The sequence below is a fragment of the Glycomyces tenuis DSM 44171 genome (assembly GCF_000427885.1).
Taxonomy (GTDB): domain Bacteria; phylum Actinomycetota; class Actinomycetes; order Mycobacteriales; family Micromonosporaceae; genus Glycomyces; species Glycomyces tenuis.
In genome coordinates, this window is sequence record NZ_ATYW01000001.1 from 224,684 (window position 1) to 281,556 (window position 56,873).

49 protein-coding genes and 2 tRNA genes (1 of these 51 cut by a window edge) are annotated in these 56,873 nt (G+C 71.1%); 23 read left to right on the forward strand and 28 right to left on the reverse strand.

The window, feature by feature from the left end; genetic code table 11:
- Positions 1–6: 6 nt before the first annotated feature.
- Positions 7–927, reverse strand: a complete 921-nt coding sequence (pheA, locus tag YWW_RS0101160) for a prephenate dehydratase (protein WP_026928658.1) — start codon at positions 925–927, stop codon at positions 7–9.
- A gap of 257 nt (positions 928–1,184) precedes the next feature.
- Between pheA and YWW_RS0101165 the strand changes: the two genes are divergently transcribed.
- The 3 genes from YWW_RS0101165 to YWW_RS0101175 all read left to right on the forward strand — a co-directional run bounded on the left by YWW_RS0101165 (position 1,185) and on the right by YWW_RS0101175 (position 2,096).
- A tRNA-Glu gene (locus YWW_RS0101165) sits at positions 1,185–1,257 on the forward strand.
- An 86-nt stretch (positions 1,258–1,343) separates the two neighbouring features.
- Positions 1,344–1,418, forward strand: a tRNA-Asp gene (locus tag YWW_RS0101170).
- 246 nt (positions 1,419–1,664) lie between these two features.
- On the forward strand, positions 1,665–2,096 hold the full coding sequence (locus tag YWW_RS0101175; protein WP_211228387.1) for a hypothetical protein: 432 nt from the start codon (positions 1,665–1,667) through the stop codon (positions 2,094–2,096).
- 2 nt (positions 2,097–2,098) lie between these two features.
- Here YWW_RS0101175 and YWW_RS33595 read toward each other — a convergent pair whose 3' ends face one another.
- On the reverse strand, positions 2,099–2,569 hold the full coding sequence (locus YWW_RS33595; RefSeq protein WP_051325235.1) for a hypothetical protein: 471 nt from the start codon (positions 2,567–2,569) through the stop codon (positions 2,099–2,101).
- Positions 2,570–2,661: 92 nt separating this feature from the next.
- Between YWW_RS33595 and YWW_RS0101185 the strand changes: the two genes are divergently transcribed.
- The 3 genes from YWW_RS0101185 (at position 2,662) to YWW_RS0101200 (ending at position 6,388) form a co-directional block, all read left to right on the forward strand.
- Positions 2,662–3,186: a DinB family protein gene (locus YWW_RS0101185; RefSeq protein ID WP_026928660.1), complete on the forward strand. Its 525-nt coding sequence runs from the start codon at positions 2,662–2,664 to the stop codon at positions 3,184–3,186.
- Positions 3,187–3,398: 212 nt separating this feature from the next.
- Entirely contained in the window at positions 3,399–5,447 is a 2,049-nt protein-coding gene (locus YWW_RS0101195) for an RNA degradosome polyphosphate kinase (protein ID WP_026928661.1), read from the forward strand.
- Between the two features lie 59 nt (positions 5,448–5,506).
- The gene (locus YWW_RS0101200; protein WP_026928662.1) at positions 5,507–6,388 is read left to right on the forward strand and encodes an NUDIX hydrolase; all 882 of its coding nucleotides are present in this window, start codon (positions 5,507–5,509) and stop codon (positions 6,386–6,388) included.
- Between the two features lie 19 nt (positions 6,389–6,407).
- Here the strand turns inward: YWW_RS0101200 and YWW_RS0101205 are convergent, their stop codons facing one another.
- Entirely contained in the window at positions 6,408–7,310 is a 903-nt protein-coding gene (locus YWW_RS0101205; protein WP_155829797.1) for a hypothetical protein, read from the reverse strand.
- A gap of 249 nt (positions 7,311–7,559) precedes the next feature.
- Positions 7,560–8,669 (reverse strand): alkene reductase, encoded by a 1,110-nt coding sequence (locus tag YWW_RS0101210; RefSeq protein WP_026928664.1) that lies wholly within the window; start codon positions 8,667–8,669, stop codon positions 7,560–7,562.
- Between the two features lie 56 nt (positions 8,670–8,725).
- On the opposite strand from YWW_RS0101210, the gene YWW_RS0101215 reads away from it, so the two are divergent.
- A complete protein-coding gene (locus YWW_RS0101215; RefSeq protein WP_026928665.1) occupies positions 8,726–9,106 on the forward strand; it encodes a MerR family transcriptional regulator in 381 nt (126 codons plus the stop codon).
- A 9-nt stretch (positions 9,107–9,115) separates the two neighbouring features.
- Here YWW_RS0101215 and YWW_RS0101220 read toward each other — a convergent pair whose 3' ends face one another.
- On the reverse strand, positions 9,116–12,199 hold the full coding sequence (locus tag YWW_RS0101220; protein ID WP_026928666.1) for a glycoside hydrolase family 3 C-terminal domain-containing protein: 3,084 nt from the start codon (positions 12,197–12,199) through the stop codon (positions 9,116–9,118).
- Positions 12,200–12,301: 102 nt separating this feature from the next.
- On the opposite strand from YWW_RS0101220, the gene YWW_RS36740 reads away from it, so the two are divergent.
- Positions 12,302–14,677, forward strand: coding sequence for an Hsp70 family protein (locus tag YWW_RS36740; protein WP_051325236.1), 2,376 nt, complete (start codon positions 12,302–12,304; stop codon positions 14,675–14,677).
- A 21-nt stretch (positions 14,678–14,698) separates the two neighbouring features.
- Entirely contained in the window at positions 14,699–15,205 is a 507-nt protein-coding gene (locus YWW_RS0101230; RefSeq protein WP_211228388.1) for an SRPBCC domain-containing protein, read from the forward strand.
- 81 nt (positions 15,206–15,286) lie between these two features.
- Here YWW_RS0101230 and YWW_RS0101235 read toward each other — a convergent pair whose 3' ends face one another.
- The 3 genes from YWW_RS0101235 to YWW_RS27605 form a co-directional block, all read right to left on the reverse strand.
- The gene (locus tag YWW_RS0101235; protein ID WP_081687099.1) at positions 15,287–16,312 is read right to left on the reverse strand and encodes a chaplin family protein; all 1,026 of its coding nucleotides are present in this window, start codon (positions 16,310–16,312) and stop codon (positions 15,287–15,289) included.
- Between the two features lie 268 nt (positions 16,313–16,580).
- The gene (locus YWW_RS0101240; protein WP_026928669.1) at positions 16,581–16,952 is read right to left on the reverse strand and encodes a hypothetical protein; all 372 of its coding nucleotides are present in this window, start codon (positions 16,950–16,952) and stop codon (positions 16,581–16,583) included.
- 660 nt (positions 16,953–17,612) lie between these two features.
- Positions 17,613–18,356 (reverse strand): DedA family protein, encoded by a 744-nt coding sequence (locus YWW_RS27605; RefSeq protein WP_081687100.1) that lies wholly within the window; start codon positions 18,354–18,356, stop codon positions 17,613–17,615.
- A gap of 434 nt (positions 18,357–18,790) precedes the next feature.
- On the opposite strand from YWW_RS27605, the gene YWW_RS35635 reads away from it, so the two are divergent.
- On the forward strand, positions 18,791–19,927 hold the full coding sequence (locus YWW_RS35635) for a hypothetical protein (RefSeq protein WP_035697502.1): 1,137 nt from the start codon (positions 18,791–18,793) through the stop codon (positions 19,925–19,927).
- 947 nt (positions 19,928–20,874) lie between these two features.
- On the opposite strand, the gene YWW_RS0101260 is transcribed toward YWW_RS35635, so the two are convergent.
- The 3 genes from YWW_RS0101260 to YWW_RS27610 form a co-directional block, all read right to left on the reverse strand.
- Positions 20,875–21,231: an ArsR/SmtB family transcription factor gene (locus tag YWW_RS0101260; RefSeq protein WP_026928672.1), complete on the reverse strand. Its 357-nt coding sequence runs from the start codon at positions 21,229–21,231 to the stop codon at positions 20,875–20,877.
- Between the two features lie 598 nt (positions 21,232–21,829).
- Complete coding sequence (locus YWW_RS0101265; protein ID WP_026928673.1) at positions 21,830–22,852, reverse strand: LacI family DNA-binding transcriptional regulator; 1,023 nt, start codon at positions 22,850–22,852, stop codon at positions 21,830–21,832.
- A gap of 34 nt (positions 22,853–22,886) precedes the next feature.
- Positions 22,887–23,765 (reverse strand): HAD family hydrolase, encoded by an 879-nt coding sequence (locus tag YWW_RS27610; RefSeq protein WP_081687101.1) that lies wholly within the window; start codon positions 23,763–23,765, stop codon positions 22,887–22,889.
- A gap of 79 nt (positions 23,766–23,844) precedes the next feature.
- Here YWW_RS27610 and radA point away from each other — a divergent pair, with 79 nt between their 5' ends.
- The 4 genes from radA (at position 23,845) to YWW_RS0101290 (ending at position 28,286) form a co-directional block, all read left to right on the forward strand.
- Positions 23,845–25,248, forward strand: coding sequence for a DNA repair protein RadA (gene radA / locus YWW_RS0101275; RefSeq protein ID WP_026928674.1), 1,404 nt, complete (start codon positions 23,845–23,847; stop codon positions 25,246–25,248).
- A 109-nt stretch (positions 25,249–25,357) separates the two neighbouring features.
- Positions 25,358–25,783 carry a hypothetical protein gene (locus tag YWW_RS0101280; RefSeq protein ID WP_035697500.1) on the forward strand — a complete coding sequence of 142 codons (426 nt, stop codon included), beginning with the start codon at positions 25,358–25,360 and terminating at the stop codon, positions 25,781–25,783.
- Complete coding sequence (locus YWW_RS33605) at positions 25,780–27,525, forward strand: alpha/beta hydrolase (protein WP_051325237.1); 1,746 nt, start codon at positions 25,780–25,782, stop codon at positions 27,523–27,525. The genes YWW_RS0101280 and YWW_RS33605 overlap by 4 nt, the downstream gene beginning before the upstream one ends.
- Positions 27,522–28,286 (forward strand): hypothetical protein, encoded by a 765-nt coding sequence (locus YWW_RS0101290; protein WP_155829799.1) that lies wholly within the window; start codon positions 27,522–27,524, stop codon positions 28,284–28,286. The genes YWW_RS33605 and YWW_RS0101290 overlap by 4 nt, the downstream gene beginning before the upstream one ends.
- A gap of 204 nt (positions 28,287–28,490) precedes the next feature.
- Here the strand turns inward: YWW_RS0101290 and YWW_RS0101295 are convergent, their stop codons facing one another.
- From YWW_RS0101295 to YWW_RS0101305, 3 genes are all read right to left on the reverse strand, one after another.
- Positions 28,491–29,039: a DinB family protein gene (locus tag YWW_RS0101295; protein ID WP_035697499.1), complete on the reverse strand. Its 549-nt coding sequence runs from the start codon at positions 29,037–29,039 to the stop codon at positions 28,491–28,493.
- 46 nt (positions 29,040–29,085) lie between these two features.
- Positions 29,086–31,827, reverse strand: coding sequence for a helix-turn-helix transcriptional regulator (locus tag YWW_RS0101300; protein WP_026928678.1), 2,742 nt, complete (start codon positions 31,825–31,827; stop codon positions 29,086–29,088).
- Between the two features lie 115 nt (positions 31,828–31,942).
- Positions 31,943–32,536: an NADPH-dependent FMN reductase gene (locus YWW_RS0101305; RefSeq protein WP_026928679.1), complete on the reverse strand. Its 594-nt coding sequence runs from the start codon at positions 32,534–32,536 to the stop codon at positions 31,943–31,945.
- 179 nt (positions 32,537–32,715) lie between these two features.
- On the opposite strand from YWW_RS0101305, the gene YWW_RS0101310 reads away from it, so the two are divergent.
- Positions 32,716–34,092: an MFS transporter gene (locus YWW_RS0101310; RefSeq protein WP_026928680.1), complete on the forward strand. Its 1,377-nt coding sequence runs from the start codon at positions 32,716–32,718 to the stop codon at positions 34,090–34,092.
- A 36-nt stretch (positions 34,093–34,128) separates the two neighbouring features.
- On the opposite strand, the gene YWW_RS0101315 is transcribed toward YWW_RS0101310, so the two are convergent.
- Both YWW_RS0101315 and YWW_RS0101320 read right to left on the reverse strand, forming a co-directional pair.
- Positions 34,129–35,424 (reverse strand): prenyltransferase/squalene oxidase repeat-containing protein, encoded by a 1,296-nt coding sequence (locus tag YWW_RS0101315; RefSeq protein WP_026928681.1) that lies wholly within the window; start codon positions 35,422–35,424, stop codon positions 34,129–34,131.
- 79 nt (positions 35,425–35,503) lie between these two features.
- Positions 35,504–38,353 (reverse strand): helix-turn-helix transcriptional regulator, encoded by a 2,850-nt coding sequence (locus YWW_RS0101320; RefSeq protein ID WP_051325238.1) that lies wholly within the window; start codon positions 38,351–38,353, stop codon positions 35,504–35,506.
- A gap of 191 nt (positions 38,354–38,544) precedes the next feature.
- Here YWW_RS0101320 and YWW_RS0101325 point away from each other — a divergent pair, with 191 nt between their 5' ends.
- Positions 38,545–39,126: a hypothetical protein gene (locus YWW_RS0101325; RefSeq protein WP_155829801.1), complete on the forward strand. Its 582-nt coding sequence runs from the start codon at positions 38,545–38,547 to the stop codon at positions 39,124–39,126.
- Between the two features lie 178 nt (positions 39,127–39,304).
- Here the strand turns inward: YWW_RS0101325 and YWW_RS0101330 are convergent, their stop codons facing one another.
- The 6 genes from YWW_RS0101330 to YWW_RS0101355 form a co-directional block, all read right to left on the reverse strand.
- Positions 39,305–40,225: a hydroxymethylglutaryl-CoA lyase gene (locus YWW_RS0101330; RefSeq protein WP_026928684.1), complete on the reverse strand. Its 921-nt coding sequence runs from the start codon at positions 40,223–40,225 to the stop codon at positions 39,305–39,307.
- Between the two features lie 73 nt (positions 40,226–40,298).
- Positions 40,299–40,895 (reverse strand): TetR/AcrR family transcriptional regulator, encoded by a 597-nt coding sequence (locus YWW_RS0101335; protein WP_035697497.1) that lies wholly within the window; start codon positions 40,893–40,895, stop codon positions 40,299–40,301.
- Between the two features lie 58 nt (positions 40,896–40,953).
- Entirely contained in the window at positions 40,954–42,126 is a 1,173-nt protein-coding gene (locus tag YWW_RS27620; RefSeq protein ID WP_051325239.1) for a mechanosensitive ion channel family protein, read from the reverse strand.
- A gap of 140 nt (positions 42,127–42,266) precedes the next feature.
- Complete coding sequence (locus tag YWW_RS27625; RefSeq protein WP_051325240.1) at positions 42,267–43,082, reverse strand: mechanosensitive ion channel family protein; 816 nt, start codon at positions 43,080–43,082, stop codon at positions 42,267–42,269.
- 133 nt (positions 43,083–43,215) lie between these two features.
- A complete protein-coding gene (dcd, locus tag YWW_RS0101350; protein ID WP_026928686.1) occupies positions 43,216–43,791 on the reverse strand; it encodes a dCTP deaminase in 576 nt (191 codons plus the stop codon).
- A gap of 47 nt (positions 43,792–43,838) precedes the next feature.
- Positions 43,839–45,962 (reverse strand): hypothetical protein, encoded by a 2,124-nt coding sequence (locus YWW_RS0101355; protein ID WP_026928687.1) that lies wholly within the window; start codon positions 45,960–45,962, stop codon positions 43,839–43,841.
- A 96-nt stretch (positions 45,963–46,058) separates the two neighbouring features.
- Here YWW_RS0101355 and YWW_RS0101360 point away from each other — a divergent pair, with 96 nt between their 5' ends.
- Complete coding sequence (locus tag YWW_RS0101360) at positions 46,059–46,763, forward strand: glycosyltransferase family 2 protein (protein WP_026928688.1); 705 nt, start codon at positions 46,059–46,061, stop codon at positions 46,761–46,763.
- On the opposite strand, the gene YWW_RS0101365 is transcribed toward YWW_RS0101360, so the two are convergent.
- The 6 genes from YWW_RS0101365 to YWW_RS0101390 are packed head-to-tail and all read right to left on the reverse strand — an operon-like array spanning position 46,750 to position 50,879.
- Complete coding sequence (locus YWW_RS0101365; protein WP_211228389.1) at positions 46,750–47,154, reverse strand: type II toxin-antitoxin system VapC family toxin; 405 nt, start codon at positions 47,152–47,154, stop codon at positions 46,750–46,752. The genes YWW_RS0101360 and YWW_RS0101365 overlap by 14 nt on opposite strands.
- Positions 47,147–47,422 carry a type II toxin-antitoxin system Phd/YefM family antitoxin gene (locus tag YWW_RS0101370; RefSeq protein ID WP_026928690.1) on the reverse strand — a complete coding sequence of 92 codons (276 nt, stop codon included), beginning with the start codon at positions 47,420–47,422 and terminating at the stop codon, positions 47,147–47,149. Before YWW_RS0101370 ends, YWW_RS0101365 begins: the two co-directional genes overlap by 8 nt.
- Before the next feature lie 41 nt (positions 47,423–47,463).
- Positions 47,464–48,093, reverse strand: a complete 630-nt coding sequence (locus YWW_RS27630) for a LutC/YkgG family protein (protein ID WP_051325241.1) — start codon at positions 48,091–48,093, stop codon at positions 47,464–47,466.
- Positions 48,090–49,472 (reverse strand): lactate utilization protein B, encoded by a 1,383-nt coding sequence (locus YWW_RS27635; RefSeq protein WP_035697495.1) that lies wholly within the window; start codon positions 49,470–49,472, stop codon positions 48,090–48,092. The genes YWW_RS27630 and YWW_RS27635 overlap by 4 nt, the downstream gene beginning before the upstream one ends.
- Complete coding sequence (locus YWW_RS0101385) at positions 49,469–50,164, reverse strand: (Fe-S)-binding protein (RefSeq protein WP_026928691.1); 696 nt, start codon at positions 50,162–50,164, stop codon at positions 49,469–49,471. The genes YWW_RS27635 and YWW_RS0101385 overlap by 4 nt, the downstream gene beginning before the upstream one ends.
- A gap of 10 nt (positions 50,165–50,174) precedes the next feature.
- Positions 50,175–50,879: a GntR family transcriptional regulator gene (locus YWW_RS0101390; RefSeq protein ID WP_026928692.1), complete on the reverse strand. Its 705-nt coding sequence runs from the start codon at positions 50,877–50,879 to the stop codon at positions 50,175–50,177.
- Positions 50,880–50,970: 91 nt separating this feature from the next.
- Between YWW_RS0101390 and YWW_RS0101395 the strand changes: the two genes are divergently transcribed.
- The 6 genes from YWW_RS0101395 to YWW_RS0101420 form a co-directional block, all read left to right on the forward strand.
- Complete coding sequence (locus YWW_RS0101395; RefSeq protein ID WP_035697494.1) at positions 50,971–51,957, forward strand: aldo/keto reductase; 987 nt, start codon at positions 50,971–50,973, stop codon at positions 51,955–51,957.
- On the forward strand, positions 51,954–52,805 hold the full coding sequence (locus tag YWW_RS0101400; RefSeq protein WP_026928694.1) for an amidohydrolase family protein: 852 nt from the start codon (positions 51,954–51,956) through the stop codon (positions 52,803–52,805). Before YWW_RS0101395 ends, YWW_RS0101400 begins: the two co-directional genes overlap by 4 nt.
- Entirely contained in the window at positions 52,802–53,635 is an 834-nt protein-coding gene (locus tag YWW_RS0101405) for a fumarylacetoacetate hydrolase family protein (RefSeq protein WP_026928695.1), read from the forward strand. Before YWW_RS0101400 ends, YWW_RS0101405 begins: the two co-directional genes overlap by 4 nt.
- A 27-nt stretch (positions 53,636–53,662) precedes the next feature.
- Positions 53,663–54,943 (forward strand): enolase C-terminal domain-like protein, encoded by a 1,281-nt coding sequence (locus YWW_RS0101410; protein WP_035697493.1) that lies wholly within the window; start codon positions 53,663–53,665, stop codon positions 54,941–54,943.
- Positions 54,940–55,677 (forward strand): SDR family NAD(P)-dependent oxidoreductase, encoded by a 738-nt coding sequence (locus YWW_RS0101415; protein WP_026928697.1) that lies wholly within the window; start codon positions 54,940–54,942, stop codon positions 55,675–55,677. Before YWW_RS0101410 ends, YWW_RS0101415 begins: the two co-directional genes overlap by 4 nt.
- A 146-nt stretch (positions 55,678–55,823) precedes the next feature.
- On the forward strand, positions 55,824–56,873 hold the 5' portion of the coding sequence (locus tag YWW_RS0101420) for an Hsp70 family protein (RefSeq protein WP_035703897.1). 459 nt of this gene lie beyond the right edge of the window; only the first 1,050 of its 1,509 coding nucleotides appear in the window; the start codon lies at positions 55,824–55,826; the stop codon falls past the right edge of the window.

The following is a 56,873-nucleotide window of genomic DNA, read 5'->3' on the forward strand; positions in this document are numbered from 1 at the left end:
CGCAGGTCAGCCCTGGTCGCCGTTCTCGCGCAGGCGCCGCAGCCACGCGGCGGCGTCGGCGAAGTCCCCGTCCGTCAGGCCCGGCGGCGGGGGCACGGGCGCCTCGGCGTGGTCGCGGCGGTAGGAGCCGAGGTAGCGGACGTCGGCGCAGATGCGGCGCAGGCCCATGAGCGCCTCGCCCATGCGGACGTCGTCGAGGTGCCCGGTGCAGTCGAGGAAGAAGGCGTAGCGCCCCAGGCCCTCGCCGGTGGGGCGGGACTCGATGCGGGTCAGGTTGATGCCGCGGATGGCGAACTCGGTGAGGACGGCCAAGAGGGCGCCGACCCGGTCGTGGTCGATGTAGACGGCGAGGGAGGTGATGTCGTTGCCGCTGGGCTCGGGCGGTGGGCCCGGCTTCACGACGTGGACGAAGCGGGTCTCGGCGTCGGTGCTGTCGCCGATGTCGAAGGCCTGCACGGGGAGTCCGGCGGCCTCGGCGGTGAAGGGCGCGCAGACGCACGCGTCGGCCTCGCCGGCGCGGACGCGCTCGGCGGCCTCGGCGGTGGACAGGGCGTTGACGACCCGCGCCTCGGGCAGCTCCCGGCGCAGGTAGCCGCGCACTTGGGCCAGGGCGTGCGGGTGGGAGGCGACGGTGGCGATCTCGTCCACGGGCTTGGCCGTGGCGAGCACGAAGGTGACCGGCAGGACGGCCTCGCCGGCGATGACGAGGGGGTCGCCGCCGACGAGCTCGTCGATGGTGACGGTGACGGTGCCTTCCTGGGAGTTCTCGAGCGGGACGAAGCCGGCGTCGACCTCACCGCGCCGCACGGCGTCGAGGACCTCGACGATCGAGGGCATGGGGGTGGTCCGCGCGCCCTTGGCGGCGGGCAGGCGGCGGAGCGCGGCCTCGGTGAAGGTGCCGCGCGGTCCCAGGTAGGCGAACTCCATGGGCCAACGCTAGCAAGCCGTCCGCGGCGGAGCCCGCACGCCGGAGACCGGCCTCGGCAAGCCGTGAATTCAACCCCACGGCGACGTTTGCGGGCCGTGAATTCGGCGCGGCCTGAGACGGCTGTCTCACCGGTGCCCCGCCGTGGACGGCCTTGCCGCGGTCGCGTATGCTTGTCGAGCCCGAGCGGAGTTCCGCGGTGGTAAGCCCAGCGAAATCGAGATGCGGCGCAATGCGTCACGTGTCAGGCTTGTTGAGCGCCCCCATCGTCTAGAGGCCTAGGACGCCGCCCTTTCAAGGCGGTAACACGGGTTCGAATCCCGTTGGGGGTACGGCCAGACGCGAGTTCAGTCACATGAATCGGCCTGGTATAAATTAAGAGGTCTTGCGACCTTGAGGGATTTCGATCCGAACTCAAGGTCCCGTGGAGCAGTCAGGAGTGCTCGCCGCCCTGTCAAGGCGGAGGTCGCGGGTTCAAATCCCGTCGGGACCGCAGTACGAACCCCCTGGGCGACCAGGGGGTTCTTTCGTTCTCCGAACCTTCCGCCAGTCCACTTCGCCTAGTCTCGCGGCGCGGAGCGGCCGGCAGGCGGCCGGCGCGCAGCCGACCCCGGTACTCCCAAGAACCCCTCACCCCGCCGGCCGAGTGCGCGCCGAGCCGCCCGCCTCCCCCGCGCGGGGGAGGCGGATGACTCTCCAGTGGGAGGATTCCGGTCGGCGGCGATCGTAGGTTCGGCCCATGACCACCACGTCGACATCGGGGATTCGGCGGGCCGCGCCCGCCGCCGCCCGGCTGAGCAGCGCGGCCGGATGGTCCGCCATCACCATCGCCGCACTCCACATCGCGGTGTTCGTCCCGCAGGCCCCTTGGAGCGAGTGGTTCGACGGCGCGCTGCGAACCGCCGACGCGGACCCCGAATCGCTGTCCCTGTTCTGGGCCCTGCCCGGCGGCATCGCGGTCCCGGGAGCGCTGATGGGGCTGCTCATGGTCCGCCTGGGCAGGCAGGGGCAGCGCGTCGGGCTCGGCTACGCGGCCGTCCTGATCGCATGGCCCGCCTGCTGCATCTGGTTGATCGGCCCGAGCGGCTTCATCGCGTTGCTGGTCCCAGGCGGCCTGCTCATCGCTGCCGCCGTCGTCGACCGCAGGTCCCCGGAGACCGCGGCCCGCTGACGTCAGCGCCAGTCGTCTCGGCGGGGTTCCTGGTCGCGGTCCTCGTCCAAGGCGTCCTCGTCCTCCAAGACGGGCGGCGGACTCTCCGCCTCCCAGGTCTCGCGCATGTCGCGCGCCCGATCGCGGTCGTCCTCGGTCACGTGGATCTCGCCCAGGTCGGCGTCTTCGCCGCCCTCCGCCTCCTCGGCGTACAGCTCGTCCTCGTCGAAGAGCGCCTCCGCCCGCGGGTCGGGGCCCTCCTCCCACTCGTCTGAGACCGAGTCGCTCGGCACGTCCGGCTCCTCGTCGGCGAGCTCCTCCTCCAGCGGGACGCCGCGGCGCTCCTCCGCGGGCGTCGTGCCGTAGCGGTCGGCGGCCTTGTAGTCCTCGGCGTCGAGGATCTCGTCCTCCACCGGCTGCTCGCTCTGCTCCATGTCATCGATCCACTCGAACGCGTCCTTGTCGTCGGTCGAGTAGGGCTCACGATCGGACATCGCTCCTCCTTCGCTGGTGGCGGTGGGGTTACCCCCGCCGGCGGCGCGTAATCCGGATGCTTCGGGCGGGCGAGCCGAACTAGCCTCACCTCATGACATGGACCGCGCCTGAGATCACCCGCGCCAGCCCTCCCAATGTGGGCTCCGAGCGGGAGCTCCTCGAAGGATTCCTCGACCACCACCGCGACACCCTCCTCATGAAGTGCGCCGGACTCGACGAGGAGCAGCTCAAACGCGCCTCGGTCGAGCCGTCCGGGCTCTCACTCCTCGCCCTCGTCCGCCATATCAGCGACGTCGAGTACGGCTGGTTCTGCAACAGGGTGGACGGGCAGCAGGAGGAGGACCTGCCCTTCTACGGGCCCTCCGACGACCCCTACGCGGACTTCCGCGACGCCCCGCAGGCCGATCCGGAAGAGGCGTTCGAGCGCTTCCGGACCGCCGTCAAGGACGCGAAGGAGGCCGCCGGGCGGCACGGCCTCGACGACACCTTCGAGCATCCGCGCCACGGCGCCATGAGCCTGCGCTGGGTCTACCTCCACATGATCGAGGAGTACGCCCGCCACAACGGCCACGCCGACCTCCTGCGCGAGCGCATCGACGGCAGCACCGGGGAGTAGCCCGCGTCACCTGAACGTCACCTTCGCCCCCGTGCGGGCGAAGGCGGCCTCAGGCCGGAGCGGGGCGGGCGGGGAGGCGCCGGTGACGGCGGTCATCCGCAGGCGGCGGCACTTCCAGATCCTCAGTGGACATAACATGTGATCTCGTGAACGCGAGTGGATTTCAGAACTGGTTCACCGAGAGTTCACCTTCGGCATTAATATTGTGGTGTATGACGAATAGCGAGCCTGTTCCCCTCGTCGGGGCGGATTTGCCGCCTGATCGGTTCCTCGACCGCGAGGAGAGCTGGCTGCGCTTCAACGGCCGCGTCCTGCGCCTCGCGCAGTCCCCCGAGCTGCCGCTGCTCGAACGGGTCCGCTTCCTGTCCATCTTCTCGACCAACCTCGACGAGTTCTTCATGGTCCGCGTCGCAGGCCTCATGCGCCGCCTCGCCGCCGGCCTGCCCGTGCGCACCTCCTCGGGCCGCCAGCCCCAGAGCGTCCTCGAACGCATCGCCGGGCTCGCCCACCAGCTCAGCATCGAGCACGCCGAGTGCTTCCGCGAGGAGATCGCCCCGCTCCTGGCGAAGGAGGGAATCGAGATCCTGCGCTGGGAGAACCTCGCCGAGTCCGAGCGCCGACTCATGCACGAGCTCTTCCGCACCCGCATCTACCCCGTGCTCACGCCGCTGGTCGTCGACCCCGTGCACCCCTTCCCGTACATCTCCGGCCAGTCCCTCAACCTCGCCGTCCAGGTCCGCGACCCGCACAAGGGCTCCCTGCGCTTCGCCCGCGTCAAGGTCCCGCCGCTGCTGCCGCGCTTCATGGCCGTCGCCCCCGGCCGCTTCGTGCCCCTCGAGGACGTCATCGCCTCCCACCTCGACCAGCTGTTCCCCGGCATGGACGTCGTCGCCCACCACACCTTCCGCGTCACCCGCAACCAGGACCTCGAGATCGACGAGGACATCACCGAGAACCTCCTCCAGACCCTCGAACGCGAGCTGCTGCGCCGCCGCTTCGGCCCCGTGGTGCGCCTCGAGGTCGAGGACACCATCGACCCGGTCGTCCTCGACCGCCTCACCGCCGAGCTCGGCGTCGAGGAGGAGGTCGTCTACAAGCTGCCCGGCCCGCTCGACTTGGCCGGCCTCGGCGCCATCGCCGACCTCGGCCGCCCCGAGCTGAAGTACCCGCCGTTCCGGCCCTCCGAAGCCGTCCTGCCGCCCGACGCCGACCTGTTCGCCGTCATGCGCGAGCAGGACGTCCTGGTCCACCACCCCTACGACTCGTTCACCGCCTCGGTGGAGCGGCTCATCGAGGAGGCCGCCGCCGACCCGCAGGTGCTGGCCATCAAGCAGACCCTCTACCGCACCAGCGGCAAGTCCCCGATCGTCGACGCCCTCATCAGCGCCGCCGACGCCGGCAAGCAGGTCGTGGTCGTCGTCGAGATCAAGGCCCGCTTCGACGAGCAGGCCAACATCGACTGGGCGCAGAAGCTCGAGCAGGCCGGCTGCCACGTCATGTACGGGATCGTCGGCCTCAAGACCCATTGCAAGCTCGCGCTCGTGGTCCGGCAGGAGAACGACGGGAGCCTCCTGCGCTACAGCCACATCGGCACCGGCAACTACCATCCGAAGACCGCCAGGCTCTACGAGGACTTCGGGCTGCTGACGACGGACCGGGCGGTGGGCGAGGACGTCAGCGCCGTCTTCAACCACCTCACCGGCTACTCGCGCTCCGAGGACTACCAGCGCCTCCTGGTGGCGCCGCACTCGCTGCGGCCCGGGCTGATCGAGCGCATCGGCCGCGAGATCGAGAACCACCGCGCGGGCCTCCCGGCGCGCATCCGCTTCAAGTGCAACTCCCTGACCGACATGGACATGATCGACGCCCTCTACCGGGCCAGCCGGGAAGGGGTGCCGATCGACCTGTGGATCCGCGGCATCTGCGCCCTGCGGCCGGGCGTGCCGGGCCTGTCCGACAACATCCGGGTCCGCAGCGTCCTCGGCCGCTTCCTCGAACACTCACGGGTGTACGTGTTCGAGAACGCCGGGGACCCGGAAGTATGGTTGGGTTCGGCGGACCTGATGCACCGCAACCTGGACCGCCGTGTCGAAGTGCTGTTGCAGGTGACCGGCGACGCCCATCGGGCGCAGCTCATCTCGATGCTCGAACGCGGCATGCACGAGGACACGAGGACGTGGAGGCTCGGCCCGCTCGGGCTGTGGTCGCGCCGCCGGGGCGGCATCGACGTCCAGGAGGAACTGATGCGGGAGCACCGTTGAGGCGCGCATCGGTACACAGGAGCACAGGTTTTGCACGAGCACGGCTTTCAGGAGCGCACTTGAACCAACCCGAGATCTTCGCCGCCGGCGCCGTGCTGTGGCGCCGCGGCGAGCGCGAGGTCGAGCTCGCGCTCATCCACCGCCCCAAGTACGACGACTGGTCTTTCCCCAAGGGCAAGCTCAAAAAGCATGAGCACCTGCTGGCGGCGGCGCAGCGGGAGGTGTTCGAGGAGACCGGCGTCCGGCCCGTCCTCGGCCGTCCCCTGGCGCCCTCGTTCTACGACAAGGAGGGCCAGCTCAAGCGCGTCGACTACTGGTGCGCCACTGCGGCGGCCGACGCGGTCGACCAGGCGGTGGACCCGCGCGAGGTCGACGGCCTGGAGTGGGTGCCGCTGAGCGAGGCCGCCGAGCGGCTCACGCACGAGCGCGACCAGCCGGTGCTGGCCGAGTTCGCCGGGCACGAGGCGCGGGAGACGGTGCCGTTCGTGTTCGTGCGGCACGCCATCGCGATGTCGAAGGCGGACTGGTTCGCCCAGGACGAGCTGCGCCCGCTCAACCAGCGCGGGCGCGAGCGCGCGACACAGTTGGAGGTGCTGCTGTCGAGCTATCCGGTGGGGGACGCCTACAGCGCCACCAGCGCCCGGTGCCTGGAGACGCTGCTGCCGTACTGCGCGGCCGAGGGCGTCCCGCTCGCGGGCCTGCCGGAGTTCACGCCCGGCACGGACAAGCCCGGCCATGCGGCGGCGCGGATCGACCGGCTCATCGCCGAAGGGCGCCCGGCCGTGATCTGCGGCCACGGCGAGACGATCGACGAACTCGCCGAGTACTTCTGCCACCGCCTGGAAGCGGCGGCGCCGAGCGGCCCGCCGCTGGACAAGGGCTCATTCCTGGTCTTCCACACCGCGGGCGGCCGGCTCGTCGCCACCGAGCGCCACGACTGACGGGACGTGCGCCTGGTGCTCATTCGCCTTTCGGCTCGTCGGAACCCTGGGCGGTAGCCTCGAAGCGTCCGTCGATCGCGACTTCGGTGATCCACAGCCGGAGCCGGTGGAGGTCGCGGCAGCCTTCGATGGCCTGGCGCTGCTCGGCGTCGGCGCCCTGCGACTTCTTCTCCAAGAGGTCGAACAGGACGTGCCGCATCTCTTCAAGGCCCTTCTCGAGCCCTTTTTCAAGGCCTTCTTCAAGGCCTCTTTCAAGACCCTCCTCGCGGAGGCGGTCACTGTAGGCCGAGTGATACGGCCGCGACTTGGTCTGCATCAGGGTCTCCAGCAAGGTTCCGATCTCTTTCGCGAACAGTTCGAGCAGATACATGGTGTAGTCGACTGCGCGCTGCGTCTCAACTCTACCGAGGGCGCGGTCGACAGTCGAGACGAACAGCTCCGGGTCGTCGGGAGGCGTCTGCGCCCCGAGCGCCGCGGCCAGCAGGACGACCACCGGCTCGACCTCATCGGTCAGCTCGGTGGGCGTCGGCAGGTCCGAGGGTCCGAGCGGCCGGACGGTGATCCTGTTGCCCGGCCCGAGTTCGATCCCGCCTCGGAAACGGCGCGCCAGGGCATCGGAGCCGCAGACGACCAGCATCTCCACCGGCAGCCGGTAGTCCTCGAACACCCGCGTCATGTACCCCGGCAGCCGGTAGTACTTCTCCTTCTTCCACTCGTTCTGCACCTCGACCACGACGATGCGTTCCGAACCGTCGTCGAGCGACAGCTTCACCACGCAGTCGGCCCGGCGCTCCACCGGCCCGGGGGAGCCTACGGAGCACGAGCGCGTCTCGGCGCTCACACATCCGGCCTGTCGCCGACGGGTGTCGGCGAGCAGGAGCAGATCCGCTGCGATCGCCGGTTGGTCCTGAACGAGCTTCACGATGACTTCGTGGAGCGTTCCTGGCATCACGTCTCACTTTCCATCCGTGTTCACAGGTATGAACGAGCTTCGGACAGCAGGGAAACGGGATTGTCAGGCACTTGACATGACCGATCGACACACGGCTATGTCAAGCCGTTCTCGCCGGAGCGGAAGGGGGAGGGCCGTGCCGCCGAGGCCCTCGCGGGCCGTGCCGGGCACCGAGTGGTGCGGACCGGCGGCGCCGCGAGGCCCGGTTCTGGTCTCCGCTCAGATCTTCGCGGCTTCGAGCGTCGGGTAGTCGAGGTAGTTCTCCTCGTCGCCGCCGTAGGCCAGATAGCCCGGCCGCAGCGGATTCATCGGCGCGCCGAGGCGGAGCCGCTCGACCAGGTCCGGGTTCGCCAGGAACGGCCGCCCCAGCGAGATCAGGTCCGCGCCCGCCTCCAGGAGGCGATCGGCCTTGCTCCTGCCGCCGTCGACCGGCAGCGTGTCGCCGCGGCCGAGCACCGGGTTGGCGATCAGCGTCCCCCGCCAGCGCCGCCGCAGCTCGCCCCACAGCGGCTCGGCGGGGTCGGCGTAGACCACGTGGAGGTAGGCGAGCCCGACCGGGGCGAGGGCGTCGAGCAGCGCCGGGAAGAGCTCCTCGCCGTCGTCCATGTGGATGCCGTTGTCGGGGTTGCCGGGTGAGATCCGCAGGCCGGTGCGCTCGGGGCCGATCGCCTCGGCGACGGCGCTCGCGACCTCGACGACGAAGCGGATGCGGTTCGCGATCGAGCCGCCGTAGTCGTCGGTGCGGCGGTTGGTGCTGGTGGCGAGGAACTGGTTGAGCAGGTAGCCGTTGGCGGCGTGGACCTCGACGCCGTCGAAGCCCGCGCGGATCGCGTTGCGGGCGGCGGCGACGAACGCCTCGCGGGTGGCGCGGAGGTCGTCGGGGGTCATCTCGCGCGGCACGGGCGCCTCGCGTTTGCCCTGCGGGGTGCGGATGCCGCCGGGCAGCGCGATCGGGGAGGGCGCCATCGGGTGGAGGCCGCCGGTCTCGACGTGGCCGATGCGGCCGCCGTGCTCGATCTGGAGGAAGATGCGGCCGCCCGCTTCGGCGACCGCGCCGGTGACGCGCCGCCACCCCTCCACCTGCGCCTCGTTGAAGACGCCGGGGATGTTCGGGTAGGTGAAGCCGACCTGGGCGGGCGTGGCCGCCTCGGCGACGATGAGCCCGGCGGCGGCGCGCTGGGCGTAGTACTCGGCCATGATCGGGCGCGGCACGCCGTCGGGCGTGGCGCGGTTGCGGCTCATCGGCGCCATGACCAGCCGGTTCGGCAGGTCCAGCGGTCCGAGGCGGGCGGGGTCGAAGAGGCTCGTGGCCTGGTGTGCGTTCGTCATGGCGGTACCGTAGAACCTGACATCAGTGTCAGGTTCAAGTCGATGTGAGGAAGACCATGCGGATCGGCGAACTCGCGCGGCGCACGGGCGTCAGCGAACGCTCACTGCGGTACTACGAGCAGCAGGGCCTGCTGGCCTCGACGCGGACCCCCGGCGGCCACCGGGAGTACGCCGAGGCGGCGGTCGACCGGGTGGTGCGCATCCAGGTGCTGTTCGCCGCCGGCCTGAACAGCGAGGCCGTGGGCCGCATCCTGCCGTGCATGCGCGACAGCGACGGCGGCCCGAACGAGTCCGCGACGCCGTGGCTGGCCGAGGAGCTGATCGGCGAGCGCGAGCGGATCGACGGCGCGATCGCGGAGCTGGTGCGCTCGCGCGAGATCCTCGACGAGGTCATCAGCACGGCCCGGCTGCCGCATGCGGGCGAGCCGGGCCGTTGAGCCGCCGCCTTAGCGGCGCAGCCGGATCGACTCGATGTAGATGCCGCCGCACCGGAACCTGAGGTAGAGGTCCCGGACGCCCTCGGCGCCGTTCAGCGGGGCCTCGACGTGCTCGAACTTCTGGAGGTCGCCGGTGATCGGCACCCGCACCTCGGCCAGGACCGGGCCGTCGGGCGCGTCCGCGCGGACCTCGACGACCGGGTCGGACAGGTCCGCCCAGTCGGCGGCCGTGGTGGCGGTGCGCAGCTCGATCGCCGTGGCGCCGTCCAGCACCGCCTTGGTGAAGCCGACGTGGTCGCCCGCGCGCCGCGAGCCCGTCGAGTGGTAGCCGCCCCGGCGGGCGACGGTGTTCAGCTTCGAGACCTCCCAGTAGGTCACGCCCCGGGCGATCGTCGCCTTCTCCCAGACGTTCTGGGCCTCTGAGAGGTCGAGTTCGCCGATCGTCTCGCCTTCGATGCGCACCTCCTTCTCGGGGCCCTCGGCGTCGGTGCCGGCGAAGAACAGGTACCGTCCGGTCTCCACGATCCGCTGGCCCGAGACCACGTCCCAGACGAACAGGTCGGCCGGGTCGACCTCGATCTCCACCCGCCGCGTCTCGCCGGGCGCGATGTCCTTGACGCGCTCGAAGCCGACGAGCTGCGTCTCGGGGACGCGGTCGCCGTAGGCCGACTCGCATGCGCTCGCGAAGGCCAGCACGACCTCGTCGGAGGCGCGCTCGCCGGTGTTGGTCACGTTGAGCGCCAGCGTGAACGGCGCATCGGCCGCGGCTTCGTCGGGCGCCTCCAGATCGCCGTACTCGAAGCTCGTGTACGACAGGCCGTGGCCGAAGCCGTAGACCGCTTCGGCCTTGGAGTACCGGTAGGTCAGGCCCGCCGAGATCACGTCGTATTCGAGCATGTCGACCTCGTCGACGCGGAACTCCTCGGTCTTCGGGCCCGGCTTCGGCAGCGACGCGGTGTCCGCGAGCCAGGTCGAGGTGAGCCGCCCGGCCGGGGAGAAGTCGCCGAACAGCGCCTCGGCCAGCGCCGTCCCGGCCGCCTGCCCGGCGTGGGAGGTGTAGACGATCGAGGCCACGTTCGGGTCGGCGGCGATGTCGCCGATCGCGAAGGGGTAGGAGGAGACGACCACGACCACCGTGCGGCCCGGCTTGGCCGCGGCCACCCGCTTCACCAGCTCGGCCTGGCGCTCGGCCAGGTCGAGCCCGGGGCGGTCGAAGCACTCGCGGGCGTTGACAAGGGGGTGGTTGCCGACCACGACCACCGCGTAGTCGGCTTCGGCGGCGACGTCCGCGGCGGCCTGGGGTCCGTCCGAGACCACTGTCTCGGTCAGTGGCGTCCCGAAGTGGCCCTTGGACAGAGGCATGGTGCGGTCTTCGGCGACGGTGACGCCGAAGACGTCGGCGGCGGTGAGGTCGCCCTCGACGTGGTTGAGGCCGAAGATCCTGGCCCGGCCGTCTTCGCGGCGGTAGTGGAAGTTCTGGAAGGTGAACCAGGCGTTGGCGTCGACCATCGCGTCATCGGTGGCGGCGAGCACCGGCCCGGTGCCCTTGCCGCTGGCGCCGACCTGGTTGGTGAAGCTCGCCGGGCCGTCGTCGCGCTTCAGGATGTCCGCGCTGAGGAACTTCCCGGAGCCGACGTGGCGGAAGAAGTACTGGTCGTGCGCCCAGTCGTAGACCTCGAAGGTCTCGTCCGCGCCGATCGAGTCGGCCGTGGCGGACAGGAGCCCTTCCTCGCCGGTCGTGACGTGCCTGCCGTCGTCGGTCCAGGCGACGAGGTCGTTGCCGGTGTGGTGCAGGACGTTCGCCTCGCCGAGGCGCTCGGTGACCGCCTGGAGCGGGGTGACGCGGTCGGCGACGAGCGGACTGTAGTAGTCGCGCAGGTTCACATCCGCGAGCGGGCCGACCACGGCGACGCGCGGCCCTTCGGGCAGCGGCAGCAGACCGCCGTCGTTCTTGAGCAGGACGAGCTGCTCGCGGGCGGCCTGGAGGGCGAGCTCGCGCGATTCGGGCTTGGTGTGCGCGTCGTCGCGGACCTCGATCCGGTTGTACGGGCACTCGTCGCCGTCGAGCCGCCCGGTGCTCACCAGGAACGTCAGCCAGTCGCGCACGACCCGCTCGGCGTCGGCCATCGTCAGCCCGAACAGGCCGCGCCGGATCGCTTCGGCCGCACCGGCGTTGAACGGCAGGTCCGAGCCGTCCCTCAGGTGCGTCTGCCCGGCCTTGACCATGAGGCCGCAGGCGTAGACGAAGATCTCCTCGCGGTCGATCTCGCGGCCCTCCTCGGCCGCGAGCGCCTTGGGGTAGGAGACGTCGCGCCCCTCCGGGGTCTCCCAGGTGTCGAACGGCGCGCCCTTGGTGGTGTTGAGGTTGACCGCGTCCCAGCCGTCGGGCAGGAACATGAAACCGCCCGGCGCCCATTCGCTCCGGAGCTCCTCCATGATCGGGGCGATGACCGAGGGCACGCCGTTGACGAGGTTGTAGGCGGTCATGGCGCCCAGGACGGCTCCGGCCTCGACCGGTTTGCGGTAGGGGACGGCCTGGTATTCGTTGAGCGCGCGCACGCTCATGGAGGCGGAGGCGCGGCCCCGGTGCCACTCGTGGTCATAGCCGAGGAAGTGCTTCATCTGCGGGAGCACCCGCACGTACTCGGGGTGGCGGCCGCGCAGCCCGTGCGCGTAGGCGGTGACCATGGCGCCGACGTGGAGCGGGTCCTCGCCGAAGCCCTCCTCGTAGCGCCCGGCGAGCGGATTCGAGCGGATGTCGGCGACGGGCCCGAAGGCGGCCAGGGTCTCGGGGTCGCGCTCGCGCATCTCGGTGGCGACGACCTCGCCGACGCGTTCGAGCAGTTCGGTGTTCCACGTGGCGCCGAGCCCGATGGCCTGGGGGAAGAGGGTCGCGTTGGCATGGTGGCCGGAGCCGTGGAGGACCTCGGCGAACTTGTTGCGGTGCTCGGGAAGGGTGTAGCCGTCGGCGAGGACGGTCTCGGGGACGCCGTCGAAGCAGGCGAGCTTCTGCTCGTCGCTCATGAGGGCCAGGATGGCCTCGACGCGTTCGGCGACCGGCCGGGAGGTGTCGAGGTAAGCGGGTACTGACATGGACTTCCGATCATCGGTTGCAGGTCCCTCGACATTACGACGTATGACCCGACTAATTCAAGGTGATATTCGGCGCTCGCGCCGCTTCGATACCATCACGCCATGCATCCCCCGTCCGCCGCACCGTCGCTCGGCGTCGACTTCGGCACCTCGCACACCATCGCCGTCGTCCGCCGCGCCGACGGGACCGTGCGGCCCCTGCTGTTCGACGGCGCGCCGCTCATGCCCTCGGCGGTGTGCGCGGACGCCCACGGCGGCCTCCTGGTCGGCCGCGACGCCGTCCACAGCGGGCGCAGGCACCCCGAGCGCTTCGAGCCCAACCCCAAACGGCACATCGACCGCGGCGCCGTGCTCTTGGGCGACCAGGAATTCCCCGTCATCGACCTGATCGCGGCCGTACTCGGCGCCGTCGCCGAGGAGTGCCGGCGCGTGGTGGGGCCGCCGCGGCAGGTCACCGTCACCGTGCCCGCCGAATGGGGCCCGGCGAGGCGCCGGGTCGTCGAGGACGCCGCGGCCCGCAGCGGGCTCGGCCGCGTGCGGCTCGTGCCCGAGCCGGTCGCGGCGGCGACGTACTTCGCCGAGTCGCTGGGGCACCGCATCGCGCCCGGCTCCTCCCTCGTGGTCTACGACCTGGGCGCGGGCACCTTCGACGCGAGCGTCGTGCGCCGCACCGAGCACGGCTTCGAGACCGTGGCGCTGGACGGCCGGGGCGACCTCGGCGGCCTCGACATCGACGCCGCGATCGTCGACCACCTGGCGAAGACCTACGGCGAGCACGAGGGCTGGCTGCGGCTCACCAATCCGGGCACCGTGGAGGAGCGCCGCGCCTTCCGCGACTTCCAGGAGGAGATCCGCGGCGCCAAGGAGCGCCTCTCACGCCACCAGCAGGCCGACCTCGCGATCCCGCTGCTCGAGGTCGAGGCGCACCTGACGCGCACCGAACTCGAGCAGATCGCCGCCCCGCACCTGGAGCGGACGATCCACGTGACGCGGGCGGTCCTGCGCGCCGCCGGACTCGAGGCGGCCCGGAGCGCCGGCGTGTTCCTCGTCGGCGGCGCGAGCCGCATGCCGCTGGTGGCGACGATGCTGCACCGCGCCCTGGGCGTCGCGCCGACGGTGCTCGACCAGCCGGAAGTCGTCGTCGCCGAGGGCAGCGTGCGGTGGACCGAGCCGACGCGGCCGAGCCCGCCGCCGGTCACACCGCACGCCCGGCCCCGGCCGCAGCCGCCGGTCACACCGCAGATCATGCCGCAGGCCGCGCCGGTGACGCCCCAGCGGCACGCGCCGCTCTCGCCGCCGTCGGCGCCGACCTCGCCGTCACTCACCGGGCCGCCGCCGTCCCCCCAGGAGCGGGCCGCGAAGCAGCGGCGCGCCAGGAGGATCATCGCGGCGGTCATCGCCGTGAACGTGCTGCTCATCGCGGCGCTCGTCTACGTCTTCCGTCCCGACGCCGAGGCCGACGACGCGCCCACTCTGAGCGACTCCCTGGCCGAGGCGGCGACGTTCGACCGGATCGGCCCGGTCATCGAGGCCCACGAGGGCGCGGTCACCTCCATGGCGGCCGTCTCGACTGAGGACGGCCCGGCGCTCTTCACCACCGGCGCCGACAAGACCGTCACGAAATGGGACCTGGAGACCGGCGAAGCCGTCGACAGCGTCGACTTCGCCTACTCCACCGAGTTCCTGGGCCTGACGGCGCTCTCGGACGGGCGTTCGGTGCTCGTCGCGATGGACACCGAGTTCGGCTTCTACGCCTGGGACCCCGAGTCCTTCGAGTACGAGACGCTCCACGAGGGCCAGGGCTACTCCGACCTCGACGAAGTGGAGCGCGACGCCCTCGGCACCAATGAGGGGAACGCGACCTACGCCGTCATGTACCCGACGCACTCGTACCTGTGGGACCTCGAGAACGGCACCGCCGTGACCGGCGACATCGAGTTCGACGGGGACCAGCTCGCCAGCCTGAGGAACTACGCCGTCTTCGGCGATCGCATCGGCCTGGTCACCGTGGACGCCGAAGGCGGACTGCGGCTCTACGAGACCAGGGTCCGTCTCGACACCGGCCTGGAGTTCGAGGAGGCCGACGACTGGAGCGCGGACGACGCCCCCGAGTCGCTGGGAGTCGTCTCCATCGACGGCACACCGCACGCGATGGTCCTCAGCCGGGGACGGTACTTCATCTGGGACCTCGAGTCGGGCGCCTTCACAGGGTCCGCCGAGTGGGAGGGCGACCTCGACGCCAACTTCGCGAGCGCGGCGGTGACGGTCGACGGCGCGCCCGCGCTGCTCGCCCACGACGACGACTCGCAGGGCGCGGTCCTGGACCTCTACAGCGGCACCGAACTGGCGGCCCTCGCCGACGAGGACGACGATTCGAACCTGGTCACGGACACGGACTCCGTGGTCGTCGACGGGTATACGATCGCGGTCACCGGCTACGCGGACGGCACCGTGCGTCTGTGGAACCTGGGCAGCTGATCCGAGACGAAGGTTGAAATCTTGGCACTCATCATCATCGCGCTGATCGTCGTCGCGATCGCCGCCTACTGCGTCTGGGCCATGCGCAACGAGCGCCGGATCGAGGAGACCGTCCGCATCGAGGCGCCCGCCCACGAGGTGTGGACGGTCCTGACGGACTTTCCCTCCTACGGGGAATGGAACCCGACCATCACGTCGATCGAGGGCGTCCTGGCCGAGGGCGAGCGGCTGGACGTCGCGGTCACCATGCCCAGCGGCTGGTCGAACCGCTTCCGTCCGAGTGTCCTGCGTGTCTCCCCTGCGCGGCAGTTCCGCTGGCTCGGTCGCCTCGGCCCCGGCGGGGTCTTCGACGGCGAGCACTACTTCGTGCTCGAACCCCAGGACGACGACTCGACCCGCTTCACCCAGGGCGAGCGCTTCACCGGCGTCCTGGTGCCGCTGATGAAGCGCGTGTTCGCCGACACGGAGCAGGGCTTCACCGCCATGAACGCGGCCCTCATCGAGCGCGTCGCCGCCTCGCGCCGCTGAACAGCGGCACGTGGACGACCGCCGGCCGGCGCCGCGACTCCCCGTCGCGACACCGGCCTTCGGTGTGGGTCCGGTGCGGCTTTAGAGCAGGCCCGAACCGGCCAGCTCGGTGACGCCGGAGACCGTCTCGGTGGCCGTGGAAACAACGTCTTCGGGAGTCACGTTGTTGCCGAGGCCATTCGTCACGTCGCCGACGACCGGCAGTCCGCCGGCCAGGTCGGTGGCGGTGCCGGTCACGCCGTCCACAGCGGGAACGCCGCCGGTGGGCAGCTGCTCTTCGCCGAGGTCCACGGCGGCCGCTTCGGCGGTCGCGGACTCGTCGTGGTCGGCGTGCTTGTGGCTGTCGTGGCCCGGCTCGTCGATCTCGGCCTCGGAGCCGCCCTCGCACGAGGCGCTGGCGTAGCCGAGGATCGCGACCGCGTTGCCGCACACGTTGATCGGCGCCTGGATCGGCGCGAACACCTGGTTGCCGTTGCCCAGGCCGACGTTGTCCTCGCTGGTGAGGTCGCCGCCGGGGCCGTCGTATTCGGCCTCGGCGCCGCCCTCGCAGCCCGCGCCCGCGGCACCGCCGACGGCGACGGCGTTGCCGCACGCGTCGATCGGGGCCTGGATCGGCGCGAGCAGCTGGTTGCCCGAGAGCAGGCCGACGTTGCGCTGAGTCGTGACGTCGCCGGACTCGGCGTGGCGTCCCGACTCGGGGATCGTGGCGGTCGAGCCGCCGGTGGACCAGCCGTCGGCGGCCCCGCCGACGGCGGCGGCGATGCCGCTGACCTCGGTGGGGACCTGGATCGGCGCGTACGCCTGGTTGCCGTTGACCAGGCCGGTGTTGTTCTGCGTGGTCAGGTCTCCTCCGGGGCCGCCGAAGGTGGCCTCGGAGCCGCCCTCGCAGCCCGCGCTCGAAGTGCCCAGGACCGCGGCGGAGACGCCGCAGATGTTGATCGGGGCCTGGACGGGGGCGACCACCTGGTTGCCGGTCACCGCGCCGATCTGGTCCGACGTCTCGACGTCGGGGCCGTAGGCGTGCGCCGTGCCGGCGCCCGCCACCAGGACGGCGCCCGCGGCGATCACGCCGGTCTGTGCAGTCTTACGTGCCCATGAGTTGTTCACGAACCGTCACCTTTCAGGGTTCTCGTTGTTCCATCACGTATCCCCCGTGAAGCTCCGACGGCTCCAAATGGCTTGTGCACGTTCATGAAGGCGAGCAATGCCCACCGAAACGGGGTGCCTTGGAAACCGGGGAGAGTTGTGTTGATCGGCGGGCCGCCCGGGACCGGGCCCTTGGCGCCGGGTGCGCCCGCCGATCGAGTTCGCCTCCGCGGATGGCGCGACGGTCGAGGCCGTCCGCGGTCGGCGTTTCCTGCCAGTGTGTGGGCGATCAGAACGGCAGCGGGACCGGAAGGCCGCCGCCCAGGTTGCCGAGCAGGTCGTCCACGGGGCTGCCCGCGGGCTCCTGCGTGTCGGCACCGTCGGCGTCGACCTTGTCGACGTTCCTCTCGGCGGTGTCGTCGACCTGGACCTGCTGGCCGGTGCTCTGACCGGTGGCGTTCGGGACGACGGGCAGGTTCTGCACCGCGTCCAGGCCGGGAACGGCGTCGGTGGGGACCGGCAGTCCGCCGAGCAGGTCCGGCGCCGACTGAACGGCGTCGAGTCCCGCCTCCTCGACTTCGGTGTCGGCGGCCTGAGCGGCCGATCCCGCGAACAGCAGAGCCCCCGTGGCGATGCCTCCGACGAGTGTCGCCTTACGCACAGTGCGCATTTTCATCTGCGTTGCTTGCCTTTCTCCTGGCCGCGCACAACGTGGCAGTGCGGCTGGAGATACAGCGCAGCACGAACCACCCCACCGTGTGGGCCATGTCATTGGTCTTGTCGTCAGTTGTCCAGCGAGCCGGTGGCGCGTCGCGCCGCTTCCGGATCGGGCCCTCAGCCGCGACCTCGCCGGCTGGATCGCCTGCGGGTCGAGGACCCTCGCGCTGTCTGGCGGCCGGTGACACTCCGGCCCCGGGCCGCCGATCGTGTGATCGCGCAGCCACCCTGACTAACTAGGCAAGCCGGGGGGCGGTTACGCCCGGACGCGAAGAAATTCGAAAACATCACCCTCCTGTCGCGTACACGACACTGGGCGACAAGCGGGCTCGTCGCACGGCGACGACGGGGGCGCCCAGGCGGCGCCCCCGTGCTCGGCTCTGATGAAGGTGCGGGTGCTCGGCCTCGGACCGGAACCGGCCTCGAATCGCTCCCGCGGCCGCGGGTCGCTTCTCGTATCCGGCCACCGGTTTCCCGGAGGGTGCTCCGGCCTTACGGGGGCCGGTGAGACCGAGGAGACCCGGCGCGGCCCGTTGAAACGGGAACCCACCCGTAGCCGGGGGCCGCAAGCCGGGAATCCCCTCCCCGAAGGGAGGGGAGGAAGTCAACGCACCTTGCGCAGGATGACGGTGTCGGTGCTGGGCCCCGAGCCGGAGCCGGCTCCCGGGCCCGAGTCGTCCCCGCGGCCCCTGTTGCGGATCAGCTTGATCGTCCGGGCGACGACGAACCAGAGGACGAGCACGGCGATGACGCCGAGCACGATCTTGCTGAGCAGGTCGCTGTAGCGGTTCAGGACCGGCTCGATCTGCGGGCCGAAGCCGAAGCCGAGGCCCACCCAGATCGAGTTCCACACGGTGCTGCCGATCAGCGTGAACAGCGAGAACTTCCAGATCGGCATCTTCTCGATGCCCGCGGGGATGGAGATGACGCTGCGCACGATCGGCAGGCACCTGCCGGCCAGGACGGCGACGACGCCCCACTTCGCGAACACCCGCTCGGCGAGCTCGAAGTCCTTCACCTCGAACAGCGGCAGCTTCTCGAACAGCCAGCGGGTGCGGTCGCGGCCGAAGGCGTAGCCCACGTAGTAGTAGAACCAGCCGCCGATCATCGACCCGATCGTCGCGAACACCATGACCAGGCCGAAGTTCATCTGGCCCGAATAGGAGAGGTACCCCGCCACCGGCAGGATGAGCTCGCTCGGCACCGGCGGGAAGATCGTCTCGATGGCGAGGGCGAGCCCGACGCCCACCTCGCCCAGCCTGTCCATGAGGTCAAGGACCCAGCCGATGAACCCGCCGGGCTCCTCTGCCGCGGCGGCCGTCGTCGACGCCAGGGTTTCATTGAGCATGGTCGTCCTCTGGAATGGCGATCGCGGCCCGCGGTCGGCGCCGGTCGATCTCGGTGGTCACGTGGGAAGAAGCGTACGCGCGGGCCGCTGAGCGGACCGCCCGGGAGAGGTCCGGAACGCCTCTGGCGCTTCGGTGGTTCGTCACTCGGCAAGCCTAGTCAGCCCGCCGGTGCGCGCGCCTCGGTCCTCCGGCCGATATCGCCCCGGCTCGCGCCTCGGCCCTTCGGCCCGCCGCCCCGCGGGCGCGTCTCTCGAGCCCGGGGGCCCGACGCGCCGCGCCGCCGCACGCGGTGCGGCGGGTGCGGGAACCGCGGCCACCTTGGTGTCGCCGGACGAGCAGCGCCACGCCATACTTAGTGGTAATTCGCGGACTTCCGGCTCGCACTCGCTGCCGGATTACCGGTCGGTAGCTCGGAGTGGGAGGGAGGGTCTCGATGAGCCGCACCGTAGGGCCGTACAAGGACGTCGCGACCGCTCGCGTCGAAGGGGCCTACGAGCTGTGCGAGGGCGTCGACGAGACGGGGCGCCCCGTCCAGATCCTCACCCTCGGTTCGACCTCCTCCAAGGACCCGGCCAGGCGCGGCCTGCTGTCCGACACGGTGGCCTGGGCGTACGCCACGGCGGGCCCGGAGGACGCCCCGATCCTGGTGGCCGACCTCGAGGCCGAGCAGCCGTACGTCGTGACGCTGCATGACGCGCGCCTCAGGGGCGCCGACCGGATCATGGACCGGCTGCTCGCGCTCGGCCCGGCCACGGGGCCGCTGCCCGTCGGCGCCGCCGCCGCGGCCGCCCGGCCGCAGGCCCCGGCCTCCCCCGCGGGGCCGCCGTCGGCCCCGCCGATGTCCCCTCCGGTGATGATCACCGCGCCCAAGCGGCCCTCGCAGCTGCGGCCCATCCTCATCGGGATCGCCAGCGTCGTGGGGATCGTGGCGCTGATCGTAGGCGGCTGGATCATCTGGACGACGCTCGCCGCCGACGACGGGGAAGACGACTCGAACGGCTCGCAGCCGGCGTCGCAGACCACCGAGACCGGCCCCGCCGAGGCCGAGGAGGCGCCCGACGGGGCGGCCGAGGAGGGCCCGGACGGGCAGTCGAAGCCGGAGTGGCAGGACGACGCGCCGGGCCTGTCGGTGGCGGGCGAGCTGTTCGGCGAGGACGACGACACGCGCGTCGTCTCGCTCACCGGGTGGCCGTTCGCGTTCCGGGCGCCCTCGGACTACGAGTGCGCGCCCGAGGAGCAAGCCGCGGTGTGCACCGCGCCGGACGGGGAGTCGTCGGTGGAGGTGGCCTGGACGGTGTGCGAGGACCCCTGCGGCGACACGACCCGCGAGGAGCTCCAGGAGCAGCTGCCCTACCAGCCCTTGCAGGCCTACGAGAACGGCGACATCGGCTTCTCCGACCGCGAGCCGTACGGGGAGTGGAAGGCCTCGCTGAGCGTGTTCGTCGAGACCGAGGACGCGGTCCTGCACGTCACGGCGGTGGCGAACGTGTCCTCCGATCTCGCCGTGGAGGTGCAGCCGATCCTCAACGACGTGCTCAACCAGGCTAAGTCGCTGGAGGAAGAGGAGTAGGAGTCCCAGGTCTCCAGCACGGAGGCGACGGCGGTCTCGGAGCGGGCCGGGGCCGTGGGGACGGCCGGGCCGAAGCCGGCCTCCATGAGCAGGTCGGTGTACTTGTGGCTGCCGTAGGAGCGCAGGAGGTTCGAGGCGGCCTCGCGCCGGGCGTCGTCGAGCTCGGCGTCCACGAGCATCGGGAACTCGAACTGGCCGACCTGCACGTTGCCGCTGGGCGGCTGGAGCCCGGCGTCCTCCTCGGCGTTGCGCAGGCGGGCCTCGGCGCCGGACATGACGGGGAAGGCGTCGTCGGCGCCGGCGACGTCGGCCTCGCTCACCCCGAACATCACGATCCACATCAGACTCGCCGGGTCCTGGCGCGGGTCCTCGAGGGCGATGGCCGCCGCCTCGGGGTTGATCTCGGTGGCGTCGGCGCCCTCGGGCACCGCGAGGCCGACCGCGTCGGAGGCCGTGGAGGTCTCGAAGACCTCCCACCGCTCGGCGAGGCCGGCCTCGGGCAGGTCCAGGACGAGTTCGGTCTCGGGGATCCACACGTCGGCCTCGGCCTCGCCGATCGCACTGGTGGGGACGGCGTTCACGGTGATCTCCGCGCACACGTCCGATCCCCGGGACGGGGCTCCGCCGCCGTCGGCGACGAAGTCCTGGAGGATCGGCGCGATGCTGGGAGAGGCGGCCACCGTCAGCGTGGTCTCGGTTCCGCACGACTGCACGTGGGCGATGGCCGCGTTCAGCGTGTAGACGGTCACCGGCGCGAAGACGGCCAGCAGCGCGGCACCACCGAGGAGGCGGCGGCCCTCTTTCGAGAGCCGTCGCGGCCTGCGGTGTCTGCCGGTCATGTCACAAGTGTATGACCCGACACAGAATCAGTCGAGCTCCCGTTTTTCAGTTATCCACTGTTGACCGAGCGTCACGGCAGGTGAGACGCCATGCCGTGGGCGCGGTCGCTAGCGGCGGCGGCGCCGCTTCGGCGGCGTGAGCAGGTCGGCGACGATCCGCATCGTCTCGGGGACGAGGCGGAAGTAGGCCCACACCCCGCGCTTGTCGCGCTGGACGACCCCGGCCTCGGCCAGGATGCGGAGGTGGTGGCTCACCGTCGGCTGGGACAGGCCCAGCGGCTCGGTCAGCTCGGCGACGCAGGCCTCCTGCTCGGGGGAGGCCTGGATGAGGCTGATGAGTTGGAGTCGGTTCGGGTCCGCAAGTGCTTTGAGGACACCTGCGATGCGTTCTGCGTCGGCCTTGGAGATCGTCTCGCCGCTCACTGGCGATACTGGCGTCTCCGCCTCGACGGTGACTCGCACCATGATCGTGTTCCTTCCGGATTGGTTCCCAGTCGGCGCCGGACATGGCCGCGCTGCCATTAATCCAGTTCCAACCGTGAATATGCCCTCGCGTTGTAGCCGGGCGGTAACGACGACGCTTCCAGCACGCAAAGGCTTCGGTTCCCTGTGGTCCAAGAGAAAGCTGCACCACGGCTCTCACTAGACCTAACGCCGAGAGTACGCCCCTTGCACCAACCGGGCCACCACCATTCGGCGATCACTTTCCGCGGGGTGACCATTTTCGACCGGTCGGACGGATGACTACCAGGCGTTATATCCAAATACGCCTATATTTAATCGTTTGCCAATTTTAGAGTGAGATAGACGTCACGCTCCGTAGGTGACGAACGTCTCAGTATATAGAACAGGACGGAACCGCAGCGTACGTCGGCCGGAAGTACATCCTATAGGATACCGCCCAAACGAACCACGGACACCGCTTTCCGCTGACCCGAGCCTAACCAGGCCGCCTCGCGGCCCATTGCCGGCGGCCCCGCGGGAGTTGCGTGGACCGCAATGGAAACGAGCCGCATAACGCCCGAGCGGCGTTCATGCGACTCGTCACACGGAAGAAATGTGATCATTTCCCGCGCGGCGGCGCGGTCGATTCGCGGGCGACGAGTTCGGCGTCCACCGAGAGCTCGTCGGGAAAGTCCCCGTCCTCATCCAATGCCGCCACAAGCGCTTTCACGCCCATGTCGTGCAGTGGGAGCGCGACCGTAGTCAGTGACGGAGTCAAGTCGCGCACGATCGGGATGTCGTCGAATCCGGCCACCGAGACCTCCTCGGGAATCCGCACGCCGCTCTCCCGCAGCGCCGTGCACAGACCGGTGGCCTGCACGTCGCCGGTCACGAACACCGCCGTCGGCAGGGAGCCGCGCGCGAGCAGATCGAGCCCGGCCTGGTAGCCGCCGTCGCGGCTGAACTCCGAGGGCACGTGCGTCACGCTCGCCTCCGGCGGGAGCGCCCCGACGAAACCGTCGCGGCGATCGCGCACCACCTGGAGCTGCTCGGGCCCGGACACGACCGCGAACTCCCGGTGGCCCTGCTCGACCAGATACCGCGCCAGGGCCCCCGCCCCCTCGCGATTGGCCGGGCGCACCACGCGGCCGGGCAGTCCCGGCTGGCCGACGCTCACCACCGTCGCGCCCAGTTCGAGCAGGTCGGACAGGTGGTCGGCGAGCCTGGCCTCGGCCTCCTCGTCGGTGGTCCGCGAACCGGCCACGATGACCGCGCGGGGACGGTAGCCGCGCAGCGAGTCGAGGTGCTGCACCTCGGAGTCGGGGTCGATGCCGGTGTCGGCGATGAGGACCCGGATGTTGCGGCGGGCCGCCTCGGCGAGGACGCCGCCCGCGATCTGGCCGAAGTACGGGTCGGTGACGTCGTGCAGCAGCAGGGCCACCGTCTGCGACGTCGAGCGGGCCAGGACCTGCGCTCCCACGTTCGGCGCATATCGCAACCGGCGCGCCGCCTCGCGCACCCGCTCGCTCAGCTGATCGCTCACCCGATGGGGAGATCCGTTGAGGACGCGCGAGGCGGTGGCCACCGAGACACCGGCGGCTCGGGCGACATCGGCCAGTCGGGCCGGTTGTTTGCGTTCCATCTCGCTGAGGCTACCCACCTTAGGAAAGCGCTGCTCAGGCGGTCCTGAGACGACGGTCCCTCCACACGCGCCAGACTACATATGCCACAGCGGCAACGCCGAGACCCGCCGCCGCGTACTTCAGGCGTGTCGGGCCCGGCATCGCCGGGCGCAGCGCCACCGGGCGCCGGAACACCAGCTGCGGCCACTCCTCCTCCAGCGCCAGGCGCCGCAGCCCGCGGTCGGGGTTGACCGCCCGCGGGAAGCCGACCGAGCGCAGCATCGGCTCGTCGGTGATCGAGTCGGAATAGGCGAAGGAGGCCGCCAGGTCGATGCCGTGCTCGGAGGCGAAGTGCTTGATCGCCTCGGCCTTGGCCGGGCCCGCGGCGTAGAAGTCGATCTCGCCGGTGTAGCGGCCGTCGCGGCCGATGACCATCCGGCTGGCGATGACGTCGGTGACCCCGAGCATCCGGCCGATCGGCGCCACCATCTCCTCGCCCGAGGCGCTGACCAGCACGACGGCGCGGCCGGCGGCTCTATGCGCCTCGATGAGCGCGGCGGCCTCGGCGTAGACGAACGGGTCGATGAGCTCGTGCAGGGTCTCGTCGACGATGGCGCGGACCTGGTCGGCGGGCCAGCCGCGCGAGAGCTGCGCGATGTAGTCGCGGGTGCGGGCCATCTGCTCCTCGTCGGAGGAGCCGCCGAGCCGGAACACCAGGTGCGAGTAGGCGACCTTGAGGACGTCGCGGCGCCCGAGCAGCCCGCCCTTGTACAAAGGCCGGCTGAACGCGAGCGAGCTCGCCTTCGCGATGACGGTCTTGTCGAGGTCGAAGAAGACGGCGCTCGGTGAAGCCTGCGAGCCGGGCGCCCGCGGGTCCTCGGTCCGATCGTCGGAGAGCGCCGGTGAGCCGCCTGTCGGCTCCTCTTGTTTCATGATCGCCAGTCTAATGACACCGGCCGACGAGTTCGCCCGCTTATCGAGGGCTGTCGGCCCCTGCCCGTACGCTTGCGGCATGCCGAAGAGCCAGCGGATCTCCTATGCATGCGCCGTGTGCGGCCACCGCGTCCCCAAGTGGGTCGGGCAGTGCCCCGACTGCGGCGAATGGGGCTCCATGGAGGAGTCGGCGGCGCCCCCGCGTCAGTCGGCCGGGCCGATCGCCGCCGCCTCCGGGGCCCGGCGGCCCGCCGCGCCCGCGCAGCGGATCGGCACCGTCTCGGCCGAGCAGGCCGCGAGCCTGCCCACCGGCATCGGCGAGTTCGACCGGGTCATGGGCGGCGGCCTGGTGCCCGGCGGCGTCACGCTCATCTCCGGCGAGCCGGGCGTCGGCAAGTCGACGCTCCTCCTAGAGGTCGCCCACAGGTTCGGTGAGGCCGGGTACGGGCGGGCGCTGGTCGCCACCGGCGAGGAGTCGGCCTCGCAGGTGCGCCGCCGCGCCGACCGCACCGGCTGCCTGTCCGAGGAGCTCTACCTGGCCGCCGAGACCGACCTGGGGGCGGTGCTCGGCCACATCGAGGACGTGAAGCCGGCGCTGTTGATCCTCGACAGCGTCCAGACGGTGATCGCGGGCGACGCCGACGGCGTCCCCGGCGGGGTGACGCAGGTGAAGTCGGTCGCCAGCGCGGTCATCGCCGAGGCCAAGGCCCGCAACATGGCCGTGGTCCTCGTCGGGCACGTCACCAAGGACGGCGGCATCGCCGGGCCGCGGGCGCTGGAGCACCTCGTGGACACGGTCGTGCACTTCGAGGGCGACCGGCACTCGATGCTGCGGCTGCTGCGCGGCGTGAAGAACCGCTTCGGGCCGGCCGACGAGGTCGGCTGCTTCGAGATGACCGAGGACGGGATCGTGTCGCTGGCCGACCCGTCCGGCCTCTTCCTCGACGACGCGCCGAGCGAGCCGACGCCGGGCACGTGCGTGACGGTGACGATGGAGGGCCGCCGGGCCGTGCCGGTGGAGGTCCAGGCGCTGGTGGGGAAGTCGGTCAAGGACGGCGCGATCCCGCGGCACACCGTCTCGGGGCTCGACCAGGCCCGCCTGAACATGGTGCTGGCGGTGCTGACGCGGCGCGGCGGGATGCGGCTGCTCGACCGCGAGGTGTACGCGACGACGATCGGCGGCATCAGGGTCCGCGAGCCCGCCTCGGACCTGGCGCTGGCCTTGGCGCTGGTGAGCGCCGAGCAGGAGATCGCGGTGAGCGCGGACCTGGTGGCGATCGGGGAGGTCTCGCTGACCGGGCAGGTGCGCCGGACGGTCAACGCCGACCGGCGGCTGAGCGAGGCGGCGCGGCTGGGCTTCAAGACGGCGATCGTCCCGAAGGGCTCGGTCTCGGAGCGGCACACCGGCATCGAGGTCATCGAAGTGGAGACGATCAACGACGCGAAGCAGGCCGCCGCGAGGACCTGGGCCACACGCGGCTGACGGCGCCCACCATGATGACCTGGCGAACACGCGGGGACACATTCGGTGGCGACAATTCGGTAGCATCCTTCGAGAACAGTCCGAATTACTATGAATGGATCCCCCATCCATGGGTGTCGAACTGCGAATAGATCCGGATGCCGTGGACACGGCCGCCGAGAACCTGAAATCCGCTGCCGAGGCGATCGCCCGGGAATGGGCGTCGGTCGACAGCACCACCTCGAACGACCTCGCGGACATCACGGTGCGGGAGTTCGCGTTCAGGGCCGGTCTCGCCGTGGCCACGGCGTTCTGGGCCGGGCGCGTCGGCGGGTTCTGCGAACGCGTCGTCGACGGAGCGGATTACATGCAGACAGGCGCCGCCGAGGCCCGCGCGGCCGACGGCTACGCGGCAGGCGACTTCGTCGAGCTCGACGACGCGACCGGTCCGGTCGAGTACACCGAGGACGCCTACTACGAGGCCACGGGCGCCGAGCGCGCCGAGCCGGTCACCGGCGGCGTGCCGAGCTCCGGCGAGGCGGTCCCGGTGGCATGAGCGCGCTGACCTGGCAGACGTTCCGCGATACCGACTTCGCTCCCCTCGATGAGGTCGCGTCCGTGTGGGAACGGCGGATCCGCGCCTCGACGGAGGAGTACGGCGCCGTGATCTTCGACGACAACCCGGTCCTGCAGGCGGACAGCGGCGAGTACGAGGGCGAGGGCGCCGATGCGACCCGCGAGTATTTCCGCCGCACGTTCGATCGCTTCGTCGAGGACCTGGAGTCCGCCGAGCGGATCAAGAACCTGCTGTACGACGGCGCCGAATGGTTCGAGGGCAAGCGCCAGGAGCTGAGCGACCTGCTGGCCGAGGGCGGCTTGTACATCCTGCCGACCGGCGGCGTCGGCGAGGAGCGCTTCGAAGTGTCCGGGGCGCAGGTCCTCGACGACCCCGTCGCAGCCGGCGGTGTTCCGCCGGAACGCAGGCTCGAACTGGAGGGAATGGTCGAGCGGGCCGAGGCGCTGACCGAGCAGTTCCGTTCGCTCATGGCCGAGGTGCGCGAGTACGACGACGAGCTGAGCGCGCAGTTGAAGGCGATCGACGACGACGTGCCGCAGCTGGAGCCGAAGCTCTCGGACCCGCGTTACGACGACTGGGCGGCCGACCAGCTGCTGGAGCAGCACCAGGACTTCCTGGACCGGGCCGAGTCCGGCGAGGTGAGCCCGGAGGAGGTCAACGAGTGGTGGAACTCCCTGTCCGATGAGGAGCGGGAGCTCTTCACCACCGAGCACCCCAGTGTCGTCGGACCGCTCGACGGTGTTCCGGTCGAGTATCGCGACCGGGCCAACCGCGAACTGCTGGACGACGAGATCACCGATCTCGACTCGCAGATCCAGGATCTGGAGGCCCAGGCCGAGGAGGCGCGGGGGGACCCCGGCGCCGACCCGAGCTGGTCGACGATCATGGGCGAGCTCGAAACGCTACAGGAGCGGCACGAAGGCCTGACCGACCTCCAGGACAGGATCGGTGAGGACTACAAGATCGAGGACGGACCTAGCTTCCCGTACTACCTGATCGATCTGGACCCGACGGGTGATGGTCAAGCGGTGGTATCGGTCGGGAATCCGGACACGGCCGACAACGTGAACGTCTACGTTCCCGGCACGGGTGCTGACCTCAACGGGATCGGAGGCGATATCGGCAGGGCCGAGGCCATGGCCGCGGACGCTTACTGGTCTGATTCCAGCAGCATGACCGCTTCCATGATGTGGCTGGGCTACGACGCGCCGGACACCGTAGGCGATGCGGCGCTGGAGAGCTACGCCGAAGGGGCCGCCGGTGATCTGAGCAGGTTCACGGACGGCCTTCGATCCACTGCGGAAGGCGATCCGGCCAATCTCACCATGACCGGCCACTCCTACGGCTCGACCACGATCGGCGTCACCGCACGCGAGGAGGGGCTGGACGTGGACAACATGATCTTCGTCGGCTCTCCGGGCGTCGGCGTCGACTCCGCCGAGGATCTGGGGATCGGCGCGGACAACGTCTGGGCCAGTCTCAACGATGAGGACATCATCTCCTGGGCGCGCCCCGAATCGTTCCAAGCAGGCGGGGACTACGACCAGATGATTCACGGCACCGATCCGACATCCGACGAATTCGGCGGCAACGAGTTCCACAGCGAGGCGACGCGCGACGGGGCGAAGGCCAACCACAGCGCCTACTGGGACGAGGAGAACAACATCGGACGCAGGAACATGGCGAAAATCATCACCGGAAACACCGGAAGTGTGACATGAGCGCAAAGCCCGTCGACGCCATGAGCAGAGAAGTGCCGGGAATTTTGAAACTGACAGTGACAGCTTTGGCCGCGATCGCAGCCGCAATCGTGCTGACCGGATGTGGGGTGTTCGGAATGTCGGAGGAACCACCGGAGAGCGAGTACACCCAGGCGGAAGCCTACGCCCCAATGGAGCAGGCTGTAGTCGACACCATCGCGGTGCTCCCCGACTTCCCCGGCTTCACCGCCCGGAGCTGGCGTGAACTCCCGTGCAGCCACAACGGCGTCGACGACCCCGACTACACCAACATTGAAATCAGCTACTCCTTCGGCAAGGAGCTCTCAGCGGACCCGAAGGTTCGCGAAGACTACATCGATGTGCTGCGCGAGCACTGGGCAGAGCTGGGATACACCACGCGCACCGACGAAGGAGACGGCGCGGGGTTCCACGACCTCTCCGTCAAGCGCGAGGACGGCATAGCCCTCTGGTACAAGGTCTGGGACATGGTCGGCCTGGTCGTCCAGTCGGGTTGCGTGCCGGTGAGCGACAAGGGCGAGATCGAATACATCCCCCCGGCAGGCGGCATCGAGCCCGGAAGCGATGGCGACATCGTCGAGGAATACTTCCCCGACGGCATCCCCACAGAGGAGACCAGCGACGAGGCCGTCGCGCCGTTCGACCACACCACGACAGCCGGCCTCGCAGGCATGGTGCCATGGAGCCGCGAACCCGACGCCCCCGGGAACCCGACCCTCGGACGCTACGACGGCATGCTCTGAAAAGGCGATCCTATTCATAATTGCTGTCCAGACGTCGTGGTTGACAACGCCGGGATCTTCGTTCGTCATGCGATCACCGCGAGTATGGGTCATCCACCGCGGCGATCATTTGCGAGCGTTCCTGAAAGGATCACGTCCTCAGCCGTGAATCTTGAACGAACTTCATAAGTTCGCCGCCTCCTACTTCGTCGGCGGGCAAGGCGTTCAACTCGGCGGGTCCTCGCCGACGAGACCGTCGACCGATTCGCGGATGAGGTCGGCGTGGCCGGTGTGCCTGGCGTACTCCTCGATGAGGTCGATCATCATGCGCCGCAGGCTCGGCGAGCCGCCGTCCAGCCACGTGCAGCGCACGAGCTGGTCGAGGCCACCGTGCTCGAGCGCCTCGGCGAGCAGGAGGCGCGACCGCGCCACCGCGCCGCTCCACAACTCCATGAGCTGCTCGGGTGTGTCCTCCGCCGCGGAGTTCCAGTCCCACTCCGGGTCGGCCTCCCAGTCCGCGGTGGTCCACGGCTCGCCGAACGGCCGGTCGTGGAGCATGTGGGAGAACTTCTCCTCCTCGACGCGCGCCAGGTGCTTCAGCAGGCCGCCCAAGGTCACCGCGGAGGCGCCGACCGTCGCCCGCATGCCTTCGGCGTCGAGTCCCCCGCACTTCCATGCGAGGGTGGCCCGCCGGCGTTCCAGCGAGCCGATCAGCGTCGCGGTCTCGTCGCCCGCGAGCGGCGGTTCGATGCGGTTCTCATAGGTGTCGCTCACAGGCCGAGGCTGCCAACCGGGTCCGGCACCGGGCGGGAGCTCCCTCCTACAGGCCCAGTCTCGACAGCTCGTTGCGGGAGGCGACGCCGAGTTTCGGATAGGCCTTGTACAGGTGGTAGCCGGCGGTGCGCGGGCTCAAATAGAGCTGCTCGCCGATCTCGCGGTTGCTCAGGCCCGCCGCCGCCAGGCGCACCACTTGCAGCTCCTGGGGCGTCAGGCGCTCGGCCAGGCCGGGGCCGTTCTCGACCGGCCCGGCGTCGCCCGCCGCGCGCAGTTCGCGCCGCACCCGCTCGGTCCACGGCGCGGCGCCGAGGCGCTCGAAGGTCTCGGCGGCCGCGCGCAGGCGGGTCTTGGCCTCGCCCACGCGCCTGGCCCGGCGCAGCCACTCGCCGAGGACGAGCTCGGTCCTGGCGGTCTCGAAGGGGAAGGCGTCGGCCTCGCGGTGCAGCTCGGCGGCGCGCTCGTAGTGCTTGCCGGCCTCCTCCTCGGGCGCGAGGAGGCCGAGGCAGCGCTCGACCATCGCCTGCCAATGCGGCACGCCCGTCGCTTCGGCCCAGAGCCTGAACCACGAGAAGACCTCGGCGACCCGGCCGGGATCGCCGACGCGGACGGCGGCCTCGACCGCCACCGGGGCGTGCGTCAGCGCGTCGCCGGGCGCCTCGGATTCGAAGCGCGCCATGTACCGGTCGAGCGTCTCCTCGTAGCGGCCGAGGCTGAAGTCGAGCAGCGCGAGCGCCGTGTCGACGGCGACGAGCGTCCCCGCGGGCGACTCGTCGAGCGCCGAGCCGATGAGTTCCCTGGCTCGGACCTCGTCGCCGCGCAGCGCCGCGATCGGGGCGAGCACCCATGCCCGCGCCTTGACCGGTCCGATGCGCTGCCCGAGCTCGTAGGAGATCTCCACGGAGTTCTCGGCCAGCGCCACGGCGTCGGCCCATCGTCCTCTGTGGAACTCGGTGACGGCGTAGAGGGCCAGTGCCCTCGGCAGCGGCCCGGAGGCGCCGGACTCGCGGCATTCGCGAACGAGCGCCGCGCCGGAGCGTTCGGCCCTGTCGATGTCGCCGATCAGGAGCCGCCACCAGGTGATCATGGCCCGGTCCTCCAGCGAGGTCCTCGGGCCGAACTCCTCGTGGATGCCGATCAGGTGCCGCAGCGAGTCCACCGCGTCGGCGACGGTGAACGCGCATGAGCGGTTGAACCCGGCGGTGGCGACGGCCAGTGCCCGCACCCACGGGGCGTGTTCGAGGCCGAGCCGCTCGGCGTACTCGGCGGTCACCTCGGCGCGGGAGAAGTCCCCGCCCTGCCAGGCCAGTTCGACGGCGCGGAACAGCGGGTACCCGGCGGCCTCGGGCCTGGAGGCCTGGTAGTGGTCGGCGGCCTCCATCCACAGCCGGTAGGCCTCGTGGACCTCCCCGCCCCAGGAGGCGACCGAGGCGCCGACGGTGGTGGCGCGGGCCAGCAGCCTCCGGTCCCGGGTCCAGTACCCCACCTGCGCGCACAGCTCCGCGGCCTTGGCGCCGTTGCCCGCCAGCATGGCGGCTTCGGCGGCCAGCACCAGGCGCCGCCCCTTCTCATGGCCGTCGGGGGTGAAGGCGGCGGCGCGCTCGTAGATCGAGTACTCGACGCGGTGGCCGCCGCAGCCGCGCACGCATTCGCCGGAGGCCTCGAGCGCGGCCGCCACGGACTCGTCGGGGCCGGTCGTGGCGGCGGCGAGGTGGAAGGCCCGGCGGTGGTCGGCCTCGTCCATGGCCTCGGCGATGGCCAGATGCGCCTCGACGCGGCGGTAGGAGGGGGCGCCCTGGTAGGCGGCCGAGCGGATGAGCGGGTGGCCGAACTCGAAGCGGTCCTGGGCGAAGTGGACGAGGTCGTCGGCCTCGGCGGGCGCCAGATCGGACAGGCCCGCGCCGAGTTTCCCGGCGGCGGCCAGGACGGTGCCGGTGTCGCCGGTGTCCTCGGCGGCGATGACGAGCAGCAGTGTGCGGGTGGCCTCGGGGAGGCGGTCGATGCGGTCGCGGAACGCCTGCGTCAGGCGGGCGGTCGTGGAGCGGCGGTGTCCGGGCCGGTCGGTGGCGGGGCGGGCGTCGGGCTCGGTCGGCGGCAGTTCGAGCAGGGCGAGCGGGTTGCCCGCCGCGGCTTGGAGGAGGCGCTGCCGCGCCGTCTGGGGCATGCCGGTGAGCCGCTCGCCGAGCAGGCTCGCGGCGGCCGCGTCGTCGAGCGGGCCGACGGAGAGCTCGTCGACGCCGGGCGCGGGGAAGTCGGGGGCGTAGCCGTCGCGGGCGGCGAACAGCATCGCGATCGGCTCGGCGGTGAGGCGCCTGGCGACGAACAGCAGGACCTCGGCCGAGTCGGGGTCGAGCCAGTGGGCGTCGTCGACGACGCACAGCACCGGCTTCGCCGCCGCGGCCTCGGCCAGCAGGCTGAGGACGGCGACGCCGATGATGAAGCGGCTGTCGAGGCGCTCCTGCTCGGAGGGCGGACGCTTCTTGAGATCGGGGTTCAGGCCGAGCACGGTGCGCAGGACGCAGGCGTGGGAGTCGGCGAGCGCGTCGAGGTGGCCGGTGAGGGGCAGCAGGAGCGCCTGGAGCCCCGCGTAGGACCAGGCGTGCTCGCTCTCGACGCCGACGCAGCGCAGCACCGTGAAGTCGGCGGCCGCCTCGGCGGCGGCGTCCACGAGGGTGGACTTGCCTATCCCGGCCTCCCCGCGGATCACCAGTGCGGATCCACGGGAGGCGCGGGCGTCCTCGAGGAGGGATTCGAGGCCGGCGATCTCTTGGGCGCGTCCGTACAGCACGCATGCAACGATAGCGCCGCCCAAAAAGGCCTGGAAAGTCCGCAAGCCATGGCCGGTAAGCCTTCCCTCATGGGGAAAAGACCGCGGGCCGTGGACGCGCGGAGAGCCCGCGCCCTCAGGCCGGGAGCGGCGCTTCCCTGCGGGCGTTGACCAGCGCCCGGCCCCACCATTCGAGCTCGTCGAGGAAGCTCTTGGCGTGCGGCTCGGCCTCGTCGAAGCCGGCGAACCGGCCGTTCTCGTCGAACTTCTCCCAGTACATCGAGAACATCAGGGTGTGGCGGATGGTCGTCGCCCGCAGCTCGGGGAAGACCTGGCGCAGGTGCTCGGCGGCCCGCTGGCCTCCGGCGCCGCCACCGTAGGAGACCAGCCCGACCGGCTTGGCGGCCCACTCGGACATGTAGTAGTCGATGGCGTGCTTGAGCGGGGCCGGATAGGAGTGGTTGTACTCGGGCGTGACGACGATGAACGCGTCGGCGCGGTGGAGGCGCTCGCCGAGGGTCGCGACGGGGACGCTCGGTTCCCCCGGGCGCGACCACAGGTCCAGTTCGGTCATGTGCTGGGGCAGGTCGGTGTCGAGCAGGTCGACCAGGTCGACCTCGAAGCCGCCGTGCCGGGCCGCGGCCTCGGCGATCCACTTGGCGGGGACCGGGCCCCAGCGGCCCTCGCGGGTGGAGCCGATGATGACGGCCAGGTTCAGCTTGTCGGACATGGGGTTCTCTTTCGCTCGTCATTGCGGTTGACGACAACGAAGCTACGGACGGACCGACTGGAGCGGCATCTGTCGGGCGACTGGCCGCCGACCGGTCGAGGGCCGCGGCCGGCGCCCGTCGCCGCGACCAGTCGGTCGACGGATGCGGCGCCACCGCGCCGCCCATAGCTTTGGGAACCATGACCACCGCACTCGAATCGGCCCCAGCGGTCGAACGCACCCGCTGGGGGGCGATCGCCGCCGTCGGCTTCGCCCAGCTCGTCGTCGCCGGCGGCATGTCCGCCCTGGCCGTGGGGCTCCCCCCGATCCGCACCGAGTTCACCGTCTCCGAGGCGTCCACCGCCTGGGTCCTGCTCGCCTACGCCCTGCCGATGGGTGCGGTCGCGATCGCGGCCGGGCGCCTGGCCGACCGCGCCGACATGCGCGCGGTCGCCGTGTTCTCCATGGGCGGCCTCGGCCTGTTCGCCCTGGCCGCCGCGCTCGCGCCGAGCTTCCCGGTCCTGATCGCCGCCAGGGTCGCGCAGGGCCTGCTCGGCGGGCTCCTGTTCGGCATGACCGGGCGGATCATCGTCACCTCGGCAACCGAGGCGCAGCGCGGCCGGGCGATGTCGACGATCACGCTGCTGATGACCATCGGCGGCATGGGCATGGTCGGCGCGGGCGGGCTCATCATCGCCGCCTTCGACTGGCGCGGCCTGTTCTGGGTCTTCGTCGCCATGGCGGCGCTGGCGATGGCCGCGCTGTGGGCGACGGTGCCGAGCAACGGCACGGGACTGCCGCGCCTGGACCGGGTCATCGTCGTCGACGTGGCGACCTCCGGCGGCGCGATCGTGGCGTTCCTGCTGGCCTTCGAATACCTCGACTCGGCGCCGTGGATCTCCTTGGCGGCCTTGGCGGCGAGCGTCGCGCTCGGCGCGCTGTGGGTGCGCCAGCCCTCGTCGAGGGCGACGGTCGCCCTGGTGCGCAGGCCGATCATGGCGGGGGCGCTGCTGAGCCTGACGCTGATGTCGGGGGTGACGGGCCTGCTGAACTTCAGCCTGCCGTTCCTGCTGACCGACGTACACGAGATGCCCTCGGAGCTGGTGAGCACGGTGCTGCTGACGTACATCGGCGGCGTCGGGCTGATGACGCCGCTCTCGGGGTTCCTGGCCGACCGCTTCGGCGCGGGCCGCGTCTCCCTGGCGGGGGCGGGCCTGGTCATGGTCGCGATCGTGCCGCTGCTGTTCGTGGACGAGTCCACGGGGCTGCTCGGCATCGGCGTGCGGATCGCCGCGCTGGGCCTGGCGTTCGGAGTGTTCAACACGCCGATGAACACGCACCTGCTGGCGGCGGCGCCGGACGAGCAGGCGGGGACGGCCGGGGCGTTCATGGCGACGACGAGGACGATCGGCACCTCGCTGGGGCCGGTGATCGCCGCGCTCATGTGGGGGCTGGGAGCGACGGCGGTGGACGGCTACCGCCTCTCGGCCTGGGCCGTGGCCGCGATCCTCCTGTTGGGAGCGGCCGCGATGATGAGCGGCAGACCCTGGCGCGCCCCGGCTCCCACCGCGTCATGAGGACCTCGGCCAGGCTTCGAGGCCTCGCGCGGGCGGTCATCGCCGACGCCGCCTGCGCGGCGAGCGGATCAGTTCCGAGGCCAGGCCGATGACGATCGACACGATCCCGCCGGCCACCAGCTCCTCCCTCAGCGAAGCGGGATTGAGCCGGAACCAGTCGGCGATCGTCCTCACGCTGTCGTCGATCTGCGGGGCGAGGACGACGAGCGTCAGGCCGACCACCACGATCCACAACCTCCGCTTGACCAGCCAGTGCCGGACGCGCCGCACGGCGTCCCGGCCCGCCTCCAACATCCTCGCTCTTCGGGTGCGCGGCCGGGAGAGCCGCCATTCGACGAGCGCCACGATCCCCTGCGACACCAGCCAGACGTAGCGGTCGGTGCCGTTGCCGAACGTGTCGTCCCAGGAGCCCCTGGTCTGCGAGCCGCCCGCCGTCTCCTGGGCCGCGAGGATGTAGCGGACCAGGCGCCTCGCCATGTCCCGCGCGAGCTGCTCGTCGCAGCGCGCGAGCGCCAACAGGATCCAGAAGTTCCCCGACACGTGGAAATGCGGGAAGCGCACTTCACGGCGCGTCTTGATCGCCCAGTGGTCGCTCACCGGCGGCCACGACCCGTCCGCCTGCTGGAGCCGGGCCAAGTACCGCAGGGCCGCCTTCTTGACCTCTTCGGAAACGGGGGTGTCGGAGACCGACAGCACATGCAGCACCATGCCCGTCATCGCCGGGCTCGGCGTGCCGTTGCGACGCGCGCTCCACCCGCCCGTGTTCGGGTCGCGCACGCGAAACAGGAAGTTCCTGATCCGATCCTGCGCCTCGAGATCGTGGCCCCACTCGGTGAAGGCCCACAGCGTCAGCGCGGCGGGGATCACGCGTGGACTGCGGTCGGTCTCCTCGACGCCGGAGCGGACCGTGCCGTCGGGCGCCACTCGCGAGCTCAGGTAGGCGAGCGCCCGAGCGACGTACTGGGATCGGCCGTGGCCGTACTCCTTGAGCCCCACCAGCACCCATACCGTCGGCTCGATCCCCGCGAAGCCCTGCTCTCGCAGCGGGAAGGAGCCGTTGCGCTTCTGCTGGCGGAGGATCGTGTCGACCACGTCGTCGAGGCGGACGTTGAAGTGCCCGGGCACCTTCAGCCCGGGGACGAGCTCATTGACCCGTTCGACGGCGGTGAAGGCCCGGACACCGTCGATGCCGCCGCCCCACACGGGAGTCTCCGAACCCCCGCGGGTGACCGGCCAACCGGGCACGTCGTCGACATAGGCCTCGGCGACCCAGTGCAACGCGCGCTCGAGGCACGCGAACAGCTGGCGGTCCCGAATCGAGGGGGAGGACATGGCTCACATGCTAAGCGGGCGCGGCGAACCGCGGCGTCACCGAATCCCGAACTGACGGAAACCCGACAGCGCGGCACCATCAGAGATCGAGCTTCGCCAACTCGGTTCTCGAGGAGACGCCGAGCTTCGGGTAGGCGTTGTACAGGTGGTAGCCCACCGTTCTCGGGCTGACGAAGAGCTGCTCGCCGATCTGGCGGTTCGTCAGCCCGTCAGCGGCCAGCCGCACCACTTGCAGCTCTTGCGGCGTGAGCTTCTCGGCCAGGTCCGGCTTCGCCTCGATCGCCGAGGAGTCGCCCGCGGCGCGCAGCTCCCCTTGGGCGCGTTCGGTCCACGGCACGGCGCCGAGGCGCTCGAACACCTCCGTGGCCTCCCGCAGGTGAGCCCTGGCCTCGTTGATGCGGCGCTCGCGGCGCAGCCACTCGCCGTAGGCCAGTTCGGTGCGGGCCCGCTCGAAGGGATCGATGTCGTCGGCGCGGTGCAGCTCCACGGCCCGCGCGTAGTGCGCGCCCGCCTCGTCGTCCGGCTCCAGCATCGCCCGGCACCGCTCCACCAGCGCCTCCCAGTAGGAGCGCCCGGTGGCGTCGGCCCAGTCGGCGAACCAGCCGAAGACCTCCTTGACCTCCCCGAGCCTCCCGCAGCGGTAGGCCGCCTCCACGAGCGTCGGCACCTGCGTGAGGATCTCCATCGGCGTGGTGCCTTCGGCGATGCGGTGCATCCGCTCGAACGCCGCCTCGTGGCGGCCCAGCCCGAGATCGAGCAGCCCCAGGGAGGTGTCGGCGGGGATCACCGAGTCCTCGGGGGCGTCCTCGATCGCGGCGGCCACCAGTTCGCGGCAGCGCCGCTCCTCGCCGCGGATCGCCGCGATCGGCAGCAGCACCCACACGCGGCCCTGCATCAGGGCCCGGCGGTCGTTCGTCTCGGCGGCCAGCTCGATCGCGCTCGTCGCCGCCGCCTGCGCGTCCGCGTAGCGGCCGTAGTGGAGCTGCGTCTGCGCCTGCACCAGCAGCGCCTGGATCAGCGGGCTCGTGGCGCCCGCCTCACGGCAGTCCCGCACCTTCTCGCTCGCCGCGGTGTGCGCGGCCGGGACGTCCCCGGCCAGCAGCCGCCAGCGCGAGGCCAGCACCTGGTCGAAGCGCCGGAAGTCGTCGTGGAGCGGCTGGTAGTAGTCGTACAGGCTCCGCAGCGCGTCCACCGCCTCGCCCGCGGTCACCCATGGGCGCCGGTTCAGCCCGGCGGCGGCGCGGGCCAGCCGCTTGGCCCAGGTGTTGTTCGAGCCGCCGAAGCGCGTCGCCAGCTCGTTCGCGTACTCGACCTTGCCGAAGTCACCGGTCTCCCAGGCGTTCCATACACCGCGCAGCAGCGGGTAGCCGGTGTTCTCGTGGCCGTTCACCGCGTAGTGCTCGGCCGATTCCATCCACACCTCGAAGGCGCCGGCGTCCCCGGCCCACGAGAGGACCGTGGCCCGGATGAGCGCGGTGCGCGCCAGCAGGACGTGGTTCTCGGTGAGGCGCTCGGCTTTCTCCGCCAGTTCCAGGGCCTTCTCGACCAGGCCCGCCGCGTACGCGGTCTGGGAGGCCTCGACCAGGCGGCGGGCCCGCTCCTCGGCCTCGGGCGTGAACGACGCGGCGCGCTCGAGGGCGACCATCTCCGCCACGCAGCCACCGCGCTCGGCCTCATAGGACGCGATGGACTCGAGCGCGGCGGCGGCCTTCTCGTCCAGGCCTGTCGTCGCCGCCGCCAGGTGGCGGGCGTGACGGATGTCGCCGTTGCCGAAGGCCTCGGACAGCGCCCGGTGCGCGTCGATCCGGCGGGCCCTGGTCGCCGAGTGGTAGGCCGCGGAGCGGATCAGCGGGTGCACGAACTCGATGCGGCCCAAGTGGTACCGGGCCAGATCGTCGATCTCGGCGGGCTCGAGGTCGCTCAGGTTCGCGCCGAGCTTCTCGGCGGCCTCGGCGATCACGGCGGTCTCGCCGGTCTCCTCGGCGGCGGCCACCAGCAGCAACGTGCGCGTCGCCTCGGGGAGCGCGATGATGCGCTCGGTGAACGCCTGCCGGATGCGCGAGGTCGTCGAGTAGCGGCTGTTGGAGGAGTCGATGGTGCGCAGCGGGTCCTCGTGGTCGGCCGCGGGGAGCTCGAGGAGCGCGAGCGGGTTGCCTTCGGCGAGGCGCAGGATCCAGTCGCGGCTGGTGTACGGCACCGCGTCCGAGCGGGTGTCCAGGATCGCCTGGGAGGCCTCGATGTCGAGCGGCCCGAGCGTGAGCTCGGGGATGCCGGGGGCAGGGAACTCGGGGGCGAAGCCGTCGCGCACGACCAGGACCATCCCGATCGACTCGGTCGTCAGGCGCCTGGCGGCGAACAGCAGCGCGTCGGTGGAGTCGCGGTCGAGCCAGTGGGCGTCGTCGATCACGACGTACACCGGCCGCTGCGCCGAGGCGTCCACCAGCAGGTTCAGCACGGCCAGGCCGACCTGGAGACGCTGGGGGCGGCCCGTGCCGTCGCCCATGCCGAGCGCGGTGCGCAGCGCCTCGGCCTGCGCCGCCGGCAGGTTCCCGATCCGGTCCAGGAGCGGGTGCAGCAGCATCTGGAGGCCCGCGTACGACCAGGTGTGCTCGGCCTCGACGCCGAGGGTGCGCAGGACGGTGAAGCCCTCGGCCCGGGGGATCACGGCGTCGACGACCGCGGACTTGCCGATGCCCGGCTCGCCGCGCACCACCCAGGCGCCGCCGTGCCCGAGGCGCGCGCCGTCGAGGAGGGCCTGGATGGTGTCGAGTTCGACGTCCCTGCCGTAGAGGACGGTGCGGGAGGAGTGCGAGAGGGCCTCGCAGTAGCTGGGGGCCGCGTCGCCGCCGACCTGGCAGTCCACCGCCTCGTTCTGATGCCGGGCCTCGAACTGCTGAGCCCCGGTCGCGGGGCGGACGGTGGGCTTCACGGCGGCTCCAGTCCTCGGCATGGCATGGGAACTCTTCCAGGGTAGCCACGCTGGCCGAACACCGCATCTGTCAAACGACTGGGGTGTACCGGGCCCGCGCCGACCGGGTCGGGCGACCTGGTCGAACCCAGTCACCGAGACCAGTCGTTCGACCTACTTCGGCGGGCGCGGGCGCCCATAGCGTCGACGGCATGGCTACTACGACATCCGCCCGGCGGCCCACCGCCGCACTGCGGTGGGCGCCGGTGATCTCGGCGGCGTACGCGCAGGCCACCGCCTTCGCGGCCGCGGCCGTGCTCGCTTTCCTCATCACCGACGTCGCCGCCCACTTCACGGCGCCCGCCGCGGCCAGGCTCTGGCCGCTGGGGGCGCTCGCGCTCGGCATGGTCGCCGCCGCGAACGCCTCGCGGCGCGTCGGCGCGATCGGGCCGGCCCGCTACACCGGCTCGGCGGCGCTGGCGGGCCTGACCGCCTCGGCCTTCGCCGTCGCGCTCGCGCCGGGCTTCGCGTTCCTGCTCGTCGCGGCGTTCGCCATGGGGGTCTCGGGCGGGCTGGCCGTGGCGATCGCCGGGCGCGTGGTCGCCGCGGCCGAGGTCGGCGACGGCTCGGCGTCGGTCGTGGTCTCGGCGGTGGCGGTGTTCGCGGGGATCGTCGGGGGCGTGGGGAGCCTGTTCGTCGTGCCGGCGCTGGGCTGGCGGGGCGCGATGGGGCTCGTGGTGGTGGCGGCGGTGATGGCGACGTGGAAGTTCGCCGAGCACACGCCGCGCGAATAGACGGCCGGATGCACGGAGGTTCATCCGGCGGACCGGGCACAGACGGTTTGTTCCTTGTGGACGGTGTCCGGGGCGGGGCCCGGGGGAGGTTCGAGACCCCCGGGCTCTCGCATCGCCCGCGGGCGGGTCGAGGCCGCCGACACGGAAGGGGCGCCGCGGCGACGGCGGTCGGCGCCGGTCACGGCCGTTCGGTCAGGCGGGTGCGGGGTCCGGCGCGCAGCACCCCCGATTCGAGCTCGCGGCCCACGACCTCCTGGGCGAGCGCGGCGGCGCCGAGGAGCGCGTCGAGGTCGACGCCGGTCTCGATCCCCATGTCGTGCAGCATGTGCACCACCTCCTCGGTGGCGACGTTGCCCGAAGCGCCAGGGGCGTAAGGGCATCCGCCGAGGCCGCCGACGCTGGCGTCGAACTCGACGACGCCCCTGTCCATGGCCGTCAGCAGGTTCGCCAGGGCGGTGCCGCGCGTGTCGTGGAAGTGCATGAGCATCGGCAGCTCGGTCCCGACCCCGCTCAAGACGGCGTCGAGCAGGTCGTTCACACGCCGAGGCGTTGCCATGCCGGTGGTGTCGCCGAAGGCGACGCGGTCGACGCCCGCCGCGGCCGCCGCGTCGACGATCCCGGCCACGCGGGCGGGGTCGACGTCGCCCTCGTAGGGGCAGCCGAAGCTCGTGGCGATGATGGCCTCGACCTCGGCGAGCCGCTCGTGGGCGAGCTGGACGACGTCGGCGAGCTCGGCGATCGACTCGTCCGTGCCGCGCCCGACGTTGGCCCGGTTGTGGGTGTCGGAGGCGGAGACGACGAGCTCGATCGCGCTGAAGCCGGCGTCGAGCGCGCGCTGGACGCCTTTCAGGTTGGGGGCCAGGGCGCTGTATCGGATGCCGGGGTGCTTCTCGGCCGCCTCCCACACCTCGGCGGCGTCGGCCATCTGCGGGACGGCCCTGGGGTGGACGAAGCTGACGGCCTCGATGCGGGACAGGCCGGTGCGCGAGAGCGCGTCGAGCAGGCGGATCTTGTCCCCCGTCGGCACGGGAGGCTCGTTCTGGAGCCCGTCGCGAGGGGCGACCTCGCGCAGGGAGACCTGTTCCGGTCGATGCATCATCGCGCCTCCGATCCCGTTTCCTATACGATATCTCCCGTTTCTCGCTCCGGGCGGCGTACACCGGCCGGAGCCGTCAGGTGCCCGCCAGGGCCGCCAGGGCCGCCGCCCGCAGCAGGGACGCCGTCTCCTCGGCGCTGACCTCCTCGCCGAGCGCCAGGTACGGCGTGGAGTTCATCAGGCCGAAGGCGCCGTGCGCGATCACGCGCGCCTGCTGGGGCTCCAGGCCCTCCCGCAGCTCGCACAGGACCCGCACCCACTCCTCGACGTACACGCGCTGGAGCTTGCGCACCTCGCGCCGCGGCTCGGCGGGGAGCCGGTCGAGCTCGTGGAGGTGGAGGATGACGATCTCCGGCGAGTCGACGGTGACCGCGAGGTGGAAGTCGACCAGGGCCTCCAGGGCCGCGCGCGGGTCGTCGGAGTGCAGCGAGGCGTAGTGCTTCCCGCCGACCATGAGGCGCTCGGAGACGGGGATGAGCGCGTCGGCGAGCATCTGCTCCTTGCCGCCCTTGAAATGGTGGTACAGCGCCGGCCCGGTGATGTTCGCGGCCGCCCCGATGTCGTCCATCGACACGCCGTGGTAGCCGTGCTTGGCCAGGAGTTTCACGGCGACGTCGAGGATCTCGCGGCGGCGTTTGGAGCCGCCTCGCTTATCGGTCAGGTCAAGGCTCACCCGCGTTAGGCTACTCCGGCGCGCACCCCGTCGCAGGTAGGAAAGACCCCCTCTTTCCTCAGGACTCGGGGCCGGGCTTGCGCTGCTCGAAGGGCGCGTCGCTGAGGAGCATCTGGATCTCCGAGGGCTCGATCGACTGCGCCTCGGCCTGCTGGTCGGGGAAGGCGCCGTTGCGCACGTCCATGACCGACTGGTAGCTGTTGACGCGCATGCGCGGGATGCAGTGCGGGTGGTTGTCGACGATCCAGCGGATCATGTGCTCGCGCACCTCGCACCGCAGGGACCACTGGTGGGAGGGGTTGGAGGCGGAGATGGTCATGCGCAGCCGCATGTAGGGGCCGGTGGCGTCGTTGACCTCCATGTTGCAGCTGCGACCGTCCCACAGCGGGTTGACCGTCAGGTACCGGCGGAGCTCGGCGCGGGCCTCGTCGACCGGCAGCCGCCAGTCGGCGTCGAGCAGGATCGTGCCGAGCACGGCGGGGTCGTTGCGGGTCCAGTTGACGTAGGCGTGCGTCTTGAAATAGGAGGTGGGCAGCACGAGCCGCCGCTCGTCCCAGATCCGGACCACCACATAGGAGAGTGTGATCTCCTCGATGCGCCCCCACTCGCCCTCGATGACGACGACGTCCTCGAGCCGGAGGGCGTCGCCGAACGCCAGCTGCATCCCCGCGAAGAGGTTCTGGAGCATCGTCTGCGCGGCCAGCGCCGCGATCACGCCCGCCACGCCGGCCGCCCCGAGCAGCGAGGTGCCGACGACCCGCAGCGAGGGGATGTTGAACAGGATGATCCCGACCGCCACCATCCACACCCCGGCCGAGACCAGGCGGTAGGTGACGATGGCCTGGGTGCGGCGGCGGCGCCCGCCGACGTCGTGCTCGTTGAGCGAGCCCCACCGCTCCTGGAGCGGCTCCTTGGCGATGCTGAGCAGGTTGGAGATCAGCCACGCGCCGGAGATGACGGTGCCGAACAGCAGGGTCCGGCTGAGGTTGATGTTCCACCCGCCGTCCCAGTCGTCGGCGGGGACGTCGCTCTGGACGAACAGCAGGATCTGCACGCCGCCGGTCGCGGCCATGAGCTGCGCGGGCCTGAGCGCCTTGTGCATGAGGCGCGAGGCCCGCTCGGAGGCGTGGCGCAGCAGCAGCCACTTGATCAGCAGTCGCGCCAGGCTCACAGCGAGGGCGGACAGGATCGCCACCGCCACGATGACGACCCAGGGGTCGAGATTCGGCATGGGTCTCAGGCTATAGGCAAAGACGAGTGACGCGCGTGTCACGGCCCGTCGGCACGGCGGCGGCCGCGCTCCGCAGAGCGGGAGCACGGCCGTCCGTCGAGCAGCGCTATTCGTTTGTCAAGGGGCCCTTACCCCTCTGGTCACGGCTGGTCGCCGCGCGGGCGGTCCATGCCGGGCTCGGAAGCGTGCGGCACCTCCGTGGCGCGCGGCTCCTCGGTCTGGATGTCGGCGTCGCTGCCGTACCGCTCCGAGGTGTAGCTGCGCCCCATCGGGTCCGTCGACGACTGCTGCCTGTTGCTCTTCATCCGCGCGGTCTCGGTCTCGGCGGTGTTCAGCATCCGCTCCCAGCGCGTGCGCATCGGCCCGATGAGGCCGCCGCCGACACCGACGATGACGATGCCGGCCACCGCGGCGAACACCGTCCACATGAGCGGCTCGGTGACGCTGTCGGCGATGCCGGCCTGGCTGGTGGCGGCCACGACGCCGATGAAGATGATCGCGACCTGCACGATCCGCGCCAGCGTCTGACCGTAGCTGGTCTCCGAGAGCATCCCGGCGACCATGCCGTGGACGGCGTTGGCGATCGCGAAGGCCACCACGACGAGCAGGATCCCGACGAACAGCTGCGGCAGCCAGCTGACGAGCTGCGTCAGCATGCTCGAGACGGGGTTGGGCCCGAACGCGGCGAATGCCAGCTGCAAGGTGAACAACAGCAGCATGTAGTAGACGAGCTTGCCGAAGACCTCGCTCAACTCGAACCGGCCCGTGAACCGGCGGAGACCGGATTTCTCGCCGACCCGGTCCAGGCCGACCTTCCCGAGCAGCTTGCCGACCAGCCTGCCGAGCCATTTGGCGACGAACCAGCCGATCACGAGAATCAGCAGGAAGGCGATCAGCTTCGGCACGAACTGCACGACGGTGTCGAGGGCGTTCTCAAGGCTCTGCATGATGTCCATGTCCGCAGACTAAGACAGAAATTCGCGCCATTCCGGCTATTGGAGCAATAGAGCCGCACTGGGCGGGCGAAACACGCGCGAGAGGAATGACAATTGTGTAAGCATCCGCCTATGTGGGCGTTTGCACCAGTGCTCACGTGGGCCAGGTGCGCCACTTCTGCCACGATTTCGACGGCGTCGGGCCTCGCTGCCCCTGATAGCGCGAGGCGATGCTCTCCGAGCCGTAGGGGTGCTCGGCGGGCGAGGAGAGTCGGAAGACGCACAGCTGCCCGATCTTCATTCCCGGCCACAGTGTGATCGGCAGGTTCGCGACGTTCGACAGTTCCAGAGTGACGTGTCCGGAGAAGCCGGGGTCGATGAACCCGGCCGTCGAGTGCGTCAGCAGGCCCAGCCGCCCCAGGCTCGACTTGCCCTCCAGGCGCGCGGCCAGGTCGTCGGGGAGGGTGACGACCTCCAGCGTCGAGGCGAGGACGAACTCGCCGGGGTGGAGCACGAACGGCTCGTCGCCCGCGACGTCGACCGGCTCGGTCAGCTCGTCCTGCCGCTTCGAGGGGTCGATGTGGGTGTACTTCTGGTTGTTGAAGACCCGGAACCGCCGGTCCAGGCGCACGTCGACGCTGGACGGCTGGACGAGCTCGGGCTCGTACGGGTCCAGCCCCAGCCTTCCGTTCTTGACGGCGTCGACGATGTCTCGGTCGCTCAGAAGCATGGCAAAAGGCTAACGCGCCCGCCCGTCCCGGGCCCAACCGCCGTTGACTACCGCGTTTCGGGCGGGATGGCGTAGGCGATGGTGCCGAGCGTGCTCATGTCCCACGAGCCGGGCACGAGGGTCGCGCACTCGTCGAGGTCCTCGGCGCACACGATCGCGTCGACGTCCGCGACCTCGGCGGGAGCGCGGCCGGGCACGATCGACTGGAGCGCCACCAGCTCGGTGCCCTCGGGCAGGAGCACCCACCACGGGTACTCCCACGAGTCGTTGCCCTGGACGATGCCGACGGTCTCGGCGCCGGAGGCGGCGATGGCCGCGGCCGCCTCCTCGTACTGCGGGAGCCATTCGAGGCGGCGGACGAAGCGCTCTTCGTGGTCGTTCAGGGCGAATACGGACCACGCGCCGGTCAGGCGCCGCGGGTAACCGTATGCCACGGTCAGGAGCCCGGCCAGGGAGGCGATGACGGCGAGGGTCCCGAGCAGGCCCCACGCGACGGCCTTGCGCCGCCGCTCGATCAGGCGGCGCCCGAGTGACACGGCGAGGATCCCGGCGACGGGGGCGCCGAGGACGACCAGGAACAGCACGAGCCGGTTGATCCACGGCTGCCAGGCGACCGTGGCGCACAGCAGGACGAACGCGGCGGCGAGGGCCCCGGCGTAGGCGCGGCGCAGGCCCGGCCCCTTCCACAGGAACCAGGCCGCCCCGAGGAGCGTGGCGAGGCCGATGAGCGGGAAGGCGGCCCGGTCCTCGTCGGGGTACCAGGCGGCGGTGGGGAAGGTCGTGGAGCCGAAGGTGGCGTCCGGGTCGTTGACGTCGACGCCGATCAGGCCGGCGAAGGCCCCGATCCCGTCGGCGAGGGCGTCGGCGAGGGGCCTGACCGGCGTGTCGAACGCGGTGTGGGCGATGCGCAGGCCGTTGACGGCGATCAGGCGCGGGTCGGCGGTCTGGACGCCGATGGACTCGCGCAGCATCGCCGGACCGAGCGGCGAGCCGAACTCGGCCTGCATCCGCGCCAGGAAGGGGCCGACGATGAGCAGCGCCAGGGCGAGGACGGCGACGGAGGCGCCGACGGTGCGCAGCCGCGACGGGAGCGGCCGGGCGGCCCCGGCGCGCGAGCAGTGGTCGAGGTCGTGCCCGCACATGCAGGGACGGCGGCGGCGCCCGTCGCGGACGAGGCGGCCGACGCCCCACAGGAGCAGCAGCGGCGCGGCGGCGAGCAGGCCGGTGGTCTTGGTGACGGCGATGAGGCCGAGCGCGAGGCCGAGGTAGAGCGCGTCGGTGGGAGGCGCCGCGGTGGCGTGGGCGGGGCGCTCCGAGGAGACCGGGCCCCGCTCCCCCGGGCGGGTGAATTCGTCGAGGACGACGGTGGCGAGGCAGGCGACCCAGGCGGCGGCGACGAGGTCGACCTGGGTGCTGGAGGCCTGGAGGAGGACCTCGGGGGTGGTGGCGAGGAGGAAGACGGTGGCGAGCTGCGCCGTGGGGCCGCCGCCGAGCTGGGCGGCGAGGCGCGAGGCGGCCATGGCGGCGCCGACGGCGGCGAGGAGCTGGACGAGGTTGTAGGCGCCGTCGCCGCCGGTGAGCAGCCGCAGGTGCGTCAGCAGGTACTCCGAGCCGGGGCTGATGTCGACCTGGCGGTGGATGTCGGTGGCGTAGACGTCGACCGAGGCGTACTGGACCCAGTGCTCGATGCGCGGCAGGTGGTAGGTCTGCGAGTCGAAGTTGTTGGGGGCCGAGGCGATCGCGAGGACCGTGACGCTGATGAAGAGGATCGCGATGACGCAGGCCGCCGCCCACTGCCGGCCGGGGGCCGCGGCCGCGGCGGACTTGGTGCGCCGCCAGGTGCGGCGGGTGGCGCCGCGGCGGCTCTTGATCCCGTCGCGGATCGCCGAGACGGGACCGCCGCTGCGGACGGGGGCGACGTCCTTGAGGCACCGGACGACGACGGCGGCGACGACGGCGAGGGTGGCGACGATCCAGGAGGCCAGAGCGGCACCGGCGGTGAGGGCGCGGGCCGCGGAGGCGGCCTCGACGGTGACGATGGCCCACGCGCCGAGCAGGAGTGCGGCGCGCACGATCGCGAGGCGGACCGGGGCGACGACGGCGCCTTCGTTCGGCCGGAGCGCATAGGCGAGCGCGGGTAGGAGGACGAGGAGCCACAGCATGAGCAGCACCGCTCCATTGAACACGACCGTCCCGGGCTGTCGCGCCGCGGCGGGTTCGCGTTAAAGTTATGAAATCGTGTTCGAACACGCGGGGATGGAGCAGCAATGTTGTTGTCGATTCTCGTCCCGGTATTCAATGAGGAACGCCTCGCAGCCGGGACGATGAAGGAGCTGCTCGCAGTGGATTTCCCCTGCGAGACCGAGATCGTCGCCGTCGACGACGGCTCGAGGGATCGGTCCTGGGAAGTACTTCAGTCCTTTGAGGATCAAGCGCGGGTGCGGCTGATCCGCCACGACCGGAACCGCGGCAAGGGCGCGGCCATCCGGACCGCCGCGAAGGAGGCCTCGGGCGACTACGTGGTCGTGTTCGACGCGGACGGCGAGTACGAGCCGGCGGACCTGCCGAAGCTGCTCACGCCGGTCCTCGACGGCAAGGCCGAGGTGGTCTACGGCTCGCGGTCCTTCGGCTCCCATTCGGCGTACTCGTTCTGGTACGTGATGGGCAACAAGGGGATCACGCTCGCGGCGAACCTGCTGTTCAACTCCTACATCTCCGATCTGGAGACCTGCTACAAGCTGATGCCGCGGCGGCTGTACCTGGACCTCCAGGTGCGCTCGGCCGGCTTCGGCATGGAGGCGGAGCTGACCGCCAAGCTGCTGAAGCGCGGCATCCGCCCCTTCGAGGTCCCGATCTCCTACACCGCTCGCAGCCGCGAGGAGGGCAAGAAGATCACCTGGACCGACGGCGTCCAGGCCCTGTGGCTCCTCGGCAGGGAGCGCCTGCGCCGGTCCGATGTCAGACGGCGATGACCCGGACCAGCGATTCCAGGCCCCTGAAGTCCTTAGAGTTGCGCGTGTAGAGCGGTAGGTCGTGCACCGAGGCGATCGCCGCGATCATCAGATCGAGCCTCCGAGGCTTGGGAGAACGCCCCTGTCCGACGGTCAACATGGCAAGCGTGCCAAAGCGGCTCGCCGCCTCACCGTCGTAGGGCAATGGCTCGAACTCCTGCACGGCGGCGTTGAGCCGCTCGGTGCGGATGGCTCGCTCCGTAGCGGTCGCAGCCATCGCGACGCCTTGATGCAGCTCGGTCATGGAGATGACGGTGAGCTCGGGAATCTCCGGCAGAGGACCGGCGCCGATCTCCACGAGATCGATATAGGTGCAGGTGTCCAGCACTCCGCGAGCCTCGCCGTCAACCACGGGGCCTATCCCACGGGTCGTCGTCGCCGAGGCGGTCCTCGCCGAAGAAGGCGTCCGCTTCCGCACGCATTCTCTCGTAATCGAGCCGGGGGAGCTTGCTGGCCCGCTCAACCAGCTCCGAAGCGGTGAACTTGCGGTGACGACTGTACGGCCGCACTTCTCCGACCGGCATACCGTTGCGCGTGAGGATGAAGCTCTCACCGCGCTCCAGGGCGTTCATGACCGCAGCGGAGTTGTTTCGCAACTCTCGCTGACTGATGGTGTTCATGTCAGTACTGTAGCATCATACGCTACATGTAGCACTATATGCTACGACGAGCTACAAGATTGTCGGTGCGTGAGCGCTGAATCGGCGAGGATGACGACGTCGAGGCGGCGGGGGCCGTGGACGCCTTCCACGCGCTGCAGTTCGATGTCGCTCGTGGCCGAGGGGCCCGAGATCCACGTCTGCGGGCCGGTCGGGTCCAGGCGCGGCAGCGCCTCGGCCAGGTGACCCGTGATCTGGTCCCGCCGCACCACCACCACGTGGTGGTCCGGCACGAGCGTGATCGCCCTTCTCCCTTGGGCCGCACCGGCGTCGAGCATGATCGTCCCCGAGACCGCCACGGCCGCGGCGCATCCGGTCAGGACCGCGTCCGCGCCGTCCAGGTCCGCGGTCGTCAGCGCCTCGTCCTCGACGAACTCGGCCTCGCCGAGCCGCCACTCGGCCGGGAGGTCGGCGGGGACGACCACCCTCCTCGCCTCGCCGAGCGCCTCCGGGATCGATGCGATCCCGTGGTGCACATACGCCTTGTAGTCCACGAGGCGGTCGATGAGCAGCTCGACCACGTCGACGTCCGCGTCCAGCGAGCGGCGGTACTCCCGCGGCGGCTCCGGCGCGGGCCCGGCGCCGTCCAGCGCCCTGCGCATCCGCTCCAGGATCTCCTCGCGCGCGTTCACCGCTCCCGCTCCTTCCACCAGTCCCGGAAGCTCTCCTTCGGCGGCACCGGCATGTCGCGACTCACCGTCCACTTCGAAGCGGGCCACGGGAGCCTGCGCACGAAGCCGCGCCCGCGCCACGGCCGCGAGAGGAACCGGGCCGCGGCCAGGGCCGCGCGCCACAGCGCGGGGCGGGCCATCACGGCCTCGGCGGCGCCCATCGCGGCCTTCTCGCCCGCGCCGTGCGGGCCCTGCTGCCGCAGGTGCACCAGCACCTCGGGGATGTCGATCTTGACCGGGCACACCTCGTAGCACGCCCCGCACAGGCTCGACGCGTACGGCAGGTCGTCGTGGCGGCCCGGCTCCAGCTGCGGCGCGAGGATCGCGCCGATCGGCCCGGGGTAGACGTGCCCGTAGGCGTGCCCGCCGGTGCGCTCGTACACCGGGCACACGTTCAGGCAGGCCGAGCACCTGATGCACGAGAGCGCCTGGCGGCCGACCTCGTCGGCCAGCACCTCGGTGCGGCCGTTGTCCAGGAGGATGATGTGGACGTCCTTCGGGCCGTCGCCCTCGGTGGCGCCGGTCCACACCGAGGTGTACGGGTTCATGCGCTCGCCGGTGGAGGACCTGGGCAGCAGCTGCATGAAGACCTCGAGGTCCTCGTAGCGCGGCAGCAGCTTCTCGACGCCGACGATGCTGATGAGCGTCTCGGGCATCGTCAGGCACATGCGCCCGTTGCCCTCCGACTCGACGACCACGAGCGAGCCGGTCTCGGCCACCGCGAAGTTCGCGCCCGAGACGGCGACCTTCGCCGACAGGAAGCGGCGCCGCAGATGCAGGCGCGCCGCCTCGGCGAGCGCGGCCGGGTCGTCCGTGAGCCCTTTCGGCGCGTCGGCCATGCGGCCCCGGAAGATGTCGCGGATCTCGGTGCGGTTGTAGTGGATCGCGGGCACCAGGATGTGGCTCGGCCTGTCGTCGGCGAGCTGCACGATCAGCTCGGCCAGATCGGTCTCCCACGCGCTCAGGCCCTCGGCCGCGAAGTGCTCGTTGAGCTCGATCTCCTGGGTGGCCATGGACTTGACCTTGACGACCTCCTCGGCACCGGCGTCCCTGGTGATCCGCGCGGCGATCCGGTTGGCCTCGGCGCCGTCCCGCGCCCAGTGCACGGTGGCGCCCGCGGCGGTCGCGTTGCGCTCGAAGGCGACGGCGAGCTCGGGCATGCGGTGCTGGACGTCGGCCTTGATCGCGGCGGCGGTGTCGCGCAGCCGCTCCCAGTCGTCGAGCTCGCCGACGACCTTGGCGCGCTTGCCGCGGATGGTGCCGGTGGCGTGGGCGAGGTTGGACCGCAGCTGCGGCATGCCGAGGGCGACCTTGGCGGCTTTAGGAAAGGCGGTGCTCATGCGGTGCTCGCCAGGATCTCGGCGTAGTGGATGGGCCTCGGGCCTCCGGTGCGGGTGAGGCCGCCGCCGATGTGGGTGAGGCACGAGTTGTCGGCGGCGGCGAGGTACTCGGCGCCGGTGCCTGCGGCGTTGCGGCACTTGTCCTCGAGCATCGCCGATGAGACCTCGCTGTTCTTGAGCGCGAAGGTGCCGCCGAAGCCGCAGCACTGCTCGGCCGCGGGCAGGTCGACCAGTTCGATGCCGCCGACGGCGCGCAGGAGCCGCAGCGGCTTGTCGCCCAGGCCGAGCGCGCGGGTGCCGTGGCAGGTCGGGTGGTAGGCGACGGTGTGGGGGAAGCGGGCGCCGACGTCCTCGACGCCGGCGTGGTCGAGCAGGAACTCCGAGAGCTCGTAGACCCGCTCGCCGATGTCGCCGCCGATCAGGCCGGGGTACTGGTCGCGCGCCATGGCCGCGCACGAGCCGGACGGGGTGACGACGGCGTCGTAGGAGCCGAAGACGCGGTCGAAGGACTTCGCGAGCTTGGCGGCGTCCTTGCGGAACCCGGAGTTGGCGTGCATCTGGCCGCAGCAGGTCTGGGCCCGCGGGAAGTCGACCTCGTAGCCGAGGCGCTCCAGAACGGCGACGACCGCCTTCGGCGTCTGCGGGTAGAGGGCGTCGTTGACGCAGGTGATGAAAAGACCGATGCGGCTCAAGGGCGTGCGGTCACCTCTCTCGTCTGGGTCCCACCACGGCTTCGGACCTGAGGAAGGCCGCCGCGTGCCTCGATCGGGAGTTCTCGAGGTGGCGGGTCATGGCCTCCGCGGCTGTAAGCGGTTGCCTCTCGATGATAGCCTCTGCGATCGCCAGGTGCTCGCGCTCGGTCTCCGCGATCGCCTTCGGTTCGATGTACGAGCGGTGGAGGTGGAAGTGGGCGTCGAGGCGGTCGATGGCCTTCGCGAGCATCGCGTTGCCGCTCAGGCGGGCGATGTCGGCGTGGAACCGCTTGTCGGCCTTGGTGAAGTCCAGCCGGGTCAGCTCCGGGTCGCTGTCGAAGTCCGGGGTGCGGGCCAGCGCCCGAAGCGCGTTCGCGCCGCCGCCGTGGGCGCCCGGCCTCGGTTCGGCGGCGTGCTTCGCGGCGAGGGGCTCGAGGAGCCGCCGCATCTCGAACAGGTCCTCGAACTCGTCCTCGGTGAGCAGCGGCGTGACCCGGTAGCCGCTGAGCGGGCGGCGCCCCACGAGCCCTTCGGCCTCCAGCCGGGCCAGGGCCTCCCTGATCGGCGTCTGCGAGATCTCCAGGCGCTTCGCCAGCCCGTCGATGCTGAGCTTCTCGCCCGGCGCCAGGACGCTCCGCAGGATCCTGGACTTCAGCTCGGCGTAGGCCTCGTCGGCCAAGGTCCGCCGTCCCGGCGACACCAGCGCTTCTCCCATGGAATATATCCTATAGGATATCGTCGGCAGGGCATCGGCACACACCGATCCTCCCGGGAAACGCCCCATACGTCCGCATTGGAGACACTCCGTGGCAACGAACCGCCCTGAACTCGAGCGGCGCCGCCTCGGTGACACCGGCGTGTCCGTCAGCGCCATGGGCCTCGGCTGCGCCCCCATCGCGGGCCTGTTCACCCCGGTCGGCCCCGAACTCGCCGCCGCCACCGTCGAGGCGGCCTGGGCGGGCGGCATCCGCCACTTCGACACCGCGCCCCACTACGGCGCCGGGCTCTCCGAAGAGCGGCTTGGGAGCGTTCTTCGCGGCCTGCCGCGCGAGGCGTTCACGGTCTCGACCAAGATGGGCCGCGTGCTGGTCGACCACGACGGCCCCTGGGACCTGTGGGCCGAGCCCAACGGCAGGGCCAGCGCCTTCGACTTCTCCGGCGACGGCGCCCGCGAGGCCCACCTGGGCTCGCTCGAGCGGCTCGGCCTCGACCGCGTCGACATCGGCCTCGTTCACGACGCCGACGACCACCTCGACGAGGCCGCCGCAGGCACCTACGCCGCGCTCGCCGAGCTCCGCTCCGAGGGCCGCCTCGGCGCGATCGGCGTCGGCATGAACTCCACCGACGCCGCCGCCGAGCTGCTCTCACGCGGCGACTTCGACGTCGCGCTCATCGCCGGGCGCTACACCCTGCTCGACCAGTCGGCGCTCGGCGGGCTCTACCCCCTCTGCCGCTCGCGCGGCGTCTCGGTCATCGCCGCCGGCGTGTTCAACTCCGGGATCCTCGCCGCCCCGGATGCCGGCGCCACCTTCGACTACGCGGCGGCCGACGGCGCGCTCGTCGCGAAGGCCCGCGCGATCGCCGAGGTCTGCGCGCGGCACGGCGTGCCGCTGCGCGCGGCGGCCCTCCAGTTCCCCCTCGCACATCCGGCAGTGGCGTCGATTCTGGTCGGCGCCCGCACCCCGGCAGAGGTCGACGACGCCCTCGCGATGTTCGCCCACCCGATCCCCGAAGCGCTGTGGCACGACCTCAAGCGGACGGGGCTCCTGCCCGAGGAGGCACCCACTCCATGACGACCCGTCTCGTGATCGACGCGCACCACCATCTGTGGACCGCCGACTACCCCTGGCTCGCGAGCAGACCGGAGTTCGCCCCGATCAAGCGCGACTACGGCGTCGCCGACCTGCGGGCCAACCTCGCCGCCGCCGGCGTCGACCGCACCGTCCTGGTCGAGGCCTCCTGGGGGCACCCCTCGGAGACCATCGAGTTCCTGCACCTGGCGGGCGCCGTCGAGGAGATCGCCGGCGTCGTCGGCCACATCGACCTGCTCGGGCCCGACCTGCGCGCCGTCCTGGCCCGCTACCAGGGCCACCCGAGGGCCCGCTACCTGGTGGGGCTGCGAGACCAGATCCAGGGCCGAGCCGAGGCCGACTTCCTGGCCCGGCCCGAGGTCATCGCCGCGCTGCGGACCGTGGCCGGGGCGGTCCCGACCTTCGACCTGGTCGTGCGCGTCGACCAGCTCCCCGCCGCGGCGAAGGCCGCCCAGGCCGTGCCGGAGCTGGGCTTCGTCCTCGACCACCTCGGCAAGCCGCGGGTCGGGGACGGCTCCGAGGGCCTGTGGGAGTGGCGCGAGGCCGTCGCCCCGCTCGCCAAGCAGCCCAACGTGAGCGCGAAGCTCTCCGGGCTGGTCACCGAGGCCGACTGGAAGCGGTGGAGCCCTGAAGACCTGCGGCCGTTCGTCCAGGCCGCTCTGGAGCTGTTCGGACCCGACCGGCTCATGTTCGGATCCGACTGGCCGGTCTGCGAACTGGCCGCCACGTACACGCGTGTGAAGGACGTCCTCACCGAGATCCTCGGCCGCGAGGACCCCGACGTCTTCTCGGGGACGGCGGCGAAGACCTACAAACTGGGAGTGTCATGAAATACCTGCGCATCGGCGAAGCCGGACACGAGACGCCCGTCGCGGCCCACGGCGGCGAGCACTACGACCTGTCGGGGCGCTGCCGCGACATCGACGCGGCGTTCCTCGCCGCGGGAGGCGTATCCAGCGTGGACGGACTTCCGAAGATCGACGTCACCGGGCGGCGCGTGGGCGCGCCGATCGCGAAACCCGGTGCGGTGGTGTGCATCGGCATGAACTACGCCGCGCACTGCGCCGAGTCCGGCGCCGAACCGCCCGCCGAGCCGGTCGTGTTCTTCAAGCACCCCAACACCGTCGTCGGACCGAACGACGAGATCGAGATCCCGCGCGGCTCGGCCAAGACCGACTGGGAGGTCGAGCTCGGCGTCGTCTTCGGCAAGCGCGCGTCCTATCTGGAGTCCGAAGCGGCGGCGCTGGAATGCGTCGCGGGCTTCGTCGTCGCCGACGACGTGAGCGAGCGCGAGTTCCAGATCGAGCGCTCCGGCGGCCAGTTCTCGAAGGGCAAGGCCTGCCCGACGTTCAGCCCGCTCGGCCCGTACCTGGTGACGCCCGACGAGATCGCCGACGTGCAGGACCTCCGCCTGTGGTCCAAGGTCAACGGCGAGGCCCGGCAGGACTCGAGCAGCGCCGACATGATCTTCTCGGTGGCGCACCTGATCTTCCACATGTCGCAGTTCATGGCCTTCGACCCCGGCGACCTGCTCCTGACCGGCACGCCCGAGGGCGTCGCGCTGTCGGGCCGCTTCCCGTACCTGCGGGAGGGGGACGTCGTCGAGGTCGGCATCGACGGCCTCGGGCAGACGCGGAACCCGGTGGTGCGGGCGAAATGAGCGCCAGCCGAAACGGAGCGGACACCGATGATTAGCGCGGTGGAGGTCGTCGACGTCCGCTTCCCGACGTCGGCGAGCCTCGACGGCTCGGACGCGATGAACCCCGACCCCGACTACTCGGCCGCCTACGTCGTCCTCCGCGACGACGACGGATCCGAGGGCCACGGGTTCACCTTCACCATCGGGCGCGGCAACGACGTCTGCTGCGCCGCGATCGAGGCGCTGTCCGCGCTCGTGATCGGCACGGACGCGGCCGACCTCGGCGAGTTCCACCGGCGCCTGACCCACGACTCCCAGATCCGCTGGCTCGGACCCGAGAAGGGCGTCGTGCACCTGGCCGCGGCCGCGCTGGTCAACGCCGCCTGGGACCTCGCCGCCCGCCGCGCCGGGCTCCCGGTGTGGAAGTTCCTGTCCGCCATGAGCCCCGAGCGGATCGTCGACTGCGTCGACTGGCGCTACCTGAGCGACGCCCTCACGCCGGGCGAGGCGCTCGAACTGCTGCGCGCGGCCGAGCCGGGCAAGGCCGAGCGCATCGCCGAGCTCGAACGGGACGGCTACCCCGCCTACACCACCTCGCCGGGCTGGCTCGGCTACTCCGACGAGAAGGTCGTGCGCCTCGCGAAGCGGGCCGTGGCCGAGGGCTACGGGCAGATCAAGCTGAAGGTCGGCGCCGACCTCGCCGACGACCGGCGCCGCTTCGCCGCCGCCCGCGCGGCGGTCGGCCCGGACGTGCGGATCGCCGTCGACGCCAACCAGCGCTGGGACGTCGACCGGGCCGTGGAGTGGATGTCGGCGCTCGCCGAGTTCGACCCGTGGTGGATCGAGGAGCCGACCAGCCCCGACGACATCCTCGGCCACGCCGCGATCCGCCGGCGCATCGCGCCGATCAAGGTCGCCACCGGCGAGCACTGCCACAACCGCGTCATGTTCAAGCAGCTCCTCCAGGCCGAGGCCGTCGACTTCCTGCAGCTGGACGCGGCGCGCGTCGCGGGCGTCAACGAGAACCTGGCGATCCTGCTGCTGGCCAAGCGCTTCGACGTGCCGGTCTGCCCGCACGCGGGCGGCGTCGGCCTGTGCGAGCTGGTCGGGCACCTGTCGATGTTCGACTACACCTCGGTGAGCGCCTCGCTGGAGGACCGCGTGATCGAGTACGTCGACCACCTCCACGAGCACTTCACCGAGCCGACCGTCATCGAGAACGGCCGCTACCGGGCGCCGCGCGCCCCGGGATTCTCCGCGGAGATGCGCCGCGAAAGCCTCCGGCACTACACCTATCCGAATGGTCCTGAATGGAGCAGAAAACGATGAACGGATTCGAAGGCCTCACCGTCGTCATCTCGGGAGGATCGTCCGGGATCGGCGCGAAGTGCGCCGACGCCTTCGCCGCCCGCGGCGCGAACGTGGCCGTGCTCGACCTCCGGTCGAGCGGCGAGCACTGGTCGACCGCCTGCGACGTCGCCGACGACCACCAGGTCCGCACCGCCGTCGCCGCCGTCGCCGAGCACTTCGGCGGGATCGACGTGCTCGTCAACAACGCCGGGATCGGCGCCCAGGGCACCGTCGAGGAGAACTCCGACAAGCAGTGGATGCGCGTGCTGGACGTGAACCTGCTGGGCATGGTCCGCCTCGCCCGCGCGTGCCTGCCGCACCTGCGCGAATCGGAGTCGGCCGCGATCGTGAACATGTCCTCGATCGTGGCGAGCACCGGCCTGGTCAAGCGCGCCCTGTACGGCGCGTCCAAGGGCGCGGTCCACTCGCTCACCCTCGCCATGGCCGCCGACCACGTCGCCGAGGGCATCCGCGTCAACTGCGTCGCGCCCGGCACCGTCGACACCCCGTGGGTGGGCCGCCTGCTCGACCAGGCCGAGGACCCGGCGGAGGAGCGCCGGAAGCTCGAGGCGCGCCAGCCCACCGGGCGGCTCGTGGACCCCGAGGAGGTCGCGAACGCCGTGGTCTACCTGTCCGACCCCGCCAACAAGGCCGTCACCGGCACCAGCCTCGCCGTCGACGGCGGCACCGCCGGACTGCGCCTGGTTCGCTGACCATATTGGGGCACAACGGTATTCGTTGTCACCTTTCGGTCACGCTCCGGTACGAACCGGACGCGGCGCACGCTGTCCCCATAAGACACCACGAAAAGCCGCAAGGCGGACTGAAAACGCTCGATCGAAGTCCATAGACTCGGCACATGCAACATCGCTCCCCCCGAGCAGCCGCAGTCGGAGTCGACCTGGGCACCTCGACCACCACGGTGTCGATCCGCGGCCGCGGCGAGCGTTCGGCGACCCGGGTGTTCGACGGCCTCCCGCCCGAGGCGGCCGCCGGCGCCCTCGCCGCCGCATTCGACCGTGTCCGCTCCTTCCTCGACGAGTCCGAGGCGGGAAGGGCGCCGGTCACCGTGGTCGTCCCCGCTTCGTGGGAGCGCGACCGGCTGAACGAGGTCGCCGACGCCGCCGAGGCGTCCGGCCTCGAGCGCCCCTCGTTCCTCCCATCGGCCGAGGCCGCCGCGGTGTACGTCGAGGCCCGCGGCCACGAGTTCGAGCCGGGCACCGCGCTCGTCGTCTACGAGCTCGGCGCCTCCACCTGCGAGGTCGGCGTCGTCCGGCGGGACCGGGACGGCCGCACCGTCCTGGCCGCGCACGCCACCGGCGACATCGGCGGCGACGAGTTCGACCACCTCGTCCTCGCCTACCTCTCGGGCAGGCACCGCGACACCGACCCCGAATTCTGGGACCGGGTGATGGACCCGTCCGAGGAGGTGCTGCGGCCCGCCCTGCTCGAGGAGATCGGGCGCGCCCGCGAACGGCTCTCCGAGCAGCCCTCGGCCGACATCGCCCTGGACGGGCTCGAACTCCAGCTCACCCAGCAGGAGCTGGAGTCGTGCATAGACGAGCTCGTCGAGCAGAGCTGCGAGCTGGCCGCACGCGTCCTGGCGGCCGCGGGCGTCGGAGCCGAGGAGACGGCCGGGCTCCTGCTCACCGGCGGCGCGAGCCGCACGCCGCTGGTGGTGGCGCGGCTCGCCGAGCGGACCGGCCTCAAACCGGTCCTGCCCGAGCATCCCGAGCGGGTCCCGGCCGAGGGCGCCGCGATCGCCGCGCTGACGGCGCTGCCGAGCGGGCCTCCCCCCTCCAGGCTCCGCCGCACCGCGCTGCGCGTGGGCGTCCTGGCGGGGCTGCTGGTGGCCCTGGTCGGCGCCACCGCGATCTTCGGGTCCGAGCTGGGCTCGGGCGTCAGCTAC

Bases quoted from the DNA above. Each gene is read 5' to 3' on its own strand.
- pheA (WP_026928658.1), bottom strand. From the start codon at position 927: ATGGAGTTCGCCTACCTGGGACCGCGCGGCACCTTCACCGAGGCCGCG.
- YWW_RS0101175 (WP_211228387.1), top strand. From the start codon at position 1,665: ATGACCACCACGTCGACATCGGGGATTCGGCGGGCCGCGCCCGCCGCC.
- YWW_RS33595 (WP_051325235.1), bottom strand. From the start codon at position 2,569: ATGTCCGATCGTGAGCCCTACTCGACCGACGACAAGGACGCGTTCGAG.
- YWW_RS0101185 (WP_026928660.1), top strand. From the start codon at position 2,662: ATGACATGGACCGCGCCTGAGATCACCCGCGCCAGCCCTCCCAATGTG.
- YWW_RS0101195 (WP_026928661.1), top strand. From the start codon at position 3,399: ATGACGAATAGCGAGCCTGTTCCCCTCGTCGGGGCGGATTTGCCGCCT.
- YWW_RS0101210 (WP_026928664.1), bottom strand. From the start codon at position 8,669: ATGACGAACGCACACCAGGCCACGAGCCTCTTCGACCCCGCCCGCCTC.
- YWW_RS0101215 (WP_026928665.1), top strand. From the start codon at position 8,726: ATGCGGATCGGCGAACTCGCGCGGCGCACGGGCGTCAGCGAACGCTCA.
- YWW_RS0101220 (WP_026928666.1), bottom strand. From the start codon at position 12,199: ATGTCAGTACCCGCTTACCTCGACACCTCCCGGCCGGTCGCCGAACGC.
- YWW_RS36740 (WP_051325236.1), top strand. From the start codon at position 12,302: ATGCATCCCCCGTCCGCCGCACCGTCGCTCGGCGTCGACTTCGGCACC.
- YWW_RS27605 (WP_081687100.1), bottom strand. From the start codon at position 18,356: ATGCTCAATGAAACCCTGGCGTCGACGACGGCCGCCGCGGCAGAGGAG.
- YWW_RS35635 (WP_035697502.1), top strand. From the start codon at position 18,791: ATGAGCCGCACCGTAGGGCCGTACAAGGACGTCGCGACCGCTCGCGTC.
- YWW_RS0101260 (WP_026928672.1), bottom strand. From the start codon at position 21,231: ATGGTGCGAGTCACCGTCGAGGCGGAGACGCCAGTATCGCCAGTGAGC.
- YWW_RS0101265 (WP_026928673.1), bottom strand. From the start codon at position 22,852: ATGGAACGCAAACAACCGGCCCGACTGGCCGATGTCGCCCGAGCCGCC.
- YWW_RS27610 (WP_081687101.1), bottom strand. From the start codon at position 23,765: ATGAAACAAGAGGAGCCGACAGGCGGCTCACCGGCGCTCTCCGACGAT.
- radA (WP_026928674.1), top strand. From the start codon at position 23,845: ATGCCGAAGAGCCAGCGGATCTCCTATGCATGCGCCGTGTGCGGCCAC.
- YWW_RS0101280 (WP_035697500.1), top strand. From the start codon at position 25,358: ATGGGTGTCGAACTGCGAATAGATCCGGATGCCGTGGACACGGCCGCC.
- YWW_RS33605 (WP_051325237.1), top strand. From the start codon at position 25,780: ATGAGCGCGCTGACCTGGCAGACGTTCCGCGATACCGACTTCGCTCCC.
- YWW_RS0101290 (WP_155829799.1), top strand. From the start codon at position 27,522: ATGAGCGCAAAGCCCGTCGACGCCATGAGCAGAGAAGTGCCGGGAATT.
- YWW_RS0101305 (WP_026928679.1), bottom strand. From the start codon at position 32,536: ATGTCCGACAAGCTGAACCTGGCCGTCATCATCGGCTCCACCCGCGAG.
- YWW_RS0101310 (WP_026928680.1), top strand. From the start codon at position 32,716: ATGACCACCGCACTCGAATCGGCCCCAGCGGTCGAACGCACCCGCTGG.
- YWW_RS0101315 (WP_026928681.1), bottom strand. From the start codon at position 35,424: ATGTCCTCCCCCTCGATTCGGGACCGCCAGCTGTTCGCGTGCCTCGAG.
- YWW_RS0101325 (WP_155829801.1), top strand. From the start codon at position 38,545: ATGGCTACTACGACATCCGCCCGGCGGCCCACCGCCGCACTGCGGTGG.
- YWW_RS0101330 (WP_026928684.1), bottom strand. From the start codon at position 40,225: ATGATGCATCGACCGGAACAGGTCTCCCTGCGCGAGGTCGCCCCTCGC.
- YWW_RS27620 (WP_051325239.1), bottom strand. From the start codon at position 42,126: ATGCCGAATCTCGACCCCTGGGTCGTCATCGTGGCGGTGGCGATCCTG.
- YWW_RS27625 (WP_051325240.1), bottom strand. From the start codon at position 43,082: ATGGACATCATGCAGAGCCTTGAGAACGCCCTCGACACCGTCGTGCAG.
- dcd (WP_026928686.1), bottom strand. From the start codon at position 43,791: ATGCTTCTGAGCGACCGAGACATCGTCGACGCCGTCAAGAACGGAAGG.
- YWW_RS0101360 (WP_026928688.1), top strand. From the start codon at position 46,059: ATGTTGTTGTCGATTCTCGTCCCGGTATTCAATGAGGAACGCCTCGCA.
- YWW_RS0101370 (WP_026928690.1), bottom strand. From the start codon at position 47,422: ATGAACACCATCAGTCAGCGAGAGTTGCGAAACAACTCCGCTGCGGTC.
- YWW_RS27635 (WP_035697495.1), bottom strand. From the start codon at position 49,472: ATGAGCACCGCCTTTCCTAAAGCCGCCAAGGTCGCCCTCGGCATGCCG.
- YWW_RS0101390 (WP_026928692.1), bottom strand. From the start codon at position 50,879: ATGGGAGAAGCGCTGGTGTCGCCGGGACGGCGGACCTTGGCCGACGAG.
- YWW_RS0101400 (WP_026928694.1), top strand. From the start codon at position 51,954: ATGACGACCCGTCTCGTGATCGACGCGCACCACCATCTGTGGACCGCC.
- YWW_RS0101405 (WP_026928695.1), top strand. From the start codon at position 52,802: ATGAAATACCTGCGCATCGGCGAAGCCGGACACGAGACGCCCGTCGCG.
- YWW_RS0101410 (WP_035697493.1), top strand. From the start codon at position 53,663: ATGATTAGCGCGGTGGAGGTCGTCGACGTCCGCTTCCCGACGTCGGCG.
- YWW_RS0101415 (WP_026928697.1), top strand. From the start codon at position 54,940: ATGAACGGATTCGAAGGCCTCACCGTCGTCATCTCGGGAGGATCGTCC.